Below are 56,608 nucleotides of genomic sequence, written 5' to 3'. Positions count from 1 at the left end.
CCGCACCCTGCACGGCCTGGTCCGCGAGGCGCACGGCTACGACACGTCGGCCGCGATGATGGCGAAGGCCGCCGAGGTCGGATCGCACGCGCTTTGGCACCAGGTGCCGGTCGACGGGCCGGTGCCCGAGCCGGTGACGGCCGGCACCCCGGCGATCGTGACGATGTTCCGGCTGCTGCTCAATGTGGACGAGGCGATCCGCGACCGGGCGCTCGCCTTCGCGGCCAAGGCCCTGCCGGACGCGGTGTCGGGGGTGCTGGTGGTCGAGAACCACGGCAACGCCGGGTCGCTGCGGCACCTGCGGGCGCGCCGGCATCGCGGCGACCGGTGGTTCGCCGAGCTCTCGCACGAGCAGGTGGAGAAGCTGCTGGAACGGCACGGGTTCGAGATCGTCGAGCGGCGCGGCTTCTCGATGATCACGCCATCTCTGCACGGCAATCCGCTGGCCCGGGCCGCCGATGCGGCGATGCGACGACTGCCGGGCACCGATGGGTACGCGGTGAATGTGCTTTACACCGCTCGTCGTGCGTAGGTGTATTTTGTCCCTTTTGACCGGAGCGCTCCTGCTGGCGGGCTGCTCCGGCGGGGACAAACCGGACAAGCCAGCACCTTCGCCCGATTTGTCCGGCAAGCCCGCCGCCGTCGCCGTCAACCGCGGGCCATTCCTGAGTGGACCGGTCCGGGCGCCCAAACGTGGCGCACTCGTCGGCGCGTGGATCAAGCCGGACGAGCTGACCCACGTGGGCCGGCTCGCCGCGGTCGACACCCTGGAGAACGACCTCGGCCGCCGGCTCAGCATCATCAACACCTACCGCCGCTTCGAGCAGATGGTCGGCACCTCCTCGGACAAGGAGTTCCTGGCCCAGGGCGCGACGCTGATGGTCAGCTGGGCCACCGGGGACAACCGGTCCATCCTGGACGGCGAGCACGACGACCTGATCCGCAAGCAGGCCCGCGCCATCCGCAAGATCCACCGGCCGGTGCTGCTGCGGATGCGCTGGGAGATGGACCGGCCCAACCTGCGGGCGACGATGTGGTCCGGCGGCGACTACATCGCGGCCTGGAAGTACGTGCGCGCGATCTTCAAGCAGGAGCGGGCGAACAACGTCTCGTGGGTGTGGTGCCCGACCGCCGAGGGGTTCATCCGCGGCGACGCGCCGGACTTCTACCCCGGCGACGACCAGGTCGACTGGACCTGCGTGGACGTCTACGCAGGCGAGGTCTTCCGGCCGATCGGGCAGCTCATGGGCCCGTTCCTGCAGTGGGCCGCGCAGCACCCCAAGCCGATCGTGATCGGCGAGTTCGGGGTGGCCAAGGCGTGGGGCTCGGCCGGGCGGGCCGCGTGGCTCAAGGACGCCGCGCGGACCTTCAAGGCCAACCCGCAGATCAAGGCCGTCGCCTACTTCGAGTCCGACCCGGAGGGCAACGGCCCGACCAAGCAGTTCCAGCTCACCGGCGACAAGCCGGCGTTCAAGGCCTTCCATGCGCTGGTGAAGGACCCGTATTTCAATCCTTGACCGGCTCCAGGAACTCGAGCCGGTTGCCGTGCGCGTCCTGCGCGTAGAGCCGCCGGTGGCCCGGAAAGTGTGGATCCCACTCGACCGGGTGACCGGCGGCTTCGAGTTTCTCCGCCAAAAGATCAAGGCCATCGACGCGTACGCCGGGATGCGCCTTCTTCTCGGCGACGAAGCCCGGCACCGGGCTGACGTGGACCTCCCAGCCTCCGGCCCGGAACCAGCACCCGCCCCGGGCCGCCAGCACCGGAGGCTTCTCGAGCTCGGTCATGCCGAGCACGCCGGCGTAGAAGGCGCGCGCCGCCTCTTCTCCGCCGGGCGGGCAGAGGAGCTGGACGTGGTGCAGATCCTCGATCGTGAAGGTCATGCCGCAACAGTACGCGCGTACTGCTAGCGTGCGCGTACCCGCTGGGCCGGCGCCTGGGCGAGCAGCTTGAGCGCGTAGGGCGCGTCGTGGCGCAGGTAGCGGCCGGCCAGCCGGCGCGGCTCCACGCCGAGCCGGTGCGCCCACTCCAGGCCGGTGCGCTGCATCCAGCGCGGCGCCCGGGCCACGTCGCCGGCCACGAAGTTGACCGCCGCGCCGCAGCCGATGAACCAGGCACCCGGCAGGCCCGGCCGCAGCCTGGCGATCATCTGCTCCTGCTTGGGGAATCCGAGGCCGACGAAGACCAGGTCCGGGCGGGCGTCGATCACCTTCGCGCAGAACTGCTCGTACGCGATGGAGTCCTTCTCGAAGCCGAAGTCCGGACACAGCGTGCCGGCCACCCGCAGCCCCGGGCATTCCTGTTCCAGCCGGTCCGCCGCCCGGGCCGCGCCGTCGTTCTCCGGCGCGCCGCCGATCACGAAGATGGACCTCTTGTCGCGGGCCAGCCCGGCCGAGAGCGACCAGATCAGGCTGCTGCCGGCCACCCGCTCGGGCAGCGGCGAGCCGCCCAGCTTGCTCGCCCAGACGAGCGGCATGCCGTCGGCCACGATCAGGTCGGCGTCGTCGAGGTGCTCGCGCGCCTCCGGGTCGACCTGCGCCCGCCGCAGGATGTCGATGTTCGGGGTGATGATCCGGCCGCCCCGGCCACGGTTCAGCGCGTCCCGCACCACCGCCACGACCTCGGCCTCGGTGATTCGGTCGATACCCGTACCGTCCAGGTCAACCCGGTCGAAAGCCTCGATGGGCACCTGTCGCCTCCTTCACGGTTGTTGCCTCGTTATAGGAGCGAAACGAGCGAAGGTGGGCCAAAGTGGCACGGGTGTTATTTCTGGGTGGATTAGGACGTAGCGGGACAACGCTCGTCGAACGTCTGCTCGGCGAGCTTCCCGGGGTGTGTGCGCTCGGCGAGGTGGTCCACCTCTGGCAGCGCGACCTCCGCGACGACGAGCGCTGCGGCTGCGGCGCGCGCTTCTCGGCCTGCGGGTTCTGGCGGCGGGTCGGCGCGCTCGCGTTCGGCGGCTGGCACAACGTCGACGTCGACCGGGTGCACCACCTGCGGGCGGCGGTCGAGCGCACCCGGCACATCCCGCGCCTTGCCACCGCCGTCGAGGCGCCGGAGGAGGTGCACGAGTACGCCGAGTACTACTCCCGGGTGTACGCGGCCGCGGCCGAGGTGTCCGGCGCCCGGATCGTCGTCGACTCCTCCAAACACTCGGCGCTGGCCCACGTGCTGCGCTGGTCGGGCGACCTCAACCTGCGGGTGGTGCATGTGGTGCGGGACGCGCGCGGGGTCGCGTACTCCTGGACCAAGACGGTCTCCCGCCCCGAGACCGACGGCGCCGGGGAGATGACGCGCTACTCCCCCGGGCGCTCGGCGCTGCTGTGGAACGCGCACAACGCGGCCTTCGGCCTGCTCGCCCGGCGCGGGGTGCCGGTGCGCCGCATCCGGTACGAGGAGTTCGTGGCCGACCCGCTCGTTGCCCTGGCCGACCTGGCTTCGTTCGCCGGCGTCGCGCTCGGCCCGTCCGATTTATCCTTTGTGGAGGACGGGCACGCCGATCTGAAGGTGGGCCACAGCGCGGCCGGCAACCCGATGCGCTTCACCGTCGGGCGGGTGGCGCTGCGCCGCGACGACGCCTGGGTCTCGGCGCTGCCGCCCCGGCAACGGCGTCTGGTCGGCGCCGTCTGTGCGCCCATGCTGCGGGCGTACGGATATCCCCTGTCGCCTTCGGAGGTGTCCCGGTGAACTGGCCTTCGGTCGGGGTCGTCATCCCCACCCGCAACCGGCCCGAGCTGGTCCGCCGGGCGATCTCGGCGGTGCGCGAGCAGCGTTACCCCGGCGATCTCAAGATCCTTGTCGTGTACGACCAGACCGAGCCCGACTATCTGCTCGCCTCCACCGAGGGTGTGCAGGTGCTGGTGCTCACCAACTGGCGCACCTCGGGCCTGGCGGGAGCCCGGAACACCGGCATCCTCGCGCTGGACACCGAGTTCGTGGCGTTCTGCGACGACGACGACCGCTGGCTCCCCGACAAGCTGCGCCGCCAGGTCGCCGCGCTGCTCGCCGACCCGGACGCCGAGATGGCGACGTGCGCGATCGAGGTCGAGTACGAGGGCCGGTGCACGCCGCGGCTGGCCGGGCACAGCCGGGTGACCGTCGACGAGCTGGCCCGATCCCGGATGGCGATGCTGCACTCGTCGTCGTTCCTGCTCCGGCGGGACGCGCTCGCCGAGGACGCGATCGGGCTCGTCGCCGAGGACGCTCCGGGCAGCCAGAACGAGGACTGGGACCTGCTGCTGCGGGCCGCGCGCCGGGCGCCGATCGTGCACCTCGACGAGCCGCTGGTGCGGGTGCTCTGGGGGCGGACGTCGCATTACGCGTACGAGTACGCCACCAAGATCTCCTCGCTGCGGTGGATGATGCAGCGCCATCCCGAGATCAGTGGGTGCAAACCCGGCGCGGCGCGGGTATACGGGCAGCTGGCGTGCTGGTCGGCGGCGTCGGGCAACCGCAGCCAGGCCTGGCAGTTCAGCAAGGAGGCCGTGCGGGCCAACTGGAAGGAGCCCCGGACCGCCATCGCGCTGGCCGCCATGACGGGTGCGGTGAAGGTCGAAAACGTTCTTTCGGCGCTGCACAAGCGCGGACGGGGTATCTGAACTCCCATCCGACCGCCCCGCCCACCACCCAAAAAGGGACTGAGGACACACCACTTTTCATCACACCCGATCACACGGTAGTGTTCGGGTGTGTTCGAATTAGTGCGGATCCTCTAGTGCTGGCGCAACAACGCCAGTCCGCCATCCTCGACCGGGTCCGGGCCGCCGGCGGCGTCCGGGTCAGCGAACTGGCCGCCGAGTACGGCGTCTCCGACATGACGATCCGCCGCGACCTCGAGTCGCTGGCCGATCGCGGCCTACTGGCGAAGGTACACGGCGGAGCCACCACGGTGAGCCCCGGCTCGGCGCACGAGCCCGGCTTCGCCGCCAAGTCCGTCCGCCAGCGCGCCGAGAAGGCGGCCATGGCCATGCACGCGGCCGGCCTCGTCTCCCCCGGCGACGCGATCGCGCTCTCGGCCGGCACCACCACGGCCGGCCTCGCCCAGCGGCTCGTCGACGTCCCCTCGCTGACCGTCGTCACCAACTCGATCCCGGTCGCCGACGTCTTCTACCGCGCCGGGCGCCCCGACCAGACGGTGGTGCTCACCGGCGGCACGCGTACCCCCTCCGACGCCCTCGTCGGCCCGGTGGCCGTCGCCGCGATCGGCACCCTGCACCTCGACATGCTCTTCCTCGGCGTGCACGGCATGAGCGAGCGCGCCGGCTACACGACCCCCAACCTCATGGAGGCCGACGTCAACCGGGCCCTGGTCGAGGCGGCCGAGCGCCTGGTCGTGCTGGCCGACCACACCAAGTGGGGCACGGTCGGCATCTCCTCGATCGTCCCGCTCGAGCGCGCCGACGTGCTGATCACCGACGACGGCCTCGAACAGCAGGCCCGCACGCTGCTGGAAGAGACCGTGCCCGAGCTCGTGGTGGTGACCGCGCAGTGACGTTCAAGAACCGTACGGCCATCCGCCTCTCGGACGGCCGGGAGCTGATCTACTTCAACGAGGAGCCGCACACCCACCGGGCCGAGTACCCGGACACGCGGCACCTCCCGCCCCCGCCGCCGGCCTCGCAGCTGCGCTACGACCCGCTCGCTGACGAGTGGGTGGCGGTCGCGGCGCACCGGCAGACCCGTACATTCCTGCCGCCCAGCGACGCGTGCCCGCTCTGCCCGTCGACCCCGGCATTCGCCAGCGAGATCCCGGCGCCCGACTACGACGTGGTGGTCTTCGAGAACCAGTTCCCGTCGTTCAGCGACCGCATCAAGGCCGACGAGATCACTTCGCTCACCGACCTGGTGCCGGTGCGCTCGGGCATCGGCCGCTGCGAGGTCATCTGCTTTACCAGCGACCACAACGGCTCGTTCGGCAAGCTCTCGCCGTCCCGCGTACGCACGGTGGTCGACGTCCTGGCCGACCGCACTCTTGAGATGTCGCAGATCACGGGCGTCGCGCAGGTCTTCCCGTTCGAGAACCGCGGCGTCGAGATCGGCGTGACCCTGCACCACCCGCACGGGCAGATCTACGCCTACCCCACGGTGCCGCCGCGCACCGAGCAGATGCTGCGCGCGGCCGGCCGCTACCTCGCCCGCACCGGCCGCGACCTCTACACCGATGTCCTCGCGGCCGAGCGCGCCGCCGGGGTGCGCGTCGTGGCCGCCAACGAGCACTGGACGGCGTACGTGCCGGCCGCCTCCCGCTGGCCGTACGAGGTGCAGCTGGCGCCGCACCGCAAGGTCCCCGACCTGCCCGCCCTCTCGGACGAGGAGCGCGACGCGTTCGGCCCGCTCTACCTCGACGTGCTGCGCCGCTTCGACGCGCTGTTCGGCAAGCCGATGCCGTACATCTCGGCCTGGCACCAGGCGGTCGTGGGCGAGGGGCGCGAGCTGGGCTACCTGCACCTGCAGCTGTTCAGCATCCGCCGGGCCGCCGACAAGCTGAAGTTCCTGGCCGGCTCCGAGTCGGCGATGGGCGCCTTCATCAACGACATCGTCCCCGAGACGGCCGCCGAGACACTGCGCTCTCTGTGAGATCACAGTTGCTTTCCGGATTCTCTTCCTAGAGGGTCGGAGTTATGGGATTCGCCTGGTCCAACATGTTCGTCACGCCCGAGGAAGACCCCCGCACCGACGGTGGCTTCACCGGGGAGCGCGACACGCTCGTCGGCTACCTGCGCGATCAGCGCCTGACGCTCGAGTTGAAGTGCGCCGACCTGACCCCCGAGCAGTTGGCAGCGCGCGCGGTCGAGCCGTCCCCGATGTCGCTGCTCGGCCTGGTGCGGCACATGGCGGGTGTCGAGCAGAACTGGTTCCGGGTTCACTTGGCCGGCTTCGAGGTGCAGCGCCACTACCGCACGCCGGAAGACCACGACCTCGACTTCAACGGCGCCGTCGCCGACCCCGAAGTGGTGGCCGAGGCCTTCCAGACCTGGAAGAACGAGATCGCATTCGCCGAGGACTACGTCGACTCCATCGAAGACCTCGGCTACGTGGGCGAGGGCGACCTGGCGCTGCGCGAGGTCCTGATCCACATGATCGAGGAGTACGCCCGCCACAACGGCCACGCCGATTTCCTGCGCGAGCGCATCGACGGCCGCGTCGGGCAGTAACTGGCACCTCTTGGGGTGGGGGTCTGTTTGAGCGGGCTTGGCGTGATGGCCGAGCCGGCGTCGGTGTCGGAAGCGGTAGCCACGGATGACCGCGACGGCCGGCACTCATCATTGTTGGCCGCCCTCGATCAACTGCCGGCGCATGGACGGATCTGCCCGGCGGTGGCGGGCCGCGCCCATCGACGGCCCCGGGCCATGGCAGCCGCCCGGCTCGCCCCGGCTCGCCCCGGCCGGCCGCGGCGGGGCGGCGCGGTGCGTCGAATGCGGCGGCGCGGTGCGTCGCCTGCGACAGCGCGGTGCGTCGCCTGCGACAGCGCCGTGCGTCGCCTGCGACAGCGCCGTGCGTCGCCTGCGACAGCGCCGTGCGTCGCCTGCGACAGCGCCGTGCGTCGCCTGCGACAGCGCCGTGCGTCGCCTGCGACAGCGCGGTATGCGGGATGGGGCGTGGGTCTTCCGGGTGTTACGTGCGGCGTGCCGGGCGCGATATGCCGGACGTTTGTGCGGTGGGCTGTGCGAGTCTCCGCTGTGGTCGGCGCCGATTTCGCCCGGCCGTCCCACGCTGAGGCGATCGGTGTTCGCCATTGTCGGTGGAGGCTGTTTAACGGTGTTTGCCGTTGCGGAAGAATGGCGCGGAACAGCGTTGACGGAATGGCACGCACGGCGGCCGAATATGGTCGGCGCCGCGGGTCGGGTGGGGTGTGGTCCTGGTCGGCGGAGGCCATCTGCTCGGCCGTGGCCGGCATGGCCTGCTGGGTGGGTGCGGGCTGCGTGACCTGCTCGGCCGTGGCGGGCGCCGCCGGGGTGGGCTGCGTGACCTGGTTGCCCGCCGGGTACACCACCGGCTGTGCTGGTGAGCCGAGGTCCTGGCCAGTGCGGGCGGGAGCGTGCGGCGGCACCGGCGCCACCGGGCGCCCAGGTGTGCCGGCGCGGCCGGACCAGAGCCGCCGCTCGGCCGCCGTCAAGGGTGAACCGTCGTCACCGCCGTGCAGCCGGCGCAGCTTACGCGCGTGCCGCTCGACAAGCCCCCACGCGCGCTGCCGGGCATGCACGCGGCGGAACTCTTCACGCGCCGGCGAATAACGACGCGCCCGGGTCGGATCACGCATTTCCGCTAGCTGGGACCTGGTGAAGAGCTCCATCTGCCGCACCCCAGAATTATCCCACTCCAAAGAATCCGGCGGTAAGCCCAGAACCGACTTCGAGCATGCCATTCTCACCCCGGAATAGCCGCCGTCAACAATGGTGATATCCGGCCCGACTCCCGACATGCCGGGACAGCCCCATCCGCGACGGCCGCTGCCGCCGCGACCAGGCCGGCACCGGGCGATGGCATCCCCGGCCCGACCACCATCACGCCGTAACCGGTCGCACCTGAAGCCGGTCGGCCAAGGCACCCCGACCGGACGCCACAGCCGAGCCGATCAGCCAGCCGTCGGCCGCGGCAACCGAGCGCCCGAAATATGCACTCATACTCACCGGCGGGTGATCACGGGCGGCCAGCGATGATGAGTAACCGCTCGCGGCACAGCGAGCAGAGCTTAGGGGCGGGGGGCCCGGGACAAGGCCCCCCGCTGGGAAGGGACGGGTCGCGCTGACGCCGGGGGTAACCGAGCGGCGCCCGGGACAAGGCAGCCATCGGTGGGCGAAACCCACAGCTACGCGACCGTCATTTCGCCTTGAAAAACGAGGCCCGTATCCCCCAGTTACGGAAATAAACATGCGTTTTGGTGCATAGGTTTAAAGCTGGACCACCATCTCCCGGTTCTCCCGGAGGAACGCGACGATGGCGTCCGGGGCTGTCGCCGGCGAGCCGGCCTGGAACGGCGGCTGCGGGTCGTACTCGATGCCCAGCTGGACGGCCATCGCCGCCTCGGGGCCGACGATCTCGCCGAGCAGCGTCAGGGCCAGGTCGATGCCGGACGAGACGCCGGCGGCGGTGGCGTACTTGCCGTCGAAGACCACGCGCTCGGCGACCGGCTCGGCGCCGTAGTTCCGCAGGTGGTCGAGGGTCAGCCAGTGCGAGGTCGCCCGGCGGCCGGTCAGCAGGCCGGCCACGCCGAGGATCAGGGAGCCGACGCAGACCGACGTGGTCCAGGTCGACGTGGCGTCGGCGGCGCGCAGCCACTCGTGGATCGGGCCGGGCGTCAACGGCGGCGCGTACCCGCCGGGGACCAGCACGATGTCGGCCGGGGGCGCCTCGGCGAGGGAAGCGTCGGCGATCAGCGTCAGGTAGCCGGTGTCGGTGTGGATCGGGCCGGCCTTCTCGGCGACGAAGAGGACCTCGTTGCCGGGGAAGCGGCTGAGCACCTCGTAGGGCCCGACCGCGTCGAGGGCGGTCATCCGGTCGTACAGCAGGATGTTGATCTTCATTGTTCTCTCCTTCAGAAGCGGCGGCCCTCAGAAGCGGCGGCCTTCAGAAGCGGCGGCCTTCAGAAGCGGCGGCGGTACTCGGTCGGGAAGACGTCGAGGGCCTGGAGGAAAGCGCGGCGCATGGCCTCAGGGGTGCCGTAGCCGGCTTTTCGCGACACCTCGGCGACGCCATCCGTGGTGTCCTCGAGGAGGCGGCGGGCGGTCTCCAGGCGTACGCGATCGACATAGCGACCCGGCGGGACACCGATCTCGGCGGAGAACGCCCTCGTGAACTGCCGGGGCGAGAGGTTGGCGGCGGCCGCGAGGGCCGGCACCGAGAGATCGCGCTCGGGATGCTCGGCGATCAGGCGCTGCACCTCGCGCAGCGGCTCGCGGTGGGCGACCTGGCCGGCGAGCTGGGCGCTGAACTGGCTCTGCCCGCCCGGCCGGCGCAGGAACATGACCAGGCCGCGGGCGATGGCGAGGGCCACGTCGCGGCCGAGGTCCTCCTCGACCAGCGCGAGCGCGAGGTCGATGCCGGTGGTGACGCCGGCCGAGGTGGCGATCCGGCCGTCCCGCACGAAGATCGGCTCGGCGTCGACGTCGACCTTGGGGTGATGGCTGCGCAGGGATTCGCAGTACTGCCAGTGGGTGGTCGCCTTGCGCCCGTCGAGGAGGCCGGCCGACGCCAGGAGGAAGGCGCCGGTGCAGACCGACATGATCCTTTGTACGTCGGCGCCTCGTGACGCTAGCCAGGCGACGACGTCGGCGGGCGGCTCGCGGGTGCCCTCGCCGCCCGGCACGACGAGGGTGTCGGGGGGTTCTTCGAGGGACAGATCGGGCGTCAGCCGCAGGCCGCTCGACGTGCGGACGGGAGCGCCACCGACGCTCGCGGTCGTGACCCGATAGGCGCCGGCGTAGGTGAAAACCTCCAGCGGGCCGGTCACGTCGAGGCTCTGCACCCCGTCGAAGAGGACGATCTGCACGTGGTGACGCATGAACCGATCGTCCCGGCGTACGCGTCATGACCGCAACGACGAAGAACCCACCTTTTGTGCCACCGGGCTTGAAAAGAGGCCGCCGGCGTCACGCCGGCGGCCTCGAAAATCAGGCGAGCTTGCGGGCCAGGTTCTCGTCGAGCGCGTTCATGAACTCGTCGGTGGTCAGCCATGGGGCGTCGCGCGAGATCAGCAGGGCGAGGTCCTTGGTCATCTGGCCGCCCTCGACGGTGTCGATGCAGACCTGCTCGAGCGTCTCGGCGAACTCGGTCACCGCAGCGGTGCCGTCGAGCACGCCGCGGTGCTTGAGGCCGCCCGTCCACGCGAAGATCGACGCGATCGGGTTGGTCGAGGTCTTCTCGCCCTTCTGCCACTGGCGGTAGTGCCGGGTGACCGTGCCGTGGGCGGCCTCGGCCTCGACCGTGCGGCCGTCCGGCGTCATGAGCACCGAGGTCATCAGGCCGAGCGAGCCGAAGCCCTGGGCCACGGTGTCGGACTGCACGTCACCGTCGTAGTTCTTGCACGCCCAGACGTACCCGCCCTCCCACTTCAGCGCGGCGGCGACCATGTCGTCGATCAGCCGGTGCTCGTAGGTGAGGCCGGCGGCGGCGAACTGGTCGGCGAACTCGCTCTCGAAGATCTCGGCGAACAAGTCTTTGAAACGACCGTCGTACGCCTTGAGGATCGTGTTCTTCGTCGAGAGGTAGACCGGGTAGTTGCGGGCCAGGCCGTACCGGAACGAGGCGCGCGCGAAGTCGCGGATCGACTCGTCGTAGTTGTACATGCCCATGCCGACGCCGCCGGCCGGGAAGTCGACCACCAGGAACTCGATCGGGGCCGAGCCGTCCTCGGGCGTGAAGGTCATGGTGAACTTGCCGGCGCTCGGCGCGACGAAGTCGGTGGCCTTGTACTGGTCGCCGTGCGCGTGGCGGCCGATGATGATCGGCTTGGTCCAGCCGGGTACGAGCCGGGGCACGTTCTGCATGATGATCGGCTCGCGGAAGACGACGCCGCCCAGAATGTTGCGGATCGTGCCGTTCGGCGAACGCCACATCTTCTTGAGGCCGAACTCCTCGACCCGCGCCTCGTCGGGCGTGATGGTGGCGCACTTGACGCCGACGCCGTGCCGCTTGATGGCGTTGGCCGCGTCGATCGTCACCTGGTCGTCGGTCTCGTCGCGGTGCTGGATCGACAGGTCGTAGTACTCGAGCGGGACATCGAGGTAGGGCAGGATCAGCTGCTCCCGGATCTGCTTCCAGATGATCCGGGTCATCTCGTCGCCGTCGAGCTCCACGACCGGGTTGGTGACCTTGATTTTCGCCATCGGCCGGCGCTCCTCTCCCGAAAACCATGCTTAGCAGTACGAGCGTACTGCCCAGGCCGTGAAGATCGTCGACCGCCCCCGACCTGGAGTTATCCATATCGCTATTGCCCGTTTTACCTCAGGTTGGGCGGTCGTGGCCTCTCCTCGATGACATCGAGACATGTCGCTATCCGAGAAGCTCAACCAGCCACTCAGCCGACGACTGCTCATCGCCGGGGGCGCGGCGGTGGCGTCCGGGCCGTTGCTGGTCCGGCCGTCTTCCGGGTACGCGAACACGTCGCCCGCCCTCCCGGCGGATGTCTTCACGCTCGGCGTCGCCTCCGGTGACCCGCTCCCGGACGGCGTCGTGCTGTGGACGCGGCTCGCGCCCGCGGCCGGCATGCCCGACCGGCCTTCCCGGTGGAATGGGAAATCTCCCTCGATGACCGTTTTACTCGCGGCCGCCGGTCGGGGGTCTCGCTCGCGCACCCCTCTTTCGGCCACTCGGTGCACGTGGATGTCCGAGGGCTTCGACCCGGCACGGTCTACTACTACCGGTTCCGCGTTTCCGGACAAATTTCATCAATCGGGCGTACGCGTACCGCACCGGCGCCCACCGCACATCCGCGCGGGTTGCGTTTCGCGTTCGCGTCGTGCCTACTACGAGCACATGCCGCTGCGGCGATCGTCGCTGCCGCGCGGGCTCGACATGCAGGCTTACCGGCGGCTGCGGTTCGGCTCGCTGGCCGGCCCGGGATCGCCTCGGTCACGGAGTCGGCTGCGCCCGTGTCCACTCTCGCGATGGGCCCCATCTACGACGTACACGATGACCAGGGTGTCTTCCCCATGCAGCGATAGTTATCCACAGATCTTCAAACGGGCGCGCGGGGTGACCCGCGCGCCCGGCAGAATCTCTGCATGCCGCTCACCCACACCGTCGGCCACCTGACGATCACCGCGTTGGAAGACGCACAGGGCCCGTTCTTCCTCCCCCGGGCCGAGGCGTTCCCCTCGGCCACGGCCGAGCAGTGGGCCCAGGCCGACGCGGCCGATCCGGCCGCCGTGACCTCCGGCGGCGACTGGTGGCTGCGCTTCCGCAGCTACGCGATCCGGTACGGCGACGGCCCGGTCACCCTGGTCGACGCCGGCATCGGCCCCGCCGGCTCGCTGGCCGCCGATTGGGCGCCGGTCCCCGGCCACCTCCCCGCCGAGCTCGCGGCGGCCGGCATCGCCCCCGGCGAGGTCTCCGCGATCGTCCTGACCCACCTGCACAACGACCACATGGGCTGGGCCGTGCCCCACGATTCCCCGTTCACGTCAGCCCGCGTGGTGGTGCAACAGGCCGATGTGGACGTCTACAAGACCAACCGCCACAGCGCCGGCCAGTTCGACGTGCTGATCGAGCCGCTGCTGGCGCAGGGCCGCCTCCAGGTGCTCTCCGGCGACGCCGTCCTGGGTCCGGGCGTGCGCATCGTGGCGACGCCCGGCCACACCCCCGGCCACCAGTCCGTCCTGGTCGAGGAAGGCGACGAGAGCCTGCTGGTCGCCGGCGACCTGGCCGTCCACATGATCCAGCTGCTGCACCCCGACGTGGCCTACGCCAGCGACATGAACCCCGACGAGGCCCGCGAGACCCGCCATCGCATCGTGCGACAGGCAACCGATCGAGGCGCCACCTTGGCCGTCTCCCACCTGGGCGAGGCCTTCCACCGGCTATAGCTCGAGCCGCCGCCACTCGTGGTGGGCGCGCCAGCCATCGTCGCCGGCGCGGAAACGCTGGAGGAAGGCCACGGCTTCGTCCTGGTTGCCGGTCTCGGCGCGCAGGTGCTCGCCCTCGGGCGCGGCTCGGTGTTCCAGGGCGTATATGCCGGGCGCGGCGCCGGCCTTGGGGCCGAAACCGACCTGGGCGTAGGCGCCGTCGGAGCGCTCGAGGAGCGCGAAGAAGCGCTCCTCGTTGAGGCCGCGCACGACCCGCTCCAGCTGGTCGGGGCCCGGGTTGGGCACCGGCGGGAGCGACAGCGTGGTGACGGTCTTGAGCGCGAACGTCAGCGGCGACGGGCTTCCGCCGGCCGCAGCGGCCTTCGCGGCGGGCCCATGCGGCCCCGCGGGCCCATGCGGCTCCGCGGGCCCATGCAGCTCCGCGGGCCCACGCAGCTCCGCGGACCCATGCAGCTCCGCGGGCCTATGCGGCTCCGCGGGCCCACCCAGTTCCGCGAGCGAGTCCAGCTCGGCGAAGGCCTCCGCGTACTCCCTGCGGCCGGGGCTGCCGTCGGGATAGGCCCGCTGCAGCGTGGCCAGCGCCTCCGGCCGCCGGCCCAGCGCGAGCTCACCGGCCGCCACGATGACCGGGAAGCGGCTGGGATATTGCGGGTTCTGGTCGGTGGCCAGCCACTCCGCGCGCTTCGCCTCGGTCAGCGCCGCCACCGTCTTCCGCTCGTCGAGGTAGAGCACCAGCGGATCGAGCAGGTAGCGCTCGACCGGCAGGGCCTCGAGCTCCTCCCGGGCGCGGAACAGCAGCATCGGGGAGGCGGGGGCCAGCGTGTCCAGCAGCCCGGTGTCGACGACGTCGGACTTGCCGAAGGCGCCGGCCGTCGAGCCCAGCAGGCGGATGGCCAGCTTCGCGACCGTGGGGAAGGCGGTGGTCGCGCGCACCGTCAACTGAAAGCTGTCGGGCGCTGCCGGCGGACGCACCGACAGATCGAGCTGGAGGCGCTGACGTCCGCCGTCGGCGACCTTGCGGGTGTAGGTCAGCGCGGTGGCCGCCCGGGTGAAGCCCTGGGCGGCCAGCGCCGCGTCCCACCGGTCGGCGGCCACCTCGCGGATCCACGCGGTGGCCGTCGCACGGTCAACTGTCATCAGAACCTCACGGCACCTTGATCTCGCGGACGTCGACGACCTTGTAATCGCCAGCGTAGCGACCGACCGTCGTCGGGTGGTTGCCCGCCAGGATCCAGTTGTCGAAGTCCCGCTGCGCGGCCGTCCGCGTGGCCGACCCGCTCTTCACCTCGACGCCGATGATGTTGCCGCCGCCGAGGTCGATCGCGCAGTCGTAGAAGCGCAGCTGGTCGCCGTTGCCGCGGACCGCCACCTGCGTACGGATGACGTTGTAGCCCTGGGCGGCAAGGTCGTCCATGACCGCCTTCTCGGCCGCGGCGCCGACGCGCGACGTGCCGCTGCTCGAGACGAACTTGCCGGCCGCGTCGCGGATCGAGCCGTCGGGGTACTGGTAGAGGCCGTTCCCGAGCGGGATCGCCTTGCAGCTCACGTTGTGCACCAGCACCGGCTCGTCGCCGGCGTACACGTAGAACGCGTGCGCGCCGTCGACCGTCAGGTCGTACATGTCCTGGCCGCCGGGGATCACCCGGACCTCGGCGACGGTGACGGATGAGCCGTCGTCGCTGCGCAGCGCCGTCCCGGACACGAGCGACGCCGCGTCGATCCACCGGTCGTCCGACCCGCTCCAGAACGGGTGCTTGCTGGTGGTGTGGATGACGGCCCCGCCCGCGACCACCACGTCGACCAGGTCGGTGTCGTACGTGCGGTAGGTCTTGCTGACCACCCCTCCGGCCACCCGGTCGCCCACCGCGACCTCGGCGATCGGACGGCGGCCGCCGTCGGCCATCAGGACCGGTGTGGCGGCGTCGAAGCTCTGCGTGAGGCAGGCCTTCGTGATGTCCTCGTTGATCTCGGTCTCGAGCTTGATGGCCGTGTTCAGGTCGACATCGACCCGGTGGAGGTCGTCGAACGCCTCGGCCAGCCCTTCGCCCGTCCGAGCCGCGTTCTTGATCCCGACGATCGCCTTGGCCCAGGCGAACAGCTTCTCGTACGGGATGAAGTTGGCCGCGGCCCAGGCGCAGTCGCCGTTGACGCCGTGGCTCTGCCAGATGTACTTGCCGCAGCCGATGAAGTCGCCGACGGCCAGATCGACCAGGTTGCGCAGCGACGCCTGCATGACCTCGCGGACGTCGAGGTGCACCCGCTTGGTCCGGTCCACGCTGAACGGCTTGGTGCCGAGCTCGAGACGCTCGCAGATCGCGCTGGTCGTCCCCTGGTACTGGCAGACCACCACGTTGTAGACGAGCGTCCCGGTCATGTGCACCGGCACGTCGACGTCGCAGGTCGGCTTGGCGTTGCACACCAGATCGCCGGTGGTGACGTTGATGTCGCCGACCGGGGCGATCTCCAGGAACATGAAGCCGCCGTCGTAGCTGGCGATCAGCTGCCGCTGGTCCTCCTGGTCCTGGGCGGCCTTCTCGGCGTCGTCGGCCGCCTTCTCCGCGGCCTCGGCATCCGCCTGCGCCCGGGCGGCGGCCGCCTCGGCGTCGTCGGCGTACTTGTCGGCGTCGTCGGCCGCCTTCTGCGCGGCGTCGGCCTCCACCCGAGCCTGGGCCGCGGCGGCGCGCGCCGAGGTGGCGTCCCGCTCGGCGGCGTCGGCGGCGGCATCGGCCGCGTCCGCGTCGCCGGCGGCCGCGGTCGCGGCGGCGTGTGCCGCCGCCGCGTCCCGTTCGGCCTGCGCGTTCAGGGTCGAGGTGGCGGCCGCCGCCTGGGCCGCCGCGGCGGCGTCGTTCGCCGCTGCCGCCGCCGAGGCGCGGGCGTCCCGTGCCGACCGGGCCGCGGCCGCGGCGCTCGTGGCGGCGTCGGCGGCTGCCTGTGCCGCGATCTTGGCGTCGCCGGTAGCCGCGGCGGCCAGTGCGGCGGCGTTCGCGGCGGCGGCGTTGGCCTCGTCGGCGCGGGCCTGGGCCGCGGCGGTCTGCTGCTGGGCGACGGTAAGCGCGCCCTGCCCGACCAGCACCGCCAGAGCGGCGGCCGAGTCCTTGTCGACGAAGGGCGCGCCGAGCCCGACCGCCTCGTTGGCCGGGGCGGCCACCTCGGCGGCCGAGTCACGCGCGGCCACGGCGGCCTGTGCGGTCGCGTACGCCCGCCCGGCCGTGATCGCGCTCTGCGCCACCGCCGCGTCGGCGGCCGTCTTGGCCTCGCCCGCCTGCCGCGCGGCCTCCCGCATGTCAGCAGCGGCAGCCGCCGCGTCGGCGTCGGCGTTGTTGGCGTGCTGCTTGGCGTCCTTCGCGGCGGCAAGCGCGTCGGCCGCCGCCGAGTGAGCGGTCAGCATCGCCGACCGGGTGATCGCGACCTGTTTGTCGGCCTCGTTCGCCGCGGCCAGAGAGCGCGCCGCCGCGGCGTGGGCCCGGGTGGCCGCCTCGCGGGCCGCCTGGGCCGCCGCGGTGGCGACGTCGGCGTCGTGCTGGGCGCGGTCGGCCGCCGTGTCGGCCTGGTCGGCCGCGGCCTGCGCGTCGTTCGCGGCCTGCCGGGATGCGACCGCCTCGGTGCTGCCCTCGTCGGCGTTGGCCCGCGACTGCATGGCGGCCGCGCGGGAGGCCAGGGCGTCGCGCTGCCGGGCCGCGTTCTCGGCGGTCTCCCGATAGATGCGGGCCTGGTTGGCGGCGCTCTGCGCCGCGAAGTCGTGGTCGGCCGCGGTCTGCGCGTCGGCCTCGGCCTGGGCGCGGGCGGACGCGGCGATCCCTTGCTGGCGCTGGGCGTCCGCGTTGGCGGCCGACGCCTCGGCGTGCTTCTGCTCGGCGATCGCCCGCTGCTGGGCAGCGACCTGACGCTGCTGCTCGGCGATCTGGCGCTGCTGCGCGGCCTTGTTCGCCGCGGTCTGCGCGGTCGCCTTCGCCTGCTCGGCGACCTGCCGCTTGGCCTTGGCGGTGGCCGCGTCGGCGGCGGCGGCCTGCGCCTCGCGGGCGGCCGAGTCGGCGGCGGCCTTGGCCTGGCGGGCGGCCTCCTGCGCGGCGTTCTTGGCGTACTCCGCCTGCATCGCCTTGGCCTGCGTCTGGGCCAGCGAGATCAGCGTGGCGCTGTCGGCGACCGCGGCCTTGGTGGCCTGCACCGCGGTGGCCGTCGCCTTGGCCGCGGCGGCAGCGCCGGCGGCGGAGGCCTTGGTGACCTGGGCCGACTGCTGCGCGTACGCGAGACCGCGCCCGACCGGATAGTTGTTGTCGGTCGCGATCGTGGCGGCAGCGTTCTGCGCGTTGGTGACCGCGGTCGCCTGTGTCTGGGCGTCGGCCGAGGCATTGTTCGCGATGGTCAGCTGCGCGGCCGCCCGGGTCTGCGCGTTCTTGATCTCGTTGGTCGCATACGTGAAGTCGGCAGCGGTCGGCCAGAACATCGTGTCGTGGCCGGTGCCCGTGTTCGAGTTGTCCTGCGAGGACACGAACTGCTGGGTCGTGCCGCCGCTGCAGGTCTGCACGGTCGCCTGGAGGCCGCTGGTCGCCGTCGCGAAGTTCAGGCACTTGTTGGCGCCGACGTTGTAGAGCCGGGTGTTGCCGACCGTGCTCTGCCACTGCCAGTGCTGGGTCGCCTTGCCGCTGGTGCAGGCGTTGAGGACGACGTTGGTGCCGTTGAGGTCGAGGCACCGGTTGGTGCCCGTGTTGATCAGCGTGCCGTCCAGGTAGTTGGCCATGACGCCCGGGCGGAACTTCTGCGCGGTGCCGTTGTTGCAGGCGTACAGCTCGATCTTGTTGTTGTTGGCCGAGGAGCCGCCGGTGTTGTCCAGGCAGAGCGTGGTGGCCGACTTGTACTTGAACGTCATCGGGCCCGACCCGGCCCAGCAGTAGCCGCCGGCGGTGTAGCAGGCCTGCCACTTGCTCAGCTGGCCGGCTATCCAGGACTGTCCGACCGACTCGCCCATCGCGATGGCCGCGGTCTCCAGGTCGCTGTAGGCCTTGATCTGTGCGTTGACGATCGTGCTGCGCTGGGCGGCCTGGGAGTCGAGCTCGGTCCGCCATTCGGCCGCCGCGCTCTTCACGACGTTCGCGAGCACGTGGTTCGGGTCGAGCGGGTTCTCCGCGTCGCACGAGGAGAAACGCTGCTTGAGGGCCTCGACCTCGAAGCGGTACTCGGCCGTTCCCGGGGTCAGCGCCGTCTTGGGGAAACCGCCGAACTGCAGGAACTCACGCAGGTCGTCGGCGTGGTGGTTGCCGTCGAAGATCGTGCCGTCGCCGAAGACGTCCTGGTCGCCCACCTCGCCCCAGGAGATCTCCTCCTGCACCGAGTGCGGCGCGTCGTCGTCGCCGTTGAACAGGTGCAGCTGGTCGGCGAGCTGGTTGCCCTTGGCCACGGCCTCGTCGGAGGCGATCGGCGCCAGGTCCTCGTAGAGCTTGTCCTCGCCCTTGAAGAACTGATCCACATAGAACCCGGTGATCCCGAGATCGCCGTAGAAGTTCGGCGCCCACTGGAAGCCGGTGACCGTCTCGGTGGGGATCTCGAAGTTGTTCGGGATCGAGTCGCTCCACACGTCCTTGCGGTCGTAGAGCGTGTCCCACATGGCCGACCGGCTCGCCTGGTCCTTCTCGTAGGCGAGCGCGAGCGGGGTGTCGTCCCAGTACCGCGGGTCGCCGGCCGTGTGCATCTGCGCATCCGTGCCGGCCAGCGCGGGCTGGGCGATCTTCTTGATCTCGGGACCGCCGGCCTGGAGCACGAAGCCGAGGCGGCAGCGGTCGAGCCGGGCGTCGGTCAGCCCGTCGTCGAGACGATTCGGAAAGGCCCAGGTGTCACCGGTGTCGGCGTGGGCCGGCGCGGCCGGCGCCGAAATGATGGTGATCGCGGCCAATGCCGCGCAGGCAGAGCCCAGCCAGCGTGCAGCCCTCATGACAAGTCGCCTTCCCCCGTGAAAGCGCTGTAACGACCTCGTTACAGGCAAGCAGGGGTCACCCTAAGGCGATCATGCAATGTAGGTCAATACATCGATCTACTCACGAGTAAGAAAGGGCCGAGGCTCACAGAACCCCGGCCCTTTCCCGACGAAACTCAGAGGTTCGCGACGTCCGCCTGCTTCGCGCGGACGGCCTCGGCGGCCTCCTTGAGACCAGCGACCTCGGTGTCGGTCAGCTTCTCCTCGACGACCTTCTTGATGCCGTCGCGGCCGATCTGAGCCTCGACACCCAGGTACACGCCGGAGATGCCGTACTCGCCGTCGACCCAGGCGCAGACCGGGAGGGTCTCGCCGGAGTCCTCGATGACCGCCTTGGCCATGCGGGCCGCGGCGGCCGACGGCGCGTAGTACGCCGAACCGGTCTTGAGCAGCGCGACGACCTCGGCGCCACCGTTGCGGGTGCGCACGACGAGCTCCTCGATCTTGTCGGCCGGGAGCAGGTCGGACAGCGGCTTGCTGTCCACCGTGCAGCGCGACGGGACCGGCACCATCGTGTCGCCGTGCGAGCCGAGGGTCAGCGCCTTGACGCTCTTGACCGGCACCGCGAGGGTCTCGGCGATCGAGTTGGTGAAGCGGGCCGTGTCGAGCACGCCGGCCTGGCCGAAGACGCGGTTCTTGGGGAACTGGGTGGCGAGCTGGGCCAGCGCGGTCATCTCGTCGACCGGGTTGGACACGACGATGACGACGGCGTTCGGCGCGTACTTCGCGATGTTCTCGGCGACCTGGCGCACGATCTTGGCGTTGACCTCGAGCAGGTCCATCCGGCTCATGCCGGGCTTGCGCGGGAGGCCGGCCGTGACGACCACGACGTCCGAGCCCTCGATCGCCTCGTAGCCCTCGCCGTTCGGGCCGGTGGTGGCGCCGACGACCTTGGTCTCGAAGCCCTCGATCGGCCGGGACTGGTTGAGGTCGAGGGCGAGGCCGGCCGGCTTGCCGTCGATGATGTCAGTGAGCACCACGGTGTCGAAGATGTCGTACTCGGCCAGACGCTGTGCGGTCGTCGAGCCGTAGAAACCGGCCCCTACGACGGTTACCTTCTTGCCCATAGCCTTCTCACTCCAGTCTCCGGGACCACTTTTCCGGACCGTATCAGTCGGTTAACGGCGTATTACCCGCTGGTCTCCCTAACGCGAGGTAAGCCACTCCGCGCGCTCGACCACGTTCGTGAGCAGCATCGCCCTGGTCATCGGCCCGATGCCGCCGGGCACCGGCACCAGGGCGCCGGCCACCTCGCGTACGCCCGGGTCGACGTCCCCGCTGTAACGCCCTTTGCCGTCCTCGCCCACCACCCTGGTGATGCCGACGTCCACCACCGTCGCGCCCGGCTTGACCATCTCCGCCGTGATCAGCCCCGGCACGCCGACCGCCGCCACGACGATGTCGGCCCGCCGGGTGTGCGCGGCGAGGTCGCGGGTGCCGGTGTGGCAGAGGGTGACTGTCGCGTTCTCGGTGCGGCGGGTCAACAGCAGGCCGAGCGGGCGGCCCACGGTGGTGCCGCGGCCGACGACGGTGACCTCGGCGCCCTTCAGCGGCACGTCGTTGAGGCGCAGCAGGTGCACGATGCCGCGCGGCGTGCAGGGCAGCGGGCCGTCGAAGCCGAGCACGAGCCGGCCGAGGTTGACCGGGTGCAGGCCGTCGGCGTCCTTGTCGGGGTCGATCAGCTCGAGGATCCGGCCGGTGTCGAGGTGTTTCGGCAGAGGCAGCTGGACGATGTAGCCGTGGCAGGCGTCGTCCTGGTTGAGCTCGGCGACGACCGCCTCGACGTGCTCCTGGCCGGCGTCGGCCGGCAGGTCGCGGCGGATCGAGGCGATGCCGACCTCGGCGCAGTCGCGGTGCTTGCCCTCGACGTACGCCTTGGAACCGGGGTCGTCGCCGACCAGGACCGTGCCGAGACCGGGCACGACGCCGCGGTCCCCGAGCGCCTTGACCCTCGCCCGGAGGTCGTCCTTGACCGCGGCAGCGGCCGCCTTGCCGTCCAGGATCCTCATCCGACAAATCCTTTTATCCAGAAACAATGGCACCGTACGCCGTGGCGAACTGTGCCGCCTGAGCCAAGTCGATCTTCGCGCCGCTCAGGTCGACGCCCTTCAGCTCGACCCGGTCGAGATCGGCGCCGCGCAGGTCGGCTCCCTTGAACACGGCGTCTTTGAGCCGCGCGCCGACCAGATCGGCCCCGCGCAGGTCGGCCCGGGTCAGGTCGGCGCCCATCAGGTCCGCCTCCCGCAACCGTAGGCCGCCGAGCTTCGCCGCGGTCAGGTTCTGCCCACGCAGCGACACGAAACCCCAGTCGCCGCCGTCGACGGTCAGCGGGCGCAACCCGCAGTCGAGGAACTGGCTGCCGGTCAGCTTGCAGCCGGCCAGCTTGGCGTCGAAGAAGTTGCAGCGCTCCAGCGTCGACTGCAGGATCGCCACCCGGTCGAGGGTGGCGGCGTTGAAGCGCACGTTGCCGAAGGTGCAGTGGGTGAAGACGCAGCCGGTGAGCCGCGCCTCCGACCAGTCGACGTCGTGGAACGCGCAGTCCTCGTAACGGACGCCGACAACCTCTTCCAGCGCCCAGTCCTCGCCGGAATACGTGACGTCCTGAAAGAGGGTCATCCGTGGTAGAAGTGCCGCGTGCCGGTCAGGTAGACGGTCAGGCCGGCCTTGGCGGCCGCCTCGATCACCAGGTTGTCCCGGATCGAGCCGCCCGGCTGCACCACCGCGGTGATGCCGGCCGCGATCAGCACCTCGAGCCCGTCGGGGAACGGGAAGAACGCGTCGGAGGCCGCCACGCTGCCCTTGGCCCGCTCGGCGCCGGCCCGGTCGACCGCGAGCCGCGCCGAGTCGACCCGGTTGACCTGGCCCATCCCGACGCCGACGGTCGCGCCGTCGTGGGCCAGCAGGATCGCGTTGCTCTTCACGCTGCGGATGGCCCGCCACGCGAACGCCAGATCGGCCAGCACCTCGGGCGAGGCGGGCGAACCCGTCGCCAGTTCCCAGTTGGCCGGGTCGTCGCCGGGGGCGTCGATGCGGTCGGCCATCTGCACGAGCACGCCGCCGCCGACCTGCTTGATCTCGGCGGGCGCCGGGTTCCACGCCGGAGCGACCAGCACGCGCAGCTTGTTCTTGCCCTTGAAGATCGCGAGGGCGCCGGCCTCGTAGGACGGCGCGACGATCACCTCGGTGAAGATGCCGTCGAGCTGCTTGGCCATCGCCTCGGTGACCTCGCGGTTGACCGCGATGACCCCGCCGAACGCCGACACCGGGTCGCAGTCGTTGGCCTTGCGGTGCGCCTCGGCGACGTCGGCGCCGACCGCGATGCCGCACGGGTTGGCGTGCTTGATGATCGCCACGCACGGCTCGCTGAAGTCGTTGGCGCTGCGCCAGGCGGCGTCCGCGTCGACGTAGTTGTTGAACGACAGCTCGCCGCCGTGCACCAGCTGGGCCTGGGCGAGCCCGGCCGGGGCGTTCGGATCGACGTAGAGGGCCGCCTGCTGGTGCGGGTTCTCGCCGTACCGCAGCGTGTTCTCCTGCTTGAGCGCGAGGCCGGCGAACTCGGGCCAGTCGTGCGGGTCGAGCGTGGTCGCACACCAGTTGGCGACGGCCACGTCGTACTCGGCGATGTCCGCGAAAGCTCTCGCCGCCAGCGCCTTCCGCTGCGTCAGCGTGAAGCCGCCCTCTTTGACAGCATTCAAGATCAATGTGTACGCCGACACGGCGGTCACCACGGCGACCGAGGGATGGTTCTTGGCCGCCGCGCGCACCATCGCCGGGCCGCCGATGTCGATCTGCTCGACGCATTCGTCGACGCTCGCCCCGCTCGCCACCGTCTGGGTGAACGGGTACAGGTTGCTCACCAGCAGGTCGAACGGCTCGATCTCGAGCTCGCTCAGCTGCTGCCGGTGGGTGTCGAGGCGCAGGTCGGCGAGCAGGCCGGCGTGCACCCGCGGGTGCAGCGTCTTGACCCGGCCGTCGAGGCACTCGGGGAAGCCGGTCAGCTCCTCGACCCGGGTCACCGGCACGCCGGCGCCCTCGATCGTGGACGCGGTCGAGCCGGTCGAGACGATCTGGACCCCGGCGCCGTACAGCGCCTGGGCGAGCTCGACGAGGCCGGTCTTGTCGTACACGCTCAGCAGCGCCCGCTTGATCGGGCGACGCCCCTCGTCGGATGTCACGGGATGCGTACCTTCCTGTTCTCGATGGTCCAGCCTTGGCGGACCAGGCGGCCGGCCCACTCGACGAGCTGGGCGCGCTCGGCCACCTTGATGCGTTCGGTGAGCGACTCTTCCGTGTCGTCGTCGAGCACGGGGACCGCCACCTGGGCGATGATCGGGCCGGTGTCGACGCCGGCGTCGACGAAGAAGAGGGTCGCGCCGGCGATCTTCACGCCGTACGCGAGCGCGTCGCGCGGGCCGTGGATGCCCGGGAAGGACGGCAGCAGCGCGTTGTGGGTGTTGATGTACCGGTCACCGAACGCCGCGAGGAAGGCCGGGCCGACCAGCTTGCGGAAGCCCGCCGAGATGACCAGGTCGGGCTTGTGCTCGGCGACGTGGGCGGCGAGGGCGGCGTCCCAGTCTTCACGCGTCTCATATGCCTTCACCGAGTCGACGAACGTCGGCACCCCGGCGGCGGCCGCGCGGTCGAGGCCGGCGATGCCGTCACGGTCGGCGCCGACCGCGACGATCTGGGCGCCGTAGGCCGGGTCGGCGGCCGCGTCGAGCAGGGCCTGGAGGTTGCTGCCCGATCCGGAGACGAGGACGACCAGGCGGGCGGGCGCGGGGTCGGTCACCCCAGCACCCTATCGCCGTGGGCTCGATCACTACGCCTTGGGTCGGGGCCCGAACGTACGGGCGGCCGCCGCTCCGATGGCCGCCGAGACGCCGATCACCGCGGTGGCGATCAGGCCCACCTGCCACGGGTCGGGGCCGATCGTGGCCAGCCGCCCGTCGCCCAGCGGGCCGCCGGACGCCCGGCACAGAACCCCGAGCACGAGGCCGGCCGCGGGACCGGCGAGCAGGCCCCCGCCCACCACGAGCGACCACGGCGGATCGGCCCGGTCGCCCTCGCGGTTGATCCGCAGGACCAGCAGCCAGCCGGACGCCATCCCGACCAGCACCGGCACCGTCAGCAGCACCGCGCCGGCCGCGCCGATCGGCCCGTCCGGCAGGCCGGCCAGCAGCGGCAGCGTCGGCAGCGGCCCGGCGGTCACCTCGGTGAGCCGGATCGCCGAGCCGGTGCCGAGCGCGAAGCCCGGCCCGAGCAGGTACGCCGCCGCCCACACCGCCGCGTTCCCGCCGTAGGCCAGGCTGAGCAGCGTGATCCCGGCCTGCCCGGCGACGCCGGTGCGGTACGCGGAGATCGTGTCGGCCGCCTGGCCGCCGCCGATCGCGACCGACAGCCCGGTGACCGCGGCGCCGGCCGCGAGCACGAACAGCGCGGCCATGACCCCGGTCCGCAGGCCGGCCCGCAGCGGCGCCGGGGTGCGGCGGGCCAGCGCGCTCAGCGCGTCGGTGCCGCGCAGCGACCCGGCCAGCGCGCCGATCAGGCCGAGCACGAAGAAGTTGATGGCGGCGCGGGCCGGGATGACCTCGGTGCCCTTGCCGTCGACGGCGAGCGCGGCCACCGAGCCGAGCAGCGAATACATCAGGGCGATGCCGAAGCCCACCAGCAGCGCATGGCCCATCCGGCCGGAGCGGCGGGCGCCGATCGCCCTGGTCACGTGCAGGCCGGCCCGGTTGAGCCGCCAGATGATCAGGAAGGTGAGCAGCAGCGGCGGCAGGCCGAGCGGGCCGATCGAGGTGCCGATCGGCACCCCGTGGCCGAGCAGCCAGCCGGCCAGGCCGGCGTGCGCGGCGCCGCCGAGGCCGCCCTGGCCCTCGAGGGTGCGGGCGAGGCCGATGACCGCGGCGACCGGGAGATAGCAGAGGACGGCGGCCCAGAGCGTGGCGAACGCGGCCGCGACCGGCAGCGGGGCGCGGCGCGGTGGTTTCGGCGGCCGGCGCTGGCCGGGCACCTTGACCGTCGGGCGCTCGCCGAGCGCCTTGTCGTCGACGAGGACAGTCTTCTGCCCGACCGCCTCGGTCGGCCGATCAACTGCCTCGGTCGGCCGGTCCACCGCCTCTGTCGGCCGGTCCACCGCCTCGGTCGCGCGGTCGACCGGCACCGTCTTGCGCGCGGACACCTGTGCCGCCTCGGCGACCGCGAAGGGGTCGTCCAAGTCGTCGGGACGGTCGGTTGGGGTCGGCATCGCCGACTACTTTTCCACGCCGAGAGGTCCCCGGCGACGCAGATACGACGGCGCGCCGCCAAACGGGTGGCGGCGCGCCGACGGTTGACGTACCAAAATCAGCTCATGACCTCGCGCATGAGCCGCGCGGTCTCGCTCGGGGTCTTGCCGACCTTGACGCCGACGGCCTCGAGGGCCGCCTTCTTGGCGTCGGCGGTGCCGGCCGAGCCCGAGATGATCGCGCCGGCGTGGCCCATGGTCTTGCCGGGCGGGGCGGTGAAGCCGGCGATGTAACCGACCACCGGCTTGGTGACGTTCGCCTTGATGAACTCGGCGGCCCGCTCCTCGGCGTCGCCGCCGATCTCACCGATCATGACGATCGCGTCGGTGTCCGGGTCGTCCTGGAACGCCTTGAGCGCGTCGATGTGGGTGGTGCCGATGATCGGGTCGCCGCCGATGCCGACCGCGGTCGAGAAGCCGATGTCCCGCAGCTCGTACATCATCTGGTAGGTCAGCGTGCCCGACTTCGACACCAGGCCGATGCGGCCGGCCGGCGTGATGTCGGCCGGGATGATGCCGGCGTTGGACGCGCCCGGCGAGGCGATGCCCGGGCAGTTCGGGCCGATGATCCGGGTCTTCTGACCACGGTCGAGGTTGAGTGCCCAGAACGCGGCCGAGTCCTGCACCGGCACGCCCTCGGTGATCACCACGGCCAGCGGGATCTCGGCCTCGATCGCCTCGACCACTGCGCTCTTGGTGAACGCCGGCGGCACGAAGATGACCGACACGTCGGCGCCGGTCTCCTTCATCGCCTCGGCCACGGTCGCGTAGACCGGCAGCGAGGTGCCGTCAAAATCGACCGTCGTGCCGGCCTTGCGCGGGTTCACGCCGCCGACCACGTTGGTGCCCGCGGCGAGCATGCGCTTGGTGTGCTTGGAGCCCTCGGAGCCGGTGATGCCCTGGACGATGACCTTGGAGTCCTTGGTGAGCCAGATAGCCATTACGTCACTTCCCCGCAGCCGCGAGCTCGGCGGCGCGCTCGGCCGCTCCGTCCATCGTGTCCACCCGCTCGACGAGCGGGTTGTTCGCCCCGTCGAGGATGGCGCGGCCCTCCTCGGCGTTGTTGCCGTCGAGGCGTACCACGAGCGGCTTGGTGACGGCCTCGCCGCGCTCGGTCAGCAGGGCGAGCGCCTGGATGATGCCGTTCGCCACCGCGTCGCAGGCGGTGATGCCGCCGAAGACGTTCACGAAGACCGACTTGACCGCCGGGTCGCCGAGCACGATCTCGAGGCCGTTCGCCATCACCTGGGCGCTGGCGCCGCCGCCGATGTCGAGGAAGTTGGCCGGCTTGACGCCGCCGTGGTTCTCACCCGCGTAGGCCACCACGTCGAGCGTGGACATGACCAGGCCGGCGCCGTTGCCGATGATGCCGACCTCGCCGTCCAGCTTCACGTAGTTGAGGTTCTTGGCCTTGGCCGCCTGCTCCAGCGGGTCGACCGCGGACTGGTCGACCAGCGCCTCGTGGTCGGGGTGCCGGAACGACGCGTTCTCGTCCAGGGTGATCTTGGCGTCCAGCAGGAGCACCCGGCCGTCGCCGACCTTGGCGAGCGGGTTGACCTCGACCAGCGTGGCGTCCTCGGCCACGAAGGCCTGCCACAGCTTGACCGCGATGTCGACGATCTGCTCGGCGACCTCGGCCGGGTACTGGGCCGCGGCGACGATCTCGCGGGCCTTGGCCTCGTCGACACCCTTGCTGGCGTCGATCGCGATCTTGGCGACCCGGTCCGGCTGTTCCTCGGCGACCGTCTCGATCTCCATGCCGCCGGCGACGCTGGCGATGCAGAGGAACGTACGGTTCGCGCGGTCGAGCAGGTAGGAGAAGTAGTACTCCTCCTTGATGTCGGCCGTCTCGGCCAGCATCACCTTGTGGACCGTGTGGCCCTTGATGTCCATGCCCAGGATGTCGGTGGCGCGGGCCTCGGCCTCGTCGGCGCCGTCGGCGAGCTTGACGCCGCCGGCCTTGCCCCGGCCGCCGACCTTCACCTGCGCCTTGACGACAACCTTGCCGCCGAGCCGCTCCGCGATCGCGCGGGCCTCCTGCGGGGTCTCCGCGACGCCGCCGCCCAGCACGGGCAGCCCGTGCCGTTCGAACAGGTCACGCCCCTGATACTCGAACAGGTCCACGTGTCTCCTTTCGCTCGCGACGCCAAGCGCCGGCAAGCCGCACCATTGCGTCCCGACCTGTGTGCGCGGCGGCCTTGTCTGGGCGTCGCCGGCGTGAAGATTGTCCGGCCCGAGGGGCCTTCAATCGCAGACTAGCGACCTGAGGAAGCGCCCTGTAGCGGCGGGTGCGCGGTGTGCAAGACCGCACACCACCCGTCCCACCAGCCCCGCACGCCGTACCCGGCAGGCCTGCTCGCGGGCCCGCCCGGACGCACACCACCCGAAGCACATCCTTAGCTTGCTCCAGGCGGGCGACTCCCGCTCCTCTTCCCGTACGCCCGCCGCCCGCCCACGATCTTGATAACTTCGCGCGCCCCGTCGGGCGATCTTGATTAGTGGCCGCGCGCGGCGAACGCGAGCTCATCAGGGGCCGGGGGCGACGGGCGGAAAAGTCGGACGGCAGCGCGTAACCGGGCCCGTAAGGCGTCGTTGAGTGTGGTGTCGGAGCGCTACGGCGGGCCGAATGCGAAACGGCCGATGCCCTGTCGGTCGAGGGGTGGCGGCGGGGCATCGTGCATAGAGAGGCCGGACGTGTGAGGGGTGCGTCCGGCCTCTCCCCTTGCCATTTGAGCTGCTAGGACACCGGGGTAGTCACATTGGCGCGTACCCATTCGATGATGGATGCGGTGGTCGCGCCCGGGGTGAAAATCCTGGCGACGCCGAGGGCCTGCAATTCGGCAATGTCGTCGGCCGGAATGATGCCGCCACCGAATACCACGATGTCACTTGCGTCACGCTCCGCCAGCAGTTCGATTACTCGACGGAACAGCGTCATGTGTGCACCGGACAGAACGGACAAACCGATCGCGTCCGCGTCCTCCTGAATAGCGGTCTCGACGATCTGCTCCGGAGTCTGGTGAAGGCCGGTGTATACGACCTCCATACCCGCGTCACGCAGCGCGCGGGCCACCACCTTGGCACCGCGGTCGTGCCCGTCCAGCCCGGGTTTCGCGACGACCACCCTGATCCGTGCCTGCATACCGACCCTCCGCGTCCGGCGAACCCCGTTGTCCTGAACGAACGGTAACCCGCCGGGCAGGGCCCGGGTAGTCGGCTCCGGGTAACTGTGATCACCTTGGGTGACGGGAAATGTATTCAGAGTGACTTGACTTTGCGTTTCTCGGCCAATCACACAGCGTGTGCGACGTAGTGACGAATTCGGACATTAGCCGCGCAATACGGACCAGGAACTGTCAGCGAATTGGCGCTGCGACTTGTGACACGCGAGCCGTTTCGTTACCGTGGCTCCCGGCTGTCATCCGGTTAACGCCGATCCGACAGCTCGGACGGGCACCGTTCACCTCTAATTGAGGGAGGCGGGAACCGACCGACGCATTGCCATCGACGGAGGGTTTGTTCGTGCGCCAGCGCTTGTCGTCTGAGCCCGACCGGTATCGCGGCCGTCGTCGCGTACCCACCCCTCCCCGCAGCCGCTACGCGGTTGTCACCACCGCCGCCTTCATCGGCGCCGGAGTGGTCGCGATCGGGGCCGGCAACCTGCCGGACCACAAGGACATCAACCCCGAGGTCCTGCACGGTCTCGAGACCGCGCACGTCGCCGGCGATGCCCTGGCCGCCCGCGACGACAACAACAAGGCGTCCCGTGGCGAAGACCGCGGCTCGGTCAGCAAGACGAAGGTCAGCGCCGACCAGGCCGCGGCCGATGTCTGGCTGCTCCCCCTCGAAGACTTCACCTACACCTCGCCGTTCGGGGTCCGCTGGGGCAAGCTGCACGCCGGCATCGACCTGGCCGCCCCCGAGGGCATGCCCTACAAGGCCGTGCACGCCGGCAAGGTGATCCAGGCCGGGTACTACGGCGGCTACGGCTACGCGGTCACCGTGCAGAACGCGGACGGCACCGAGGTCATCTACGCGCACTCGCGGCGCGTGCTGGTGAAGGCCGGCCAGGAGGTCAAGGCCGGTCAGGTCCTCGGCGAGGTCGGCAGCACGGGCAACTCGTACGGCACCCACCTCCACCTCGAGGTACACGTCGACGGCCAGCCCACCGACCCCATCCCGTTCCTCCGCGACCGCGGCGTCGACATCAAGCTGCAGGTCGAGTCGGTGTACGCCGGCATGGCCGCCGCCGCTTCCTGATCTCTCCCCGGGTCTCATCCCGGGAATGTCCCCGCGCTCACCCCCGGCAAACGGCCCAGCGATCCACGTCACCGGATCGGGTTGCAGTTCGGGTGGTCTTTCTCGTGCCGCGCTCAGCCGTCCCCCAGGACGCGCCGACACGAAGAACGTGCCGCATCTTTCCCGCCCCCGCTCCGGCGGTCGCCATCGCCGGGAAAGCACGCCGCTGTCCCGCGACGCCGCGACCGACCTTGCCCGGCGCACGGCGGCGCAACTCGACCCGGGCGCCCACCGGCGCCGCGCCCCACGCGCCGGCATCTTCCGGCCGGCCGTGCTCACCAGCGAACGCAGCCGAGCAGTCACCCTGACCGCCGCCCTCGGCGCGGCCCTCGCCGCCGGCATCGCCGGTGGCACCGCCGCGGCGGCCACAACCCACCGCACGCCACCGCCACCGCCCACCGCGCCGCCGGTCAACGCCACAACCCCCGCCGCCTCCACCGACCTCTCAGGGCCCGCCACGCCCCTGACCCACGACCTCGCGACGCCTCTCACCCACGACGCCGCCGCGGCCCTCACCCACGACGCCGCGACGCCTCTCACCCAGGACGCCGCCGCGCCCCTCACCCACGACGCCGCCACACCCCTCACCCACGAGGCCGCCGCTGCCGACGCCGTGCGACACAAACCGCGGCCCAGGCCCGTCGCCGTCCCTTCCGTCGCGAGCGTCGCGAGCGCGGCGTGGGTCGATCCCAACCCGAACGCCCGCGTGACCTCCTGCTTCGGCCCGCGCTGGGGACGGATGCACGAGGGCGTCGACCTGGCCGCCCCGGACGGCACGCCGATCGTCGCCGCCGGCGCGGGCGTCGTGGTGCGGGCCGGCGTCGCCGAGGGATACGGCAACGCCGTGCTCATCGATCACGGCGACGGGTTCCTCACCCATTACGGCCACCTGTCGGCGATCGCCGTGACCGCCGGGCAGCACGTGGCCGCCGGCCAGCAGATCGGCAACGAGGGATCGACGGGGCACTCCACCGGGCCCCACCTGCACTTCGAGGTGCACGTGGGCCATTACCAGAACCCGATCGAGCCGACCGCGTGGATGCGCGCCCACGGCGTCGACATCCCCGGTTGCGCTTAGATCTTCTCGATCGGGGCGTGCCGGAGGATCAGCCACATCACCTGATCGCCGAAGTCGATCTGCGCGCGAGCGCCCGGCCCCTGACCCTCGACCGCGAGGACCCGGCCCAGGCCGTACCGCTGATGGTTGATGCGCTCGCCCACCGCGACCTTCGGCGCCTGCGGCAGCTCGCTCGCCGTGGCGAGCTTGCTCGCGTCGATGCCCAACCGGCTCGCCAGCTGCTGCGCTTTCGGCGTGCCGCCGGCAAAGCCGCCGCCGCGACCCCGATCGCTGAAGCCGCGATCGCGGCCGCCGACACCGCCGCCCGTGCCGGACCACGATGTGTACGACCCGGCGGTGCGCTCCCAGCGGATCAGCTCGGGCGGCAGCTCGTCGGTGAAGCGGGACGGCGGGTTGTACTGCGGCTGGCCCCACGCACCGCGGGTGACCGCCCGGGAGAGGTAGAGGCGCTGGCGGGCGCGGGTGATCCCGACGTATGCCAGGCGACGTTCCTCTTCGAGCTCGGTGTTGTCGCCGAGCGCGCGCATGTGCGGGAAGACGCCGTCCTCGAGGCCGGTCAGGAACACCACCGGGAATTCGAGGCCCTTCGCCGTGTGCAGGGTCATCAGCGTGACCACGCCCTGGTTGTCGGGGTCGTCGTCGGGCAGTTGGTCGGCGTCGGCAACCAGCGCGACCTGCTCGAGGAAGCCGGGCAGCGTGGCGGCTGTGCCTCTACCCAAGCCTGGACTATCAGTCGGCGGAGCCTCGTCGCCCTCCTCGGCCTGGGCTTCCACCCGCTCGGTGTACTCGCGGGCGACGCTCACGAGCTCTTGCAGGTTTTCCATCCGGCCCTGATCTTGCGGATCGAGGCTCTCCTCGAGCTCGCTGAGCAGGCCCGACCGCTGCAGCGCCGCCTCGAGCACCTCTTCGGGCGGGGCCGTGCGGGACAGCTCGCGCAGGTCGTCAAGCAGCTGCACGAAGTCGTTGATGCTGTTGACCGCGCGGGTGGCGATGCCGGGCGCGTCCTTGGCGTGGCGCAGCGCCTGGCCGAACGAGATGCGGTCGCGGGACGCCAGCGCCTCGATGCATGCCTCGGCCCGCTCGCCGATGCCGCGTTTCGGGGTGTTGAGCACCCGGCGGATGCTGACCGTGTCGTCGTCGTTGACCACCGAACGGAGGTAGGCCAGCGCGTCGCGGACCTCTTTGCGCTCGTAGAAGCGCACGCCGCCGACGACCTTGTAGGGCAGGCCGACCCGGATGAACACTTCCTCGAAGACGCGGGACTGGGCGTTGGTGCGGTAGAAAACCGCCACGTCGCCGGGGCGGATGTCTTCGCGGTCGTGCAGCCGGTCGATCTCGCGGGCCACCCAGTCGGCCTCGGCGTGCTCGGTGTCGGCCACGTACCCGACGATCTGCTCGCCGGGGCCCTGGTCGCTCCAGAGCCGCTTGGGCTTGCGCGACGGGTTCCGCTCGATCACCGCGTTGGCCGCCGACAGGATCGTCTGGGTGGAGCGGTAATTCTGCTCGAGCAGGATCGTGCGGGCGTCGGGATAGTCGCGCTCGAACTCAAGGATGTTGCGGATCGTGGCGCCGCGGAACGCGTAGATCGACTGGTCGGCGTCGCCCACCACGCACAGCTCGCCGGGCGGAACCTCGCCGCCCTTCTCGCCCACCAGTTCCTTGACCAGCGTGTACTGCGCGTGGTTGGTGTCTTGGTATTCGTCGACCAGCACGTGGCGGAAGCGACGCCGATAGGCCTCGGCGACATGCGGGTGCGACTGGAACAGATGCACCGTCGACATGATGATGTCGTCGAAGTCGAGCGCGTGCGCCTCGCGCAGGCGGCGCTGATACATCTCGTACGCCTCGGCGAGCGCCCGCTCGTTGGGGCCCTTGGCCTTGCCCTTGAACTCGTCGGGCTCGACCAGCTCGTTCTTCAGGTTGGACACCTGGGCCGCCAGGCCACGTGCCGTGTACCGCTTGGGATCGAGGTCGAGCTCGCGGATCACCAGCTGCATGAGCCGCCGCGAGTCGTCGGCGTCGTAGATCGAGAACGTGCTCTTGAGCCCGGCGTGATCGTGTTCGGCCCGCAGGATGCGCACACACGCGGAATGGAAGGTCGACACCCACATGAGCCGCGCCCGCGGGCCCACCAGATGGGCGACCCGTTCCTTCATCTCGCCGGCGGCCTTGTTGGTGAAGGTGATCGCGATGATCTGCCCCGGATGCACATCGCGCTCGGCGAGCAGATAGGCGATCCGGTGAGTGAGCACCCGCGTCTTGCCCGACCCCGCGCCCGCCACGATCAGCAGCGGCGAACCCGCGTGGGTGACCGCGTCGCGCTGAGGCCCGTTCAGCCCCGTGAGCAGCGATTCCGGGTCGAGTCGTCGTTTCTTGGGCGCCTCGCCCTCCCGCACCGCGGGCATGGCGAAGGGGGCACTGGCCTGGGGTTCAGAGGAAGCTCGCATCGCGCTGGCAAGTCTAGGCCCACCCACCGACAAGAATTTCGCCGTCACTCCTCCGCGAGAGGGGATGCGACCGAAACGAGCGTCTGTTTCAATCGGCCCACAACGGCGGTCCGGCCGAGGAGGCGCGGTGCGGGACTTCACGGGGCCGCACTACCGGGCGCGGCACGTCGGTGGAACGATCCTGGCCTTCGTCGTGGCCGTCTCGATCGGCGGGATCGTCACCGGGAAGGACGAATCCGTCCGGGTGATCCCGGCCGTGGCGGCGCCCGCGCCCGCGCCGAAGAAGGACTCGGCTCAGCAGCTGCTGAACAAGCAGGCCGGTGCGCTCAACCGCGGCGATCTGAGCGGTTGGCTGGCGCCCGTCGCGCCGGCGCTGCGCCAGCGATATCAAAACCTTTTCCGTGCGCTGCGCGCGCTGAACGCCACAGTGGACTACCGCGTCGCGGAAGACGGCGACGTGGAGCTCACCTACTGCTTCGCCGGGCCGGAATGTCCCGAGGACTCGCCCCGGATAGCCCAGCGGCCGATCGTCAAGAATGGTCAGATCACCGCGCTGGCCAACCCCGCCGAACCCACCGCCCTGCAACCCACTCCGTGGGAGCAGGGCGACCTCGTCTTCGCCCGGGGCAAACGCGTCACGGTCGGCGCTCCCAAGGCGCTGAAGAACCGGCTCGAGGAAGTGGTCGCGCTGGCCGATCAGGCGGCGGCCGTCGATGACAGATTCGCCGCGTACGCCGACAACCGCCAACCGAGATACCGCGTCTTCCTGGCCACCGACAAGCTGTGGCGAACCTGGTACGGCGGAAAGGCCACCACCTGGGCGGTCGGCTATATGCAGCCCCTCGGTCAGGCCGGCGCCGATGTCGTTGTCAACCCCAGTCGCCTGACCAGCCCAACGGCCTTGAGAGAGGTCATCCAGCACGAGTTGGGACACGTGGCGACAATCAGCGGCGTTCAGACCAAACACGAGGATATGTGGCTGGTCGAAGGGGTGGCCGAGTACATCGGCATGCAGCCGCGGCGCGCCGTCGACACGTACAGCAAAGAGGCCTTGCGCCGGACCGCCCGGCTGAACCTGCCGCCGCTTCGGGACGGGGCGGGCGAAAAGGAAGTCTCCGCCTTCTACGCGCAGGGCCATTTCGCGGTGGATTGCCTGGTCACGAAGTTCGGAGAAGCTCGGGCCATGGAGTTTGTCCGGCTTAAGCTGCGGCTGGGGAATTCGCTCGATATGGCCGCCCGCAGCGTGTTCGGCGTGCCATTCAGAAAGGTCGACGCGGCCTGCGTCGATTGGATAAGCAATCTAGTTGTCACCCGCCGGTAGTAGCGCTCACCTGCGTCTATGCAGCAGGCTGTCGGGAACCTCAACTTGATCGGGAGACCGAACATCATGGACGGACGCCGAGTGCTGCGCCACCTCGCCGCACCCGCTCTTGCCCTTGCCGTTGTCACCACGCTGCCCGCGGCCCGGCCGGCCATCGCCCCAGCCGGCCCGCCGTCGGAGTTCAAGCCGGTCACCGTCTCTCACCAGACGAACCACGGTGGCCAGAACAGCATGGTCAAGGGCCAGTTCCTGAGCTACAACGACTTCCACGGCGCGATCGACCCGCCCGGGGGCAGCGGCGCGGTCGTGAACGCGTCGGGCACCTCGACCCCTGCCGGCGGCGTCGAGTACCTGGCCACGTACCTCAAGAAGCTGCGCGCCGAGGCGAATTCGCAGGGCCGCCAGACGCTCACCGTCGGCGCCGGCGACCTGATCGGCGCGACCCCGCTGGTCAGCGCCGCGTTCCACGACGAGCCGACGATCGAGCTGATGAACGAGGTCGGCCTGCAGGTCAGCTCGGTGGGCAACCACGAGTTCGACGAGGGCGTGGACGAGCTGATCCGCATGCAGCGCGGCGGCTGCCACCCGGTCGACGGCTGCCAGGACGGCGACCCGTTCCGGGGCGCGAAGTTCAAGTACCTGGCCGCGAACACGATCAACAACAAGACCGGCCTGCCGATCCTCCCGCCGATCGACATCAAGATCGTCGGCGGCGTGCCGGTCGGCTTCATCGGCATGACGCTCGAGGGCACGGCCGGCATCGTGAACCCGGCCGGCATCAAGAACGTGCACTTCGCCGACGAGGTCGAGACGGCGAACAAGTGGAGCAACGTGCTCAAGCTGTTCGGCGTCAAGGCGCAGGTTCTGCTGGTGCACGAGGGCGGTGCGCAGGGCTCGGCCACGCCGACCCCGGGCGTGTCCGACTGCTTCAACTTCTCGGGACCGATCGTCAACATCGTCAAGGGGCTCAACCCCGAGATCGGCCTGGTCGTGTCCGGCCACACGCACCGCTTCTACTCATGCTCGCTGCCGAACACCAAGGGCACCTCGGTGGTCACCAGCGCCGGCACCAACGGCCAGCTGATCACCGACATCGACTACTCGATCGACAAGCGCAGCGGCCGGTTCAGTGAGATCACCGCGCGCAACGTGATCGTCGAGAACGGCGTCCCGGACGGCGCGGGCGGCTGGAAGCGGGACGCGTCCGGCGTGTTCCTGAAGAACCCGGAGACGGTCGACCAGGGCGCCAAGAAGATCGCCGACAAGTACCGCACGGCGGTCGCCCCGATCGCCAACAAGGTCGTGGGCAGCATCACCGGCGACATCACCCGGACGAACACCCCGGCCGGCGAGTCCCCGCTCGGTGACGTGATCGCCGACGCCCAGCTGGCCCGCACGACCGGCGACGGCGCTCAGCTCGCGCTGATGAACCCGGGCGGCATCCGCTCCGACTTCGACGCCGAGGCCTCCGCGGGCGGCGAGGCGATCGGCCAGGTCACCTACGGCGAGGCGTTCACCGTCCAGCCGTTCAACAACCTGGTCGTCACCCAGACGCTCACCGGCGCCCAGATCAAGGACGTCCTCGAGCAGCAGTTCGTCGGCTATCAGGGACAAACCTCGACGAAGATCCTCCAGGTGTCCAACGGCCTCACCTACACCTGGAGCGCCTCGGCCGCGCTCGGCTCGAAGATCAGCAACCTCGCGCTGAACGGCACGCCGATCGACCCCGCCGCCACCTACCGGGTCACCACCAACGACTTCCTGGCCAACGGCGGCGACGGCTTCACGCTCCTCACCGGCGGCACCGGCCGCACCACAGCGCCCGGCTTCGACGTCGACGCGCTGACCGCATACCTCGGCGTCAACTCGCCGGTCGCCCCCGGCCCGGCCAACCGCATCAGCACCATCGCCTGACCAATGTAGACAAGGCCCGCCGGAGCGTCACGCTCCGGCGGGCCTTGCGCCGACCAGCGGCTCCAGCCCGTCCAACAGCCGCTGCAGCCCGAACTCGAGCAGCAGGTCCAGGTCGAAGCGCTCGTCGGAGGCGATGAACCGGGCGATCATCGGCAGCCGCCCGGTGGCCAGCACGGCCTCGAGCTGATCGAAGCGGGCGCGCATCCACGCGGCGTCGTCCATGCCGGTCTCCTGCTCGGCCTGCGCCTCCTCCTCGAGGTTGACGGCCGTCCCCCGCACGTAATTGGCGACCATCGCGGCGGCGACAAACTGCAAGGACGGTTTCATTCCGTACGCGTCGAGCGCGCGCATCGCCCATTCGGTGTGTGCCATCGCGTTCGGCGCCAGCAGCGGCCGGGTGAACGAGACGGCCTGCGCGAGCCACTTGTGCCGCCGGTACATGTCCCACTGCAGCCGGGCTAGCGCCTCGAGGCAGGCGCGCCATCCCACGACGGCCGGGTCGAGGCTCGGCGGCGGGGTCGCGCCCATCGCCTCGTCCATCATCAGCAGGACGAGCTCTTCCTTGTCGGCGACGTGCCGATAGACCGACATCGTCGGCATGCCCAGCTCCCCCGCGAGCCGCCGCATCGACAGTCCGGCCAGCCCCTCGGCGTCCGCGATGGCGATGGCCGTGCGCACCACGCGATCCCGATCGGGCGCGGCCTCGTCCGCCTCCCCCGCCACCACGGTCCCCAGCCCCGGCCGCGCCCGCACCAGCCCCTGCTCGCGCAGCGCGTTGATGACCCGGGTGGCGGTCGCCATCGCGACCCCGTGCTCGGCCATGATCTGCCGCGTCGACGGGATCCGCTCCCCCGGCGCGAGCTCCCCGCTCGCGATACGCGCCGCGATCCGGTCCGCGATCTTCCGGTACGCCGGAACACCCATCGCCGCCTCCAGTGCACTAGTGCACCCACTGTAGACCCCTACCGAAAAGAGGGGGGCTAGCACTACCGACCAACCTACTAGTGCATTTGTACGGTGTACCAAACACGCACGGGAGGATAGAGATCATGATTGACGCGGTCCGCCTGGAATCGCTCTACAAGACGTACGACGACACCGTCACCGCGCTCGACGGGGTCACCGCGTCCTTCGCCGCCGGCAGCTTCACCGCGGTGATGGGCCCATCCGGCTCCGGCAAGAGCACGCTGCTGCAATGCGCCGCCGGGCTCGACCGGCCCAGCGCCGGCCGGGTGTTCATCGGCGAGACCGAGCTCACCGCCACCGACGACACCGCCATGACGAAGTTCCGCCGCCTGCGGGTCGGCTTCGTCTTCCAGGACTACAACCTGCTCCCCTCGCTGACCGTCGAGCAGAACGTGGTGCTCCCGCTGCGCCTGGCCGGCCGTCGCGCCGACCGCCGCCACGTCCGGTCGGTGCTCGAGCGGCTGGGCCTCGGCGACCGCCTCGACGCCAGTCCCGAGAAGCTCTCCGGCGGCCAGCGCCAGCGGGTCGCCGTGGCCCGCGCGCTGGTCACCGAGCCGGCCGTCATCTTCGCCGACGAGCCGACCGGCGCGCTCGACATGCGCAGCGCGCGCGAGGTGCTGTCCCTGCTCCGGTCGGTGGTGCACGAGCACGGCGGCACCGTCGTCATGGTGACGCACGATCCGGTCGCGTCGGCGTACGCGGACTCGGTGCTCTTCCTGGCCGACGGCCGCCTGGCCGGCTCCCTCACCGCACCCACCGCCGACGCCGTCGCCGAGCGCCTCGCGCACCTGGGTGAGATCCGCGGGATCGGAGCCGCGGCATGATCTCCGTGGCCCTGCGCAACCTGCGCCATCGTCCGGGCGGCTTCGTCGCCACGTTCCTCACCGCGTTCCTGGGCGCGACGCTGCTGATGGCCTTCGCGTCGCTGCTCGACACCGCCCAGGCGGCCGACGCGGCGAGCGCCGAGTCACTGAGCACCACCGCGAGCGTCGGCGGCGGCTGGTGCCTGGTCATCGTCGCCTTCGCGGTCACCTCGACGCTGAGCCTGGCCGTCCGCCAGCGCGCCGACCAGATCACCCTGCTCCGCCGGGTCGGCGCCACCGGGCGACAGCTCCGCCGCATGATCGTCGGCGAGGCCGCGGCCGTCGCCGTGATCGCCGCGACGGTCGCGATCCCCTTCGGCCTGGCGCTCGGTCGCGTCCTGCTGGAGCTGCTGCGCAACACCGGCCAGGCCGCCCCGTCGGTCGACTACGTGTTCGGCCCGATCGCGTTCGGCGCCGGCTTCGGCGTCACCCTGCTCGGCTCGGTCATCGCCGGCATCGCCACCGCCCGCCGCACCGCGGCATCGCCCGGCGCGCGTCCGGCCCGCCCTCGCCTGCGACGCATCGCCGCGATCCTGTTCCTGGCCATCGGCGCGAACTGCGCGGTGCTCACGGCGACGCTGATGGACGGCAAGGGCATCGACGCCATGCAGACCGCCGGGCAGGCCGGCATCTGGGCGGCGATCGGCCTGGCGCTGCTCGCTCCCGAGCTGCTGCGCCTGGTCACCGCGGTGCTGGGCCGACCGGTCCGGGCGCTGGGCATCGCCGGCGAGCTGGCGGTGCTGACCGTGCACTCCCGGGCGCGCCAGCTGGCCGGCGCCGTGATGCCCGTCCTGATCTTCACGGGCGTCGCGACCGGCACGGTCTACATGCAGGCGATCGAGAACAAGGCTTCGGCGGGCCGGCTCGAGCCCGACTACGCCCAGGACGTCAAGACCCTCAACTACGTGGTGGTCGGCATGATCACCCTGTTCGTCGCGATCATGCTGATCAACACCCTGATCGCCGCCACGGTCCGCCGCCGCCAGGAGTTCGCCCAGCAGCGCCTGGCCGGCGCCACCCGAGGCCAGCTGCTGGCAATGGTCGCCCTGGAGGGCTTCCTGGTCACGGTGACCGGCGCCCTTGGTGGCACCGCGGCCGCGATGTTCACGATCCTGCCGTTCGGCTCGGCCCGCGCCGACCGCATCTGGCCAGATGACAGCCCCACCGCCTACGCCCTGATCCTGGTGATCGCGGCAGCCCTCACGGCAGCAGCCATGATCGGCGCCACCCGCCGCACGATCCAGGGCCCCGCCACCGACGCCGTCCGCACCGCTTAGCTCATGAACCGACGACGCGGGCGTTTTCCACAACGGCCACTTATCCACAGGCCAGCCCGGACGCCAACACGATCACGCGCCCTTTTCCGCGATAATGACGAACGGGGGCTCCCCCTCGGGAGGGCGGGCTCGTGGCGGGCGGGCTCGTTGCGGCAAGCTCGTAGCGGGCAGGGCTCGCGGGCGCTGATCAATGGCGTCTCACGGATCGGACCGATTCCTTGCGGTTCGGTTCCCGACGGGGGCATACTCGGCTCGTGATCCAGCAGGCGCGATTTTTTTACTACGGCACCGGAAGTCCGGCGACCGTAGGCTGCGTCTGAACGACAGACCTACATCAAGCCCCGGGCTTCACCGCCCGGGGCTTGATGCTGCCCGGGCCGGGTCGACCGGGGCGCGAGCACCCGAGGAGCACGACATGACCGCCGACTTGGTGGACCAGACGACCGGCGCGGGCGAGCCCCTGGCCGCCGACGAGATCCGCGCCATGCGCGAGCGCATCGACGAGATCGATCAGGCCATCATCGACCTGTGGCTGGAGCGGGCCCGCCTCTCCCAGACGGTCGGCAAGACCCGCATGGCCAGCGGCGGCACCCGCCTGGTCCTGTCGCGCGAGCGCGAGATCGTCGACCGCTTCCGCGCCGCCCTGGGCCCCGACGGCACCCAGATCGCCCTGATGATCCTCCGCGCCGGCCGCGGCCCCCTCTGACCGACGCCGCCGGACCCACCCGGCGTCCCGAAGCCTGAGCGGAGAGCCCGCGCTTCGAGGTCGGCCGCCTAGCGCGCCGACATTTCCCACTTTTCCGGCAGAGAGTGCGTCCAAGCTGCGCAATGCCAACGGAGAATCCCCAGATCCCGGGCAAAGCGTCGCAGGCGGAACGGACGCGATGGGCGAGCGGGCGCGACAGGCAGGGCCAGGTCGACGCGGTAACATGACCGGGCGGTCCGGTTGGGCCGTGGCGATCGGCGTCGGGAGGCGGAAGCGCGTGACGAGCGACATCCTGGAGTTGCAGCGGGCCTTCACCGAGGCCGATTTGCACGCCGACACCGCACGCCTGGGCGAGTTGCTGGCGGACGACTTCCGCTCGATCGGGGAGCGCGGCTTCGTCCTCGACAAGCAGCAGTGGATCGACCGGCACGCCGAGTTTGCGTATCTGACGGTCGAGGTCAGCGAGGTCGACGTCCGCCACTACGATCGCGCGGCGATTCTGCGATGCGCGCAGCGGAGCAGGGCCACCTGGCGCGGCGCGGAGATGGACCTGAGCGCTCGGGTGAGCCAGACCTGGGTCGAAGGGCCCGAAGGCTGGCGGCTGGCCGGCATCCAGTTCAGCTCGCTGGACCCGGCCTGACCACATGGCCGGTCGATGGCGGACGGCCCGGTGTTGCACTCAGCCGAGGCCCCGCCAAGGGGGCTTTTCCCGACTCGTACGATAAAAGGCCTTTTAGTATCGATGAATGACGTCGCGGACTTCGGCGTAATGGCACGCCGAAGGGTGGGTCGAACGCTGGCGGATCTGCAGCAGCGGCTCGTGGTCGGCGCAGTAGGGCTGGGCCTTCCAGCAGCGCGTGCGGAAGCGGCAACCCGACGGCGGATCGGCCGGAGACGGCACGTCGCCCTCGAGGACGATGTGGTCGCGGCGGCCGCGTAGGCGTGGGTCGGGGACGGGCACGGCGGAGAGCAGCGCCTGCGTGTACGGGTGGGTGGGCTGCTCGTAGATGGCCATGTGGTAGCCGGTTTCCACGATTTTGCCGAGGTACATCACGGCGACCCGGTCGGAGATGTGGCGGACCACCGAGAGATCGTGCGCGATGAAGATGTAGGAGAGTCCCAGCTCGCGCTGCAGGCGCTCGAGCAGGTTGATCACCTGGGCCTGGATCGAGACGTCCAGGGCGGACACCGGCTCGTCGCAGACGATGATCTCGGGGCGCAGGGCCAGGGCGCGGGCGATGCCGATGCGCTGGCGCTGGCCGCCGGAGAACTGGTGGGGATAGCGGTTGATGTGGTCGGGGTTGAGGCCGACCAGATCGAGCAGCTCCTGGACGGCGCGCGAGCGGCCCTCGCGCGGGACCGCGTCGGGGTGGATCTCGAACGGCTCGCCGATGATGTCGCCGACCGTCATGCGGGGGTTGAGCGACGTGTACGGGTCCTGCAGCACCATCTGGATGTTGCGGCGCGCCCGGCGCAGGGCGTGACCGGACAGCTTGACCATGTTCTCGCCGCGCACCATGACCTCGCCGGAGGTCGGCTTCTCGAGGCCGACCAGCAGCTTGGCCAAGGTCGACTTGCCGCAGCCCGACTCGCCGACGATGCCGAGCGTCTCGCCGCGGCGCAGCTGGATGTCGACGCCGTCGACCGCGCGGACCGCGCCGACCTTGCTCTTGAAGACGATGCCCTGCGTGATCGGGAAGTGCTTGACCAGGTTGCGGGTCTCGAGCACGAGGTCGGACACGTCAGACACCGAGGACCTCCCGGATGAAGTGGCAGCGGGCGATGCGGTGCTGGGCTATCCGGTACGCGGGGGGCTCGTCCTGCTTGCAGACCGGGCGGGCGTAGCCGCAGCGCGGGTTGAACGCGCAGCCGACCGGGATGTCGGTGAGCGCCGGCGGCAGGCCGCGAATGACGTTGAGCTGCTGTCCCTTGAGGTCCAGCCGCGGGATCGATTCCAACAGCGCTTTCGTGTACGGGTGAGCGGGGCGCGCGTAGATGTCGTGGACCGGCGCCTCCTCCACGACCTTCCCGGCATACATGACCGAGATCCGATCGGCGACGTCGGCCACCACCCCCATGTCGTGGGTGATCAGGATCAGGCCCATGTTGCGCTGGTGCTGGAGCTCGGCAAGCAGGCCCATGATCTGCGCCTGGACCGTGACGTCGAGCGCGGTGGTGGGCTCGTCCGCGATCAGCACCTCGGGATCGAGCGCCAGCGCCATGGCAATCATGACGCGCTGCCGCATGCCGCCGGAGAACTGGTGCGGGTAGTCGTTGATGCGCTCGCGAGCGGCGGGGATGTGCACCTGGTCGAGCAGCTCGATCGCGCGCTGCTTGGCGTCCTTGCGGGACATGCCGCGGTGTTTGCGGAACAGCTCGGCGAGCTGGAAGCCGACCGAGTAGACCGGGTTCAGCGCGGACAGCGCGTCCTGGAAGATCATCGCGATGCGGTTCGCCCGCACCTTGCGGCGGTCTTCTTCGCTGAGCTTCAGCAGGTCGACGCCGCGGTAGAGGACCTGGCCGCCGGTGATGTGCGCGGGCGGGGTGTCCAGGATGCCCATGACCGCCTGCGCGGTGACCGACTTGCCGCAGCCCGACTCCCCGAGCAGCGCGAGGGTCTCGCCCGGGTTCAGGTAGAAGCCGGCGCCGTTGACCGCCTTGGCCACGCCGTCGCGGGTGCGGAACTCGACGTGCAGGTCGTCGACGTGCAGCAGCGGAGCATGCGGGTCGAGGCCGGGCAGCACGTCCATCTGCGCCTGAATGTTGGTCACGTCGTCACCGCAGCTTCGGGTCGAAGGCGTCGCGGACGGCGTCGCCGAGCATGATGAAGGCCAGCACGGTCGCGGCCAGGAACACCGACGGCCAGATGAGCGGGCCGGCCGCGACGCGGACGTACCCGGTCGCCTCGGAGATCGAGATGCCCCAGCTCACCGCGTCGCCCTTGAGGCCGATGCCGAGGAACGAGAGCGTGGCCTCGCTGGCGATGTTGATGCCGAGCAGGATGGTCAGCACCACGACGTAGGGCGCCATCGAGTTCGGCAGGATGTGCCGGAAGATCAGCCGGGCCGAGCCGGCGCCGAGCATCCGGGCCGCGGCCACGTAGTCCTGGTTCTTCGCCTGCAGCACCGAGGAGCGCATGACCCGGGCCGCGGTCGTCCAGCCCAGCACGCCCAGGGTGACGATCACCGCGAGCACGCCGTTGCTCTGCGGGTCGGAGGACAGGCGCTTGGCCAGCACGATCGCGCCGAGCAGGAAGGGGATGCCGAGCATGACGTCGACGAAGCGGGACAGCAGCGCGTCCAGCCAGCCGCCGAAGAAGCCGGCCGCGAGGCCCACCGTCAGACCGATGACGCCGGCGATCAGCGTGGAGAAGACGCCCACGACGATCGAATAGCGGGCGCCGTAGACGGTCTTGGCGTAGACGTCGCAACCCTGGAAGTCGTAGCCGAAGATCGCGCTGCCGGTCGGGCCGGCGTGTTTGCGGCCGAGCACGCAGTCGTGCGGGTCGGCCGAGGTGAACAGCGACGGCCAGGCCGCCATCAGCAGGACCGCCGCGATGATCACCAGCGCGGCCCAGAAGATCTTGCTGCGCCGCAGGTCGTGCCAGGCGTCGGCGGCCAGGCTCCGAGCCCTGCCACCGGACCCGGCCGGCGCGGGCTGCAGGACCGGCGTCTCGGTGGTCAGGGCGTTCATGTCACTCATAGCGGATCCTGGGGTCGAGGGCGGCGTAGAGCAGGTCGACGATCAGGTTCACGACCAGGAAGACGATCACCAGAACGCTGACGAAGCCGACCACCAGCGGGCCGTCCTCGGTGCGGATGCCACGCCAGAGGTTGAAGCCCACCCCGGGGATGTTGAAGACCTTCTCGGTGATGATCGCGCCGGACATCAGGGCGCCGATGTCGACGCCGATCAGGGTGATCACCGGGATGAGCGAGTTGCGCAGGACGTGCACGCCGATCACCCGCTTGCCGGTGAGGCCCTTGGCCCGGGCGGTACGCACGTAGTCGGCGCGCAGATTTTCCGCCACCGACGCCCGGGTCACCCGCAGCTCGGTGGCGACGACCAGGCTGCCCAGCACGGCCGCGGGTAACAGCAGCTGCCAGAGCGACGCGTCCCGGCCGGCCGTGGCCGGGAACCAGCCGAGCTTGATGCCGAACACCAGCTGGGCCAGCGGCGCGAGCACGACGATCGGCATCGCCAGCACGACCAGCGTGAGGAACAGGGTGGTGTTGTCGAAGATGCTGCCGCGCCTGATGCCCGAGACGACGCCGGCGACGATCGCGACGGTGGCCGCGATGACGATCGCCAGCAGCGAGAGCCGCAGCGTGACCGGCCACGCGTCGGCGAGCATCTCGGTGATCTTGCGACCGGTCAGGGACCGGCCGAGGTCGCCGGTGAGCAGGCCCTTGACGTAGTACCAGTACTGCTGCAGGAAGCTGTCGTCCAGGTGGTAGCGGGCGGTGAGGGCGGTCCGTTGGCTGTCGGTGATGGGGCGTTCTCCGACCAGCGCCTGGATGGGGTCGTCCTGCACCGCGAACATCAGCGCGTACACGACGAAGGTGGCGCCGAAGAAGGTGAGGACCATCTGCAGCAGGCGCCGCACGATGAAGCGGAACATTCAGTGAGGCCTTTTGTGCCAGGGAAAAAAGCGGTGGCGCCACGGTTTCAGATCGACCGTGACGCCACCACCGTTCGAGCGGTCAGAAGTGAGGCTAGTCCGCAACTTCGATCTTGTAGATGTCGACCTTCTGGAACAGGTCCATGGACACGTTGGCGACCTTCTCGGAGTGGCCGAAGACGTTCTGGCCGAACCGCAGCGGAAGCACCGGCATGTCCTGCACCAGGATGTCCTCGGCGTCCTGCCAGTCCTTCTGGGCCGCGGCCACGGTCGGCGCCTCCGAGCCCTCGCGGACCAAGCTGTCGAACGCCGGGTTGCTGTACCCGTAGTAGTTCGAGGAGCCGTCGGTCGTGTACAGCGGGCCGAGGTAGTTCTCCATCAGCGGGTAGTCCATCAGCCAGCCGAGGCGGATGAGGCCGACCTGCTCCTTCTTCTCGACCTTCTTGAGCAGGTCGGCGAACTTCGGCTCGGCGACGCCGGTGCAGTTGACGCCGAGCGACGACTTGATCTGGTTGCACATGGCGTCGACCCAGGCCTTGTGGCCGCCGTCCTGGTTGTACGAGATCTTGATGTCCGACGGGCCGCCGGCCTGCGTGTAGAGCTGCTTGGCCTTGGTCGGGTTGTACACGCAGTTCTCACCGCAGGTGTTCGCCCGGTAACCGGCGACGACCGGGGAGACGAAGGACGTGGCGGGAGTCTCCGAGCCCAGGAAGATCTGCTCGGCCATCTCCTGACGGTCGATCGCCATGGAGAGCGCGATCCGGACGTCCTTGTTCTGGAACTCCTTCTCGTAGATCGGGAAGCCGACGAACGTGAAGGAGGAGCTGGGGCTCTTCTGGAGCCGGTCGCCGAGGTCGCCGGAGGCGGACGCGAGGCTCTCGATCGGGATCTTCGTCTCGACGTCGAGGTTGCCGGCGACCAGGTCGGCGTACTGCGCGCCGAGGTCCTGGTAGATCTTCCAGGTGATGCCGTCGACCTTGGGGATCGTGCCCTTGAAGTCGACGACCTTCTCGACCTGGATCTGCGAGTCGTGCTGCCACTTGCCCTTGATCTTGAAGGGCCCGTTGCCGATCGGGGCGTCGCCGAAGCCCTCGGCGAGCGCGCCGTCCGGCGTGAACGCGGCCTTGGGCAGCGGGTAGAACGCGTCGTAGCCCATCACCGACTCCCAGCCCGCGAAGCCGGCCGAGAGCGTCACCGTGAAGGTCGTGTTGTTGACCTTCTTGAGCCCGGTGAGCTTCTTCGCCTTCGGCTCGGGGGCCTTCTCCGGTCCGCTGCCGTCCGGGTCGACCGACTGCATCTGCGCGTAGCCGTTGATGCGGCTGAAGAAGTACGAGGCGAGCTGGCCGTTCGGGCCGTACGCGCCGTAGTTCCAGGCGTCGATGTAGTTGTCTGCGATGACCGGTTCGCCGTTGCTGAAGGTGAACCCGGGACGCAGCTTGATCGTCCAGACCTTGTTGGCCTTGTCGTGGGTGATCGACTCGGCGGCCACCACGTACGGGTTGGACTTCTCGTCGAAGCGGACGAGCGGGTAGAACAACGACGACAGCACCTGCGAGCCGTTGGATTCCGTCGTGTTGGTCGGAACCAGGCTTTCGGGCTCGACGATACCGATGCTGATCGTGTTCGACAGGGTCTCGTCGTCGTCCGAGGAGCCGCTGGAGCAGCCGGCCGCCAACAAGGCGATGGCGGCCACTCCGGCCGCCATCTTCCATGGGCCATTCCCACGCATGTGGAGGATGCCTCCTTCAGGGCGCTCACGGGGGTCGTGTGAGTCGCGAGCAACTGTGACACAGCGAAACGGAAGCCATAGGTCCCGTTACCAAGCCGATACTAGCCACAGGCCGATTTGGCATCCTCAACCAGTGCCTTGAGCTGCGATTATTCCCTTCAGTACACACCCTGCGACGCAGCGTCAGACCAGGCGGCGATCGGCCGCCCATCGTGACAATTCGTAACGGTTGCTCATTTGGAGCTTGCGCAGGACGTTGGAGACGTGGGTCTCGACCGTCTTGATCGAGATGTACAGCTCCTTGGCGATCTCCTTGTACGCGTAACCCCGCGCGAGCAGGCGCAACACCTCGCGCTCGCGGTTGGTGAGCTGGTCGAGCTCGGGGTCGGCGACCGGCACGTCGGGCCGGGAGGCGAACGCGTCGAGCACGAAACCGGCCAGCCGCGGGCTGAAGACCGCGTCGCCGTCGGCGACCCGCCTGATCGCGGCCGCCAGCTCGTCGGGCGAGATGGTCTTGGTGACGTAGCCCCGGGCGCCGGCCCGGATCAGGCCGATCACGTCCTCGGCGGCGTCGGACACCGACAAGGCCAGGAAGCGCACGTGCGGGTGGCTGCGGCGCATCGCGTCGAGCACGGCCCGGCCGCCGCCGTCCGGCATGTGCACGTCGAGCAGCACAACATCTGGCTCGCTGGCGGCGATCTTGCTGACCGCCTCGGCCACCGTGCTCGCCTCGCCGATCACGTCGACGTGGGCGCCCAGCTCGGAGCGCACGCCGGCCCGGAACATCGCGTGGTCGTCGACCAGGAAGACCTTGAGACGGCCGCCCTCGGTATCGGTCATCGTGCCGACTCCTTCCCTGCCGTCATGCTTTCTCGGGTGACGGGCAGCATGAGGCGGACCTCCGTGCCCTCGCCGGACGCGCTGCGGATCTCGGCGCGCCCGCCGTGTCGCTTCATCCGCCCGATGATCGACCCTCGGACGCCGTGGCGCGAATCTTCCACGCCGTCCAGGTCGAAACCGGCGCCGCGGTCGCGGACGAAGACGCTGAGCTCGTCGGCCTCGACTTCGGCGTACAGCGAGACGGTCTGGACGCCGGCGTGCCGTGCGGCGTTGACCAGGGCCTCGCGGGCCGCCGCGACCAGCGCGGCCACCCGCTCGTCGCACTCGGCGTCGCCGACCACGACGGTTTCCACGCTGATCGCGTACGTGTCCTCGACCTCGGCGGCGGCCTGCTCGAGGGCGGCCGCGAAGCGCTCGGTCGGCGAGGCGGCCGGCTTGTAGAGCCAGTTGCGCAACGACCGCTCCTGGCCGCGGGCCAGCCGCTGCACCTCTTTGATGTCGGCCGAGTTGCGCTGGATCAGGGCCAGAGTGTGCAGCACCTGGTCGTGGATCATCGCGGCGACCTCGGCGCGTTCCTGCTCGCGGATACGGCCCTCGCGCTCGGCGCGCAGCTGGTTGAACATGCGCCAGAGCAGCGGCGCGGCCACCACCCCGACGCCGAGCAGGCCGACCAGCGCGAAGATCACGCCGTTGACCACCGAGGAGAGGGAGCCGGCCGGGGCGTACACGGCGACGACGCCGATGATGCCGGTGGCCACCAGCACGCCGCCGCCCACGAAGCGGAACAGGAAGAAGCGCCGGTCGCTCTCGGCCACCACGGCGGCCAGCCAGGGCGTCTGTGGCAGGTTGTTGCCCACCCAGTGACCGCGGCGGGACGGGTCGGACTGGTGCCAGATGATGCCGGCGCCGACCGCGACCACCGCGATCAGCCAGCCGACCGTGCCGGCCACACTGTTTTTGAAGACCAGGGCCTGCAGCAGCACCACGCCCAGGCCGATCGCCGCGAACGGCAGCAGCGTGGCCAGATCGCGTCGCGCCGCCGGCTGACCGGTGGGAACCTGTTGCGGCAGGACGGCCCAGAAGGCGGCATAGAGAAGCAGGCCGAGGCCGCTGAACCCGAGGAGCACGACCAGAGCGATGCGGACCGCCAGCAGCGGGACACCCAGATGCTCCGCCAGGCCGGCGGCGACCCCGGCGATGATCCGGTGGTCGCGTGGCCGGTACAGGCGGCGTGTGGGTGGTGTGACGGCGGTGGTGATGACTCCTCCTCGGTGTCGTCATCCGATCGTCACACGTTGCGCCGCCGCGGGCCACGGGGAATGTCCCCCGGTATCCGGCGTCCAGGATCTCAGGGTGGCCTCAGGGTCGTCGCCGGAAGCATCTCAGGCCGCATCCAGGACAGGATCGATGGCATGACCGACGAAGCCGATACCACCGCTTCCACTCCGCCCGGCGCCTCGCCTTCGTCGGGCACGACCGCTCCCCCGCCCCCGCCGCCACCCTTCTCGCCGGGTCCGTCCTTCACCCGCGAGCATCTCGTACGCCCCCGGCAGGGCCGCTACGTCGCCGGTGTCTGCGCGGCGCTGGCCCGCGCCACCAACACCGACCCGGTGCTGTGGCGGGTGCTCGTCGCCGTCCTGGGCATTCTCAGCGGCGTCGGCGTCCTTCTCTACCTGATCGGGTGGCTGATCCTCCCGGCCGAGGGCGACTCGGCCTCGCCGATCGAGTCGCTGCTGGGCAAGGGCCGCTCGGGAATGGCGCCGCTGTCGGTGGTGCTGCTCGGCGCCGCGGCGGTGGTCTCCTTCGGGTTCATCGTCCACGACGGCATGCGGGCCAGCCTGCTCGCCGCGGCCGTCATCGTGGGCGCGGTCCTGCTGATCAAGCGCAGCAACGGGGGAAGCTCGGGGAACACGCCCCCTGCGCCGGATGCGACATTTCCCCCACCGGCCGGTTTCCCGCCGCCGGCGGATGTTCCGCCGACCGCGGCGTTCACCCCGCCGCCCGCGGCCGCACCGGCCGCGGAACCGGTGACGGCTCCCCTGCCGCCGCAGCCGCCTTTCGCGCAGCCGCCGTTCGCGCCGCCGGCCACCGGGTACCGCCCGCCGTTCGCCCCGCACGGCCCCTGGGCCAGCACCCCGCCGGCCTACCAGCCGCCGCAGCCGCCGCAGCCGCGCCCGCCCCGGCCGCCGAAGCCGCCGCGTGAGCGCTCGAAGCTCGGCCGCCTCACGTTCTTCGCGGTGATCATGGTGATCGGCCTGATGGCCGTGATCGACATGGCCGGCGCCAGCATCGCGGTCTCCGCCTACTTCGCGGCCGCCCTGGTCACGATCGCGCTCGGCCTGATCGTCGGCGCGTGGCTCGGCCGGGCCCGCGGGTTGATCGCGCTGGCCATCCTCGTCGCGATCGGCCTCGGGATCTCCACCGGCGTCGAGCGATGGGGCGGCGAGGTCGGCAACAGCGTGTACCACCCGCGCACCGTCGCCGAGATCGCCGACCGGTACGACTTCACCGCCGGCAACGCCACGCTCGACCTGCGCGACGTCGCCTTCACCGACCAGCAGACCGTCACGACCCTGACCATGAAGTTCGGTCAGCTGCGGGTCCTGCTCCCGCCCACCGTCGACACGACCACCACCCTGTCGCTCGACACGGGCCGGGCCGTGATCTTCGGCAAGGAGTACACCGACAAGAGCGTCAGCAACGAGTCGGCGACCGACCTCGGCACCGACGGCGCCGGCGGCGGCACCCTCAAGCTCGACCTGCAGATGGACACCGGCAACGTGGAGGTCATCCGATGAAGCCGCACCGCACCGACGGGGTTTCCCTGAGCTTCGGGCTGATCTTCCTGCTGGTCGCGCTGTGGTGGGCGCTCTCCCGGGTGGTCACCATCCACCTGCCGGCCGTGGGCTGGCTGGTGGCGGGCGGTCTGATCATGTTCGGCGTGGTCGGGCTGTTCGGGGCGATCCGCTCCGGCCGCGCCCCGGCCCCGCAGCCGGCGACGGTCGCACAGCCGGCCGTCACCGAGCCCGAGATCCCCGGCGACCTGCCGCCCGAGGTGCACGCCTCGATCGTGCGGGAGCTCCTCGAGGAGCCCTCCGAGCGCTTCCGCAAAGATCAGGACGAGGCCGAGAAAGACAAGCCTCAGCAGGACTGACGGCAAAGGTCATGAGGCCAGGCAATATGCTCGGCCTCATGACGCCGTACCCCACCGTGTCCAAGGCACCCATCGTCGGCATCGGCAGCACGGCCGCCCGCGCCCTGACCGCCGAGTTCGCCCGGCACAACGCGGCCACCTCGGCGCTGGTCGTCGGCGCCGATCACGCGTCGCTCGTGGTGGCGGCCGCGGTCGAGGCGCTCCTCCCGGGCGACCAGCTCACCCTCGTCGCCGGCGAGCGCAGCACCGCCGACCTGCTCCGCGACCACATCGCCGGCCTGGGCAGCTGGATCGCCGACCGGGTGAAGGTGGTCGACACGCTCGACGAGGCGTCCCCCGCCGACGTGGTGATCGTGGGCGAGCCGGTCAGCGGCACCGCTCAGGAGGTGCGAGGGCTGCTCGACCGCCTCGGGAAGTACCTGAACGAGGGGGCCGTGGTCACGCTCGCGACGCCCGCGACGCCGGGACGTACCGGCGGCGCCGCGGCCGAGCTGTTCCGGCAAGGCGCCCTGTTCGGGGTCGGGTCCGACCTGGTGGTGCGCAACTCGCCGCCGCTGCGGGTGCACAAGCTGCGGTTCACGGCGGCCGACCCCAGGGTCGCGGCGACGCTGGCCCCCGCGTACCGGCCGTCCAGCGTGCCGGTCACCCGGACGATGCACATCGACTCCAACGGGGTGGCGGCCGCCGGCATCGCGCTCGGCCTCGCGGCGCTGGCCCGCAGCGCCCGGCCCAAGTCGAAGCTGTGGCTGATCCCGGCTCTCGCGGCGGCGCCGGTGGCGGCGTTCTTCCGCGACCCGGAACGCGAGGCGCCCACCGACCCGGCGGCGATCGTGGCGGCCGCGGACGGCAAGGTGCTGTCGGTCGAGCACATGACCGACTCCCGGTTCGGGGACACGGAGTTCCTGCGGATCGCGGTGTTCCTGTCGGTGCTGGACGTGCACGTCAACCGGGTGCCGGTGGCGGGGCGGGTCGCCGACTACTTCGTCGAGGACGGCGGGTACGCGAACGCGATGACCGCGGCGGCCGAGCACAACGTGGCGGCGTACACGGTGCTCGACACGGCGCACGGCCCGGTGGTGGTCGCGCAGCGGACGGGCCTGATCGCGCGGCGGATCGTGCAGCGGGCGCCGGTGGGGACGCTGATGGCGCGCGGGGAGCGCATGGGCTTGATCCGGTTCGGGTCGCGGACCGACGTCTACCTGCCGGCCGACAAGGCCGAGCCGCTGGTCGCGGTCAACGAGAAGGTCGTGGGCGGCGCCTCGGTCATCGCTCGTTGGCGCTAGTCATCCGCTGGGTGCCGATCACCGACAGCAGCCTCAGGGCCTCCTCGGAGCCGGGCGCCGCCGTGTAGATGATCAGGCGCTGGTCGCGGTCGGAAATGTCCAGCACGTCGCAGTTGACGGTGATGGGGCCGACGACCGGGTGGTGGAAGGTCTTGCGGAGGGTCGGCTCGGCCTCCACGTCGTGCGACGCCCACAGGTCGCGGAACTGGGCGCTGCCGTTTCGCAGGTCGCGGATCAGCTCCGCGATCTCGGGGTCGTCCGGGTAGCGGGCCGAGACGGCGCGCAGACGCTGGGTGGCGTTGCGGGCGAACTCGTCGGCGTCCGAGACGCCGTACAGCCGGCGGCCACCCGTGTCGGGGCCCAGGAAGACGCGGCGGATCAGGCTGCGATCGCGGCGATCGACGGCGGAGAAGTCTTCCATGAGGGCCGCCGCCAGGTCGTTCCAGGCGATCACCTCGAAGCCTGCGGAGATCACCGTGGCGGCGGCATCGGGCAGGCGGTGGATCAGATCGAGGATGCTCTGCCTCACCCGGCGTGACGGGCCGGGTGGCGCGGGCGGCGCCCCGGCCAGGTGATGCAGATGGTCACGCTCGGCGTCGGAGAGGCGCAGCGCCCGCGCCAGGCCCGCCAGGACCTCGCGGGACGGGTGCGGGGCTCTCGCCTGCTCCAGGCGGGTGTAGTACTCGGTCGACATGTGGGCCAGATGGGCCACCTCCTCGCGACGCAGGCCCGGGGTGCGGCGGCGCGGGCCGGCGGGGAGGCCCACGTCGGCGGGGCTGATGCGCTCGCGGCGGGTGCGCAGGAAAGCGGCCAGCTCTTGTCGATCCACGCTTCCAGTGTCCGCCGGTCCGGGCCGGTTACCCAGGTACCGGCGGTGCCTGGATGGCGGCCGGGGATGGCCGGAGGCTGGCCACATGACATTTCTGCTGGAGAACAAGGTCGCGTTCGTCAGTGGCGCCGGGCGGGGCATCGGCGCGGCCGCGGCCCGGCTCTTCGCCCGCGAAGGGGCGCGGGTGCTGTTGACGGCGCGGACCGAGGAGCAGCTCGAGGCGGTGACCAGCCAGATCCGGTCGGCGGGCGGCACGGCCGAGTACGTGTTGTGCGATCTTGCGGATCCGTCCAGCGTGCGGGCCGCCGTGTCGCGGGCGGTCTCGCTGTTCGGGCGGCTCGATGTGGCGTTCAACAACGGGGCGACGATCACGCCGCCGGGGCCCGTCGGTGAGGTCTCGCTGGGCGACTTCGACCGGCTCTACGAGGTGAACCTGCGCGGGGTGTGGGTCGCGATGGTCGCGCAGATCGAGGCGGGCGCGACGGCGATCGTCAACAACTCCAGCGTGGGCAGCCTGGCCGGGAACCCTCAGCTGCCCGCTTACGGCGCCATGAAGCGCGCGGTCAACAGTCTGACCGAGTCGGCCGCCATCACGTACGGCCCGCAGGGGATCCGGGTCAACGCGATCGCCCCGGGGAACACGCGGACGGAGATGATCTCGACCTGGGAGGCGTCGTCACCCGGTCTGGTGGAGCGGCTGGTGGCGCTCACGCCGCTCGGGCGGCAGGCCGCGCCCGAGGAGATCGCGGAGGCCGCGGCGTGGCTGCTGAGCGAGCGGGCGTCGTTCGTGACCGGGGTGGTGCTGCGCGTCGACGGCGGGGCCCGGGCTTAGGGCCTGTATCGAACAGAAAATGGCCGCCCGGGAAGGGCGGCCATTTCGGAAGCCGGCTGGCTAGACGCGCCTGGCGCGGGCCCACATGACCGGGCCGCTCAGCAGGTAGGCCATGACCACCGCCGCGAACGTCAGCCGCGGGTCGACCAGGGCGCCCACCGCGGGGAGCAGCCAGACCCACGGGGGAAGCTTCACGAGGCGGGCCAGTTTCGCGTACGGGAAGCTCGAGACCATGGCGAAGGCCAGGACCGCGACGCCGCCCAGCAGGACGGTGCCCGGCAGGGGCAGGTCGATCAGCACCGTGACCGCCAGGACGGCCGCCGCCATCGTGGTGGGGACCCCGCAGAAGAACTTGCCGTCCTTCGGGGAGACGTTGAACCTGGCCAGCCGGATGGCGGCGCAACCGGCCACCAGCACGCAGGCCACCGCCGCCGCGGCGGTGGGCACGGTGTGCGCCAGCGACGCGTAGACGACCACCGGCGCGGCCAAGCCGAAGGAGCACATGTCGGCCAGGGAGTCCATCTGGGCGCCGAAGGGGCTCGCCACCCCGAGCTTGCGCGCCAGGGCGCCGTCGATGCCGTCGAAGGCCACGCACGCGACCAGGCAGGCCGCCGCGGGGCGCACGTCGCCCTGCATGGCCAGGAAGATGGCCAGCAGGCCCAGGCTCAGGCTGGCCAGGGTGCAGGCGTTGACCAGCGCGAAGCGCAGGCGGCGGGACGCGGTCTGGGCGCCGGGAAGCAGCGGGACCGTCGTGGCGACCGGCTCGCCGGGCTCCACCGGGGCCGGGGGAAGGGCGAGCAGCGCGGGGGTCTGAGCGGGGTCGGGGCCGGTGTAGATGACCTCTGCCCTGGTGGCGGTGGCGGCGCGACCCGAGTCTCCGGATCGGCGGCCCACCCGCACCAGCAGGGCCTGGCGGGCCAGGGTGCCGCCGCGGCGTAAACGGCCTGCCCAACGGCGTCCGGCGGGACGGGGACTATCTGTCGTACGACGCCGGCGCCAAGGGGTTCTCGGCACGTGTTTCCTCCATGGGATCGGTATGCCACCTGCACGATTGCGGTGGGTTGTGGCCCCCTAACCCGCCGCACGCTCCGTCACCGGAAATGCGGGGGTTACACCATTGCACAGCCGGACGACCTTGGCGAGAGATCGGACGGCGCCCTCAAATACGTGCGCGTGAGTGGGATCGGGTGCTTCTTCCCTCTCCCTGTGAGGATTTTAACTCGCCCGTTCCCCATCGATTCGGTCTACGGCGTCGCGGGCCAGCTCGGTGAGCGCCAGACCGTCGACCGCGGCCCTGGCGAACCACGCCGCCGCGGCGGTGGAGCCCCCGGCCGCCTCGGTCACCAGGGGTTCTGTCGGCACGTCCACCAGTACCCGGAACAGCACCCGGATGACGTGCCAATCGATCGGGACGCCCTCCGGTCCCACGGCCGTGGGGTCGTATCGATGCGAGATGCCCAGCAGACCTGTCACCCGGCCGTGTTGCGACGTCTCCTCGAACAGCTCCCGGGCGAGCGCCTGCTCGGGGGTCTCGCCGTGGTCGGTGCCGCCGCCGGGCAGGTGCCAGAGGCCGGCCCCGGGATAACCCTCGGCGATCCTGGCGAGCAGGATCCGGCCGTCCGGGTCGGTCGCGGCCGCGTACGCCCCGAAGCGCTGCACCCGCTCCGGCCGGAAGATTTCCTCGGATTTTTCGGGAATGTTCGGAAAATCGGCCGGGAGTCCGAGCTGAGCGGCCGTGAACGGCATCAGCGGCAGCTCGGCGGGCGTGGCCCACTCGACCAGGTCGGTCGTGCCGTCCGCCTCGGCGCGCAGGGCGCCGCCCACGACCGTCACGTCGTAGATGATCCGATCGGTGTGCTCGAGGTCGCCGCCCGGCAGGCGGAAGACGTCGGCCGTGACCGCGCGCAGGGCGTCGCGGCGCACCTCGAGGCCGGTCTCCTCGGCGAACTCGCGCACCACCGCGTCGTCGGGATGCTCGCCCTGCTCGACGCCGCCGCCGGGCAGGGTCCACAGACCGGGGAACTCGCTGGCCGAGGAGTTCCGGGCGAGCAGCACCCGCCCGGACCCGTCGCGACAGATGCCGTAGGCCCCCACCCGTCTGATCTTCACGCGATCAGGTTAGTCGGGGCTAGATCAGCTTGGCCTTCCGGAGCGCCTCGGCGGTCACCTCGGTCAGCAGGTCGTCGCCGAGCGCGGCGACCTCCGCGAGCGCCATCCAGCGCGCGTCCGAGGTCGAGCCGCCGACGTCCTTGACGGTCACCTCGGTGGGCGCGTCGACGACCACCCGGTAGAAGGCGCGGACGCCGTGCCAGTCGATCGGGTAGCCCTCGGGGCCCAGCGAGGCCGCGTCGCGGTGGCTCGCCACGCCCAGCAGCTCGATGAGGCGGCCCTGCTGGCCGGTCTCCTCCACGAGCTCGCGGATCAGCGCGGTGCCGGGCTGCTCGCCGTAGTCGGTGCCGCCGCCGGGCAGGTGCCAGCGGCCCTCGCCCGGGTACCCGGGGGCGATGCGGGTGAGCAGCAGGCTCGCCTCCTGGGCGTCCGTGGCGATCGCGTACGCGGCGAAGCGCTGCGCCCGGTGCAGGCCGTCGGGGCCGGGGTAGGCGTAGAACGACGGGAACTCGGGGGCGGGCTCGGGCCGCAGGTCGGCGCTCGCGGCGCCCAGGCCCAGCGCGTC

General features: G+C 70.7%; 50 protein-coding genes and 1 pseudogene (2 of these 51 cut by a window edge). 22 read left to right on the top strand and 29 right to left on the bottom strand.

Going from position 1 to position 56,608, the window contains the following annotated elements; all coding sequences use genetic code 11:
* A protein-coding gene (locus ACIA5D_RS11305) for a methyltransferase domain-containing protein (protein ID WP_396029746.1) crosses the window boundary here: on the top strand, positions 1-532 show its 3' portion. 197 nt of this gene lie to the left of the window's left edge; the window shows 532 of its 729 coding nt (coding positions 198-729); the start codon falls outside the window, past its left edge; it ends in the stop codon at positions 530-532.
* Between the two features lie 16 nt (positions 533-548).
* Entirely contained in the window at positions 549-1,517 is a 969-nt protein-coding gene (locus ACIA5D_RS11300; protein WP_396029745.1) for a glycosyl hydrolase, read from the top strand.
* On the opposite strand, the gene ACIA5D_RS11295 is transcribed toward ACIA5D_RS11300, so the two are convergent.
* Together ACIA5D_RS11295 and ACIA5D_RS11290 are read right to left on the bottom strand one after the other, a co-directional pair.
* Positions 1,507-1,881, bottom strand: a complete 375-nt coding sequence (locus ACIA5D_RS11295; RefSeq protein ID WP_396029744.1) for a VOC family protein — start codon at positions 1,879-1,881, stop codon at positions 1,507-1,509. The genes ACIA5D_RS11300 and ACIA5D_RS11295 overlap by 11 nt on opposite strands.
* Positions 1,882-1,904: 23 nt before the next feature.
* A complete protein-coding gene (locus ACIA5D_RS11290; RefSeq protein ID WP_396029743.1) occupies positions 1,905-2,687 on the bottom strand; it encodes a WecB/TagA/CpsF family glycosyltransferase in 783 nt (260 codons plus the stop codon).
* 62 nt (positions 2,688-2,749) lie between these two features.
* Between ACIA5D_RS11290 and ACIA5D_RS11285 the strand changes: the two genes are divergently transcribed.
* The 5 genes from ACIA5D_RS11285 (at position 2,750) to ACIA5D_RS11265 (ending at position 7,152) form a co-directional block, all read left to right on the top strand.
* Entirely contained in the window at positions 2,750-3,685 is a 936-nt protein-coding gene (locus ACIA5D_RS11285) for a sulfotransferase (protein ID WP_396029742.1), read from the top strand.
* Entirely contained in the window at positions 3,682-4,596 is a 915-nt protein-coding gene (locus ACIA5D_RS11280) for a glycosyltransferase family A protein (RefSeq protein WP_396029741.1), read from the top strand. Before ACIA5D_RS11285 ends, ACIA5D_RS11280 begins: the two co-directional genes overlap by 4 nt.
* A 116-nt stretch (positions 4,597-4,712) precedes the next feature.
* Positions 4,713-5,489: a DeoR/GlpR family DNA-binding transcription regulator gene (locus tag ACIA5D_RS11275; protein ID WP_396029740.1), complete on the top strand. Its 777-nt coding sequence runs from the start codon at positions 4,713-4,715 to the stop codon at positions 5,487-5,489.
* A complete protein-coding gene (galT, locus tag ACIA5D_RS11270; RefSeq protein WP_396029739.1) occupies positions 5,486-6,574 on the top strand; it encodes a galactose-1-phosphate uridylyltransferase in 1,089 nt (362 codons plus the stop codon). The genes ACIA5D_RS11275 and galT overlap by 4 nt, the downstream gene beginning before the upstream one ends.
* A 44-nt stretch (positions 6,575-6,618) precedes the next feature.
* On the top strand, positions 6,619-7,152 hold the full coding sequence (locus ACIA5D_RS11265) for a DinB family protein (RefSeq protein ID WP_396029738.1): 534 nt from the start codon (positions 6,619-6,621) through the stop codon (positions 7,150-7,152).
* A gap of 1,737 nt (positions 7,153-8,889) precedes the next feature.
* Here the strand turns inward: ACIA5D_RS11265 and ACIA5D_RS11260 are convergent.
* The 3 genes from ACIA5D_RS11260 to ACIA5D_RS11250 form a co-directional block, all read right to left on the bottom strand.
* Positions 8,890-9,522 (bottom strand): DJ-1/PfpI family protein, encoded by a 633-nt coding sequence (locus ACIA5D_RS11260; RefSeq protein WP_396029737.1) that lies wholly within the window; start codon positions 9,520-9,522, stop codon positions 8,890-8,892.
* A gap of 59 nt (positions 9,523-9,581) precedes the next feature.
* A complete protein-coding gene (locus tag ACIA5D_RS11255) occupies positions 9,582-10,499 on the bottom strand; it encodes a GlxA family transcriptional regulator (protein WP_396029736.1) in 918 nt (305 codons plus the stop codon).
* Positions 10,500-10,608: 109 nt separating this feature from the next.
* Positions 10,609-11,823, bottom strand: coding sequence for an NADP-dependent isocitrate dehydrogenase (locus tag ACIA5D_RS11250; RefSeq protein WP_396029735.1), 1,215 nt, complete (start codon positions 11,821-11,823; stop codon positions 10,609-10,611).
* A 160-nt stretch (positions 11,824-11,983) separates the two neighbouring features.
* Here ACIA5D_RS11250 and ACIA5D_RS11245 point away from each other — a divergent pair.
* The 3 genes and pseudogenes from ACIA5D_RS11245 to ACIA5D_RS11235 form a co-directional block, all read left to right on the top strand.
* Positions 11,984-12,172 (top strand): annotated as a pseudogene (locus ACIA5D_RS11245) (hypothetical protein); the annotation flags it as partial.
* A gap of 2 nt (positions 12,173-12,174) precedes the next feature.
* Positions 12,175-12,660 carry a PhoD-like phosphatase N-terminal domain-containing protein gene (locus ACIA5D_RS11240; protein WP_396029734.1) on the top strand — a complete coding sequence of 162 codons (486 nt, stop codon included), beginning with the start codon at positions 12,175-12,177 and terminating at the stop codon, positions 12,658-12,660.
* A 60-nt stretch (positions 12,661-12,720) separates the two neighbouring features.
* Positions 12,721-13,521, top strand: a complete 801-nt coding sequence (locus ACIA5D_RS11235; RefSeq protein ID WP_396029733.1) for an MBL fold metallo-hydrolase — start codon at positions 12,721-12,723, stop codon at positions 13,519-13,521.
* Here ACIA5D_RS11235 and ACIA5D_RS11230 read toward each other — a convergent pair.
* From ACIA5D_RS11230 to ACIA5D_RS11180, 11 genes are all read right to left on the bottom strand, one after another.
* On the bottom strand, positions 13,516-14,658 hold the full coding sequence (locus ACIA5D_RS11230) for a hypothetical protein (RefSeq protein ID WP_396029732.1): 1,143 nt from the start codon (positions 14,656-14,658) through the stop codon (positions 13,516-13,518). The two genes, ACIA5D_RS11235 and ACIA5D_RS11230, sit on opposite strands and share 6 nt — an antisense overlap.
* 7 nt (positions 14,659-14,665) lie before the next feature.
* Complete coding sequence (locus ACIA5D_RS11225) at positions 14,666-19,447, bottom strand: ricin-type beta-trefoil lectin domain protein (protein ID WP_396029731.1); 4,782 nt, start codon at positions 19,445-19,447, stop codon at positions 14,666-14,668.
* A gap of 158 nt (positions 19,448-19,605) precedes the next feature.
* Positions 19,606-20,556 carry a malate dehydrogenase gene (gene mdh / locus ACIA5D_RS11220; RefSeq protein WP_396029730.1) on the bottom strand — a complete coding sequence of 317 codons (951 nt, stop codon included), beginning with the start codon at positions 20,554-20,556 and terminating at the stop codon, positions 19,606-19,608.
* Positions 20,557-20,634: 78 nt separating this feature from the next.
* Complete coding sequence (locus tag ACIA5D_RS11215) at positions 20,635-21,498, bottom strand: bifunctional methylenetetrahydrofolate dehydrogenase/methenyltetrahydrofolate cyclohydrolase (protein WP_396029729.1); 864 nt, start codon at positions 21,496-21,498, stop codon at positions 20,635-20,637.
* A 13-nt stretch (positions 21,499-21,511) separates the two neighbouring features.
* Positions 21,512-22,105 carry a pentapeptide repeat-containing protein gene (locus tag ACIA5D_RS11210; RefSeq protein ID WP_396029728.1) on the bottom strand — a complete coding sequence of 198 codons (594 nt, stop codon included), beginning with the start codon at positions 22,103-22,105 and terminating at the stop codon, positions 21,512-21,514.
* Entirely contained in the window at positions 22,102-23,664 is a 1,563-nt protein-coding gene (purH, locus tag ACIA5D_RS11205) for a bifunctional phosphoribosylaminoimidazolecarboxamide formyltransferase/IMP cyclohydrolase (protein ID WP_396029727.1), read from the bottom strand. Before purH ends, ACIA5D_RS11210 begins: the two co-directional genes overlap by 4 nt.
* Complete coding sequence (purN, locus tag ACIA5D_RS11200) at positions 23,661-24,278, bottom strand: phosphoribosylglycinamide formyltransferase (protein WP_396029726.1); 618 nt, start codon at positions 24,276-24,278, stop codon at positions 23,661-23,663. Before purN ends, purH begins: the two co-directional genes overlap by 4 nt.
* 30 nt (positions 24,279-24,308) lie before the next feature.
* On the bottom strand, positions 24,309-25,736 hold the full coding sequence (locus ACIA5D_RS11195; RefSeq protein WP_396029725.1) for a DUF6350 family protein: 1,428 nt from the start codon (positions 25,734-25,736) through the stop codon (positions 24,309-24,311).
* A gap of 98 nt (positions 25,737-25,834) precedes the next feature.
* Complete coding sequence (sucD, locus tag ACIA5D_RS11190; RefSeq protein ID WP_396029724.1) at positions 25,835-26,716, bottom strand: succinate--CoA ligase subunit alpha; 882 nt, start codon at positions 26,714-26,716, stop codon at positions 25,835-25,837.
* A gap of 4 nt (positions 26,717-26,720) precedes the next feature.
* On the bottom strand, positions 26,721-27,899 hold the full coding sequence (gene sucC / locus ACIA5D_RS11185) for an ADP-forming succinate--CoA ligase subunit beta (RefSeq protein WP_396029723.1): 1,179 nt from the start codon (positions 27,897-27,899) through the stop codon (positions 26,721-26,723).
* A gap of 613 nt (positions 27,900-28,512) precedes the next feature.
* Entirely contained in the window at positions 28,513-28,917 is a 405-nt protein-coding gene (locus tag ACIA5D_RS11180) for a cobalamin B12-binding domain-containing protein (RefSeq protein ID WP_396029722.1), read from the bottom strand.
* A 380-nt stretch (positions 28,918-29,297) separates the two neighbouring features.
* Between ACIA5D_RS11180 and ACIA5D_RS11175 the strand changes: the two genes are divergently transcribed.
* Together ACIA5D_RS11175 and ACIA5D_RS11170 are read left to right on the top strand one after the other, a co-directional pair.
* A complete protein-coding gene (locus ACIA5D_RS11175; RefSeq protein WP_396029721.1) occupies positions 29,298-30,035 on the top strand; it encodes a M23 family metallopeptidase in 738 nt (245 codons plus the stop codon).
* Positions 30,036-30,183: 148 nt separating this feature from the next.
* Positions 30,184-31,152 (top strand): M23 family metallopeptidase, encoded by a 969-nt coding sequence (locus tag ACIA5D_RS11170; RefSeq protein ID WP_396029720.1) that lies wholly within the window; start codon positions 30,184-30,186, stop codon positions 31,150-31,152.
* On the opposite strand, the gene pcrA is transcribed toward ACIA5D_RS11170, so the two are convergent.
* Complete coding sequence (gene pcrA / locus ACIA5D_RS11165; RefSeq protein WP_396030345.1) at positions 31,149-33,557, bottom strand: DNA helicase PcrA; 2,409 nt, start codon at positions 33,555-33,557, stop codon at positions 31,149-31,151. The genes ACIA5D_RS11170 and pcrA overlap by 4 nt on opposite strands.
* Before the next feature lie 169 nt (positions 33,558-33,726).
* Here pcrA and ACIA5D_RS11160 point away from each other — a divergent pair, with 169 nt between their 5' ends.
* A complete protein-coding gene (locus tag ACIA5D_RS11160; RefSeq protein ID WP_396029719.1) occupies positions 33,727-34,920 on the top strand; it encodes a hypothetical protein in 1,194 nt (397 codons plus the stop codon).
* 66 nt (positions 34,921-34,986) lie between these two features.
* Positions 34,987-36,834 carry a bifunctional metallophosphatase/5'-nucleotidase gene (locus ACIA5D_RS11155; protein WP_396029718.1) on the top strand — a complete coding sequence of 616 codons (1,848 nt, stop codon included), beginning with the start codon at positions 34,987-34,989 and terminating at the stop codon, positions 36,832-36,834.
* 27 nt (positions 36,835-36,861) lie between these two features.
* Here ACIA5D_RS11155 and ACIA5D_RS11150 read toward each other — a convergent pair whose 3' ends face one another.
* Positions 36,862-37,758 carry a TetR/AcrR family transcriptional regulator C-terminal domain-containing protein gene (locus tag ACIA5D_RS11150; protein ID WP_396029717.1) on the bottom strand — a complete coding sequence of 299 codons (897 nt, stop codon included), beginning with the start codon at positions 37,756-37,758 and terminating at the stop codon, positions 36,862-36,864.
* A gap of 125 nt (positions 37,759-37,883) precedes the next feature.
* Here ACIA5D_RS11150 and ACIA5D_RS11145 point away from each other — a divergent pair, with 125 nt between their 5' ends.
* From ACIA5D_RS11145 to ACIA5D_RS11130, 4 genes are all read left to right on the top strand, one after another.
* A complete protein-coding gene (locus ACIA5D_RS11145) occupies positions 37,884-38,624 on the top strand; it encodes an ABC transporter ATP-binding protein (RefSeq protein WP_396029716.1) in 741 nt (246 codons plus the stop codon).
* The gene (locus ACIA5D_RS11140) at positions 38,621-39,940 is read left to right on the top strand and encodes an FtsX-like permease family protein (RefSeq protein WP_396029715.1); all 1,320 of its coding nucleotides are present in this window, start codon (positions 38,621-38,623) and stop codon (positions 39,938-39,940) included. The genes ACIA5D_RS11145 and ACIA5D_RS11140 overlap by 4 nt, the downstream gene beginning before the upstream one ends.
* A gap of 415 nt (positions 39,941-40,355) precedes the next feature.
* Positions 40,356-40,646 (top strand): chorismate mutase, encoded by a 291-nt coding sequence (locus tag ACIA5D_RS11135; protein WP_396029714.1) that lies wholly within the window; start codon positions 40,356-40,358, stop codon positions 40,644-40,646.
* Positions 40,647-40,923: 277 nt separating this feature from the next.
* Complete coding sequence (locus ACIA5D_RS11130; protein ID WP_396029713.1) at positions 40,924-41,286, top strand: nuclear transport factor 2 family protein; 363 nt, start codon at positions 40,924-40,926, stop codon at positions 41,284-41,286.
* A 93-nt stretch (positions 41,287-41,379) separates the two neighbouring features.
* On the opposite strand, the gene ACIA5D_RS11125 is transcribed toward ACIA5D_RS11130, so the two are convergent.
* The 7 genes from ACIA5D_RS11125 to ACIA5D_RS11095 form a co-directional block, all read right to left on the bottom strand.
* The gene (locus ACIA5D_RS11125) at positions 41,380-42,387 is read right to left on the bottom strand and encodes an ABC transporter ATP-binding protein (RefSeq protein WP_396030344.1); all 1,008 of its coding nucleotides are present in this window, start codon (positions 42,385-42,387) and stop codon (positions 41,380-41,382) included.
* Position 42,388: 1 nt separating this feature from the next.
* A complete protein-coding gene (locus tag ACIA5D_RS11120; protein WP_396030343.1) occupies positions 42,389-43,396 on the bottom strand; it encodes an ABC transporter ATP-binding protein in 1,008 nt (335 codons plus the stop codon).
* 25 nt (positions 43,397-43,421) lie between these two features.
* On the bottom strand, positions 43,422-44,339 hold the full coding sequence (locus tag ACIA5D_RS11115) for an ABC transporter permease (protein ID WP_396030342.1): 918 nt from the start codon (positions 44,337-44,339) through the stop codon (positions 43,422-43,424).
* 1 nt (position 44,340) lies between these two features.
* Positions 44,341-45,267, bottom strand: coding sequence for an ABC transporter permease (locus ACIA5D_RS11110; RefSeq protein WP_396029712.1), 927 nt, complete (start codon positions 45,265-45,267; stop codon positions 44,341-44,343).
* A gap of 94 nt (positions 45,268-45,361) precedes the next feature.
* Complete coding sequence (locus ACIA5D_RS11105; RefSeq protein WP_396029711.1) at positions 45,362-46,996, bottom strand: ABC transporter substrate-binding protein; 1,635 nt, start codon at positions 46,994-46,996, stop codon at positions 45,362-45,364.
* Positions 46,997-47,179: 183 nt separating this feature from the next.
* Positions 47,180-47,836: a response regulator gene (locus tag ACIA5D_RS11100; protein ID WP_396029710.1), complete on the bottom strand. Its 657-nt coding sequence runs from the start codon at positions 47,834-47,836 to the stop codon at positions 47,180-47,182.
* Positions 47,833-49,095, bottom strand: a complete 1,263-nt coding sequence (locus ACIA5D_RS11095; protein ID WP_396030341.1) for a PspC domain-containing protein — start codon at positions 49,093-49,095, stop codon at positions 47,833-47,835. Before ACIA5D_RS11095 ends, ACIA5D_RS11100 begins: the two co-directional genes overlap by 4 nt.
* Before the next feature lie 153 nt (positions 49,096-49,248).
* On the opposite strand from ACIA5D_RS11095, the gene ACIA5D_RS11090 reads away from it, so the two are divergent.
* Genes ACIA5D_RS11090 through ACIA5D_RS11080 form a run of 3 tightly spaced genes read left to right on the top strand, consistent with a single transcriptional unit; the run spans position 49,249 to position 52,273 of the window.
* Entirely contained in the window at positions 49,249-50,634 is a 1,386-nt protein-coding gene (locus ACIA5D_RS11090) for a PspC domain-containing protein (protein WP_396029709.1), read from the top strand.
* Positions 50,631-50,990 carry a phage holin family protein gene (locus ACIA5D_RS11085; RefSeq protein WP_396029708.1) on the top strand — a complete coding sequence of 120 codons (360 nt, stop codon included), beginning with the start codon at positions 50,631-50,633 and terminating at the stop codon, positions 50,988-50,990. Before ACIA5D_RS11090 ends, ACIA5D_RS11085 begins: the two co-directional genes overlap by 4 nt.
* A 38-nt stretch (positions 50,991-51,028) precedes the next feature.
* Positions 51,029-52,273 carry a phosphatidylserine decarboxylase gene (locus ACIA5D_RS11080; protein ID WP_396029707.1) on the top strand — a complete coding sequence of 415 codons (1,245 nt, stop codon included), beginning with the start codon at positions 51,029-51,031 and terminating at the stop codon, positions 52,271-52,273.
* On the opposite strand, the gene ACIA5D_RS11075 is transcribed toward ACIA5D_RS11080, so the two are convergent.
* A complete protein-coding gene (locus ACIA5D_RS11075; protein WP_396029706.1) occupies positions 52,254-53,102 on the bottom strand; it encodes a helix-turn-helix transcriptional regulator in 849 nt (282 codons plus the stop codon). The genes ACIA5D_RS11080 and ACIA5D_RS11075 overlap by 20 nt on opposite strands.
* An 85-nt stretch (positions 53,103-53,187) precedes the next feature.
* Between ACIA5D_RS11075 and ACIA5D_RS11070 the strand changes: the two genes are divergently transcribed.
* Complete coding sequence (locus ACIA5D_RS11070; protein WP_396029705.1) at positions 53,188-53,934, top strand: SDR family NAD(P)-dependent oxidoreductase; 747 nt, start codon at positions 53,188-53,190, stop codon at positions 53,932-53,934.
* A gap of 60 nt (positions 53,935-53,994) precedes the next feature.
* Here ACIA5D_RS11070 and ACIA5D_RS11065 read toward each other — a convergent pair whose 3' ends face one another.
* From ACIA5D_RS11065 to ACIA5D_RS11055, 3 genes are all read right to left on the bottom strand, one after another.
* Positions 53,995-54,948, bottom strand: coding sequence for a CDP-alcohol phosphatidyltransferase family protein (locus tag ACIA5D_RS11065; RefSeq protein WP_396029704.1), 954 nt, complete (start codon positions 54,946-54,948; stop codon positions 53,995-53,997).
* A 201-nt stretch (positions 54,949-55,149) separates the two neighbouring features.
* Positions 55,150-56,043: an NUDIX hydrolase gene (locus ACIA5D_RS11060; protein ID WP_396029703.1), complete on the bottom strand. Its 894-nt coding sequence runs from the start codon at positions 56,041-56,043 to the stop codon at positions 55,150-55,152.
* Positions 56,044-56,062: 19 nt separating this feature from the next.
* Positions 56,063-56,608 carry the 3' portion of an NUDIX hydrolase gene (locus tag ACIA5D_RS11055; protein WP_396029702.1) on the bottom strand. It continues 405 nt past the right edge of the window, so only the last 546 of its 951 coding nucleotides appear in the window; the start codon falls outside the window, past its right edge — the gene reads right to left on this strand; its stop codon occupies positions 56,063-56,065.

The organism is Actinoplanes sp. NPDC051513, assembly GCF_044454685.1.
GTDB lineage: Bacteria > Actinomycetota > Actinomycetes > Mycobacteriales > Micromonosporaceae > Actinoplanes.
This window is presented reverse-complemented; position numbering and strand designations above follow the sequence as displayed.

Excerpts from the sequence above, each read along its gene's own strand:
- ACIA5D_RS11080 (WP_396029707.1), top strand. The coding sequence starts at position 51,029 with ATGACGCCGTACCCCACCGTGTCCAAGGCACCCATCGTCGGCATCGGC.
- ACIA5D_RS11070 (WP_396029705.1), top strand. The coding sequence starts at position 53,188 with ATGACATTTCTGCTGGAGAACAAGGTCGCGTTCGTCAGTGGCGCCGGG.
- ACIA5D_RS11120 (WP_396030343.1), bottom strand. The coding sequence starts at position 43,396 with ATGGACGTGCTGCCCGGCCTCGACCCGCATGCTCCGCTGCTGCACGTC.
- ACIA5D_RS11135 (WP_396029714.1), top strand. The coding sequence starts at position 40,356 with ATGACCGCCGACTTGGTGGACCAGACGACCGGCGCGGGCGAGCCCCTG.
- ACIA5D_RS11215 (WP_396029729.1), bottom strand. The coding sequence starts at position 21,498 with ATGAGGATCCTGGACGGCAAGGCGGCCGCTGCCGCGGTCAAGGACGAC.
- sucD (WP_396029724.1), bottom strand. The coding sequence starts at position 26,716 with ATGGCTATCTGGCTCACCAAGGACTCCAAGGTCATCGTCCAGGGCATC.
- ACIA5D_RS11230 (WP_396029732.1), bottom strand. The coding sequence starts at position 14,658 with ATGACAGTTGACCGTGCGACGGCCACCGCGTGGATCCGCGAGGTGGCC.
- ACIA5D_RS11150 (WP_396029717.1), bottom strand. The coding sequence starts at position 37,758 with ATGGGTGTTCCGGCGTACCGGAAGATCGCGGACCGGATCGCGGCGCGT.
- mdh (WP_396029730.1), bottom strand. The coding sequence starts at position 20,556 with ATGGGCAAGAAGGTAACCGTCGTAGGGGCCGGTTTCTACGGCTCGACG.
- ACIA5D_RS11210 (WP_396029728.1), bottom strand. The coding sequence starts at position 22,105 with ATGACCCTCTTTCAGGACGTCACGTATTCCGGCGAGGACTGGGCGCTG.
- pcrA (WP_396030345.1), bottom strand. The coding sequence starts at position 33,557 with ATGCCCGCGGTGCGGGAGGGCGAGGCGCCCAAGAAACGACGACTCGAC.
- ACIA5D_RS11265 (WP_396029738.1), top strand. The coding sequence starts at position 6,619 with ATGGGATTCGCCTGGTCCAACATGTTCGTCACGCCCGAGGAAGACCCC.
- ACIA5D_RS11225 (WP_396029731.1), bottom strand. The coding sequence starts at position 19,447 with ATGAGGGCTGCACGCTGGCTGGGCTCTGCCTGCGCGGCATTGGCCGCG.
- ACIA5D_RS11235 (WP_396029733.1), top strand. The coding sequence starts at position 12,721 with ATGCCGCTCACCCACACCGTCGGCCACCTGACGATCACCGCGTTGGAA.
- ACIA5D_RS11110 (WP_396029712.1), bottom strand. The coding sequence starts at position 45,267 with ATGTTCCGCTTCATCGTGCGGCGCCTGCTGCAGATGGTCCTCACCTTC.
- ACIA5D_RS11260 (WP_396029737.1), bottom strand. The coding sequence starts at position 9,522 with ATGAAGATCAACATCCTGCTGTACGACCGGATGACCGCCCTCGACGCG.
- ACIA5D_RS11180 (WP_396029722.1), bottom strand. The coding sequence starts at position 28,917 with ATGCAGGCACGGATCAGGGTGGTCGTCGCGAAACCCGGGCTGGACGGG.
- ACIA5D_RS11140 (WP_396029715.1), top strand. The coding sequence starts at position 38,621 with ATGATCTCCGTGGCCCTGCGCAACCTGCGCCATCGTCCGGGCGGCTTC.
- ACIA5D_RS11155 (WP_396029718.1), top strand. The coding sequence starts at position 34,987 with ATGGACGGACGCCGAGTGCTGCGCCACCTCGCCGCACCCGCTCTTGCC.
- ACIA5D_RS11105 (WP_396029711.1), bottom strand. The coding sequence starts at position 46,996 with ATGCGTGGGAATGGCCCATGGAAGATGGCGGCCGGAGTGGCCGCCATC.
- ACIA5D_RS11255 (WP_396029736.1), bottom strand. The coding sequence starts at position 10,499 with ATGCGTCACCACGTGCAGATCGTCCTCTTCGACGGGGTGCAGAGCCTC.
- ACIA5D_RS11085 (WP_396029708.1), top strand. The coding sequence starts at position 50,631 with ATGAAGCCGCACCGCACCGACGGGGTTTCCCTGAGCTTCGGGCTGATC.
- ACIA5D_RS11195 (WP_396029725.1), bottom strand. The coding sequence starts at position 25,736 with ATGCCGACCCCAACCGACCGTCCCGACGACTTGGACGACCCCTTCGCG.
- ACIA5D_RS11100 (WP_396029710.1), bottom strand. The coding sequence starts at position 47,836 with ATGACCGATACCGAGGGCGGCCGTCTCAAGGTCTTCCTGGTCGACGAC.
- ACIA5D_RS11145 (WP_396029716.1), top strand. The coding sequence starts at position 37,884 with ATGATTGACGCGGTCCGCCTGGAATCGCTCTACAAGACGTACGACGAC.
- ACIA5D_RS11115 (WP_396030342.1), bottom strand. The coding sequence starts at position 44,339 with ATGAACGCCCTGACCACCGAGACGCCGGTCCTGCAGCCCGCGCCGGCC.
- ACIA5D_RS11295 (WP_396029744.1), bottom strand. The coding sequence starts at position 1,881 with ATGACCTTCACGATCGAGGATCTGCACCACGTCCAGCTCCTCTGCCCG.
- ACIA5D_RS11250 (WP_396029735.1), bottom strand. The coding sequence starts at position 11,823 with ATGGCGAAAATCAAGGTCACCAACCCGGTCGTGGAGCTCGACGGCGAC.
- ACIA5D_RS11090 (WP_396029709.1), top strand. The coding sequence starts at position 49,249 with ATGACCGACGAAGCCGATACCACCGCTTCCACTCCGCCCGGCGCCTCG.